Origin of the sequence: Runella sp. CRIBMP, from assembly GCF_009905605.1 — a bacterium.
Taxonomy (GTDB): Bacteria; Bacteroidota; Bacteroidia; order Cytophagales; family Spirosomataceae; genus Runella.
Map to the genome: position 1 here is coordinate 1 of NZ_JAAAKZ010000020.1, position 57,671 is coordinate 57,671.

The 57,671-nt window shown below is 44.9% G+C and carries 48 protein-coding genes and 1 tRNA gene (1 of these 49 running past the window's edge); 23 read left to right on the forward strand and 26 right to left on the reverse strand.

Annotated elements, in window-relative coordinates:
• Positions 1-107: 107 nt before the first annotated feature.
• A complete protein-coding gene (locus GVN20_RS26125; protein WP_166561170.1) occupies positions 108-845 on the reverse strand; it encodes a hypothetical protein in 738 nt (245 codons plus the stop codon).
• On the reverse strand, positions 842-1,180 hold the full coding sequence (locus GVN20_RS26130; protein ID WP_166561171.1) for a PadR family transcriptional regulator: 339 nt from the start codon (positions 1,178-1,180) through the stop codon (positions 842-844). The genes GVN20_RS26125 and GVN20_RS26130 overlap by 4 nt, the downstream gene beginning before the upstream one ends.
• 94 nt (positions 1,181-1,274) lie before the next feature.
• Between GVN20_RS26130 and GVN20_RS26135 the strand changes: the two genes are divergently transcribed.
• The 10 genes from GVN20_RS26135 to GVN20_RS26185 all read left to right on the forward strand — a co-directional run bounded on the left by GVN20_RS26135 (position 1,275) and on the right by GVN20_RS26185 (position 9,288).
• Positions 1,275-1,907: a Uma2 family endonuclease gene (locus GVN20_RS26135; protein ID WP_166561172.1), complete on the forward strand. Its 633-nt coding sequence runs from the start codon at positions 1,275-1,277 to the stop codon at positions 1,905-1,907.
• 91 nt (positions 1,908-1,998) lie between these two features.
• A complete protein-coding gene (locus tag GVN20_RS26140) occupies positions 1,999-3,153 on the forward strand; it encodes an MFS transporter (protein WP_166561173.1) in 1,155 nt (384 codons plus the stop codon).
• A 109-nt stretch (positions 3,154-3,262) separates the two neighbouring features.
• Positions 3,263-3,925: a heme exporter protein CcmB gene (locus GVN20_RS26145; RefSeq protein ID WP_166561174.1), complete on the forward strand. Its 663-nt coding sequence runs from the start codon at positions 3,263-3,265 to the stop codon at positions 3,923-3,925.
• An 86-nt stretch (positions 3,926-4,011) separates the two neighbouring features.
• On the forward strand, positions 4,012-4,665 hold the full coding sequence (ccsA, locus tag GVN20_RS26150) for a cytochrome c biogenesis protein (RefSeq protein WP_166561175.1): 654 nt from the start codon (positions 4,012-4,014) through the stop codon (positions 4,663-4,665).
• A gap of 22 nt (positions 4,666-4,687) precedes the next feature.
• Positions 4,688-4,912, forward strand: coding sequence for a CcmD family protein (locus tag GVN20_RS26155; RefSeq protein ID WP_166561176.1), 225 nt, complete (start codon positions 4,688-4,690; stop codon positions 4,910-4,912).
• On the forward strand, positions 4,909-5,013 hold the full coding sequence (locus GVN20_RS30185; protein ID WP_166561177.1) for a DUF2281 domain-containing protein: 105 nt from the start codon (positions 4,909-4,911) through the stop codon (positions 5,011-5,013). The genes GVN20_RS26155 and GVN20_RS30185 overlap by 4 nt, the downstream gene beginning before the upstream one ends.
• A 102-nt stretch (positions 5,014-5,115) precedes the next feature.
• A complete protein-coding gene (locus GVN20_RS26170; protein WP_166561178.1) occupies positions 5,116-5,496 on the forward strand; it encodes a type II toxin-antitoxin system VapC family toxin in 381 nt (126 codons plus the stop codon).
• Positions 5,497-5,516: 20 nt separating this feature from the next.
• Positions 5,517-5,951 carry a cytochrome c maturation protein CcmE gene (locus GVN20_RS26175; protein WP_166561179.1) on the forward strand — a complete coding sequence of 145 codons (435 nt, stop codon included), beginning with the start codon at positions 5,517-5,519 and terminating at the stop codon, positions 5,949-5,951.
• A gap of 67 nt (positions 5,952-6,018) precedes the next feature.
• Positions 6,019-8,577 (forward strand): cytochrome c biogenesis protein CcsA, encoded by a 2,559-nt coding sequence (ccsA, locus tag GVN20_RS26180; protein WP_166561180.1) that lies wholly within the window; start codon positions 6,019-6,021, stop codon positions 8,575-8,577.
• 120 nt (positions 8,578-8,697) lie between these two features.
• The gene (locus GVN20_RS26185) at positions 8,698-9,288 is read left to right on the forward strand and encodes a hypothetical protein (RefSeq protein WP_166561181.1); all 591 of its coding nucleotides are present in this window, start codon (positions 8,698-8,700) and stop codon (positions 9,286-9,288) included.
• Positions 9,289-9,361: 73 nt separating this feature from the next.
• On the opposite strand, the gene GVN20_RS26190 is transcribed toward GVN20_RS26185, so the two are convergent.
• The 3 genes from GVN20_RS26190 to GVN20_RS26200 all read right to left on the reverse strand — a co-directional run bounded on the left by GVN20_RS26190 (position 9,362) and on the right by GVN20_RS26200 (position 13,488).
• Positions 9,362-9,799, reverse strand: coding sequence for a DUF4440 domain-containing protein (locus tag GVN20_RS26190; protein WP_166561182.1), 438 nt, complete (start codon positions 9,797-9,799; stop codon positions 9,362-9,364).
• Between the two features lie 22 nt (positions 9,800-9,821).
• A complete protein-coding gene (locus GVN20_RS26195) occupies positions 9,822-10,757 on the reverse strand; it encodes a D-2-hydroxyacid dehydrogenase (RefSeq protein ID WP_166561183.1) in 936 nt (311 codons plus the stop codon).
• 268 nt (positions 10,758-11,025) lie between these two features.
• Complete coding sequence (locus GVN20_RS26200; RefSeq protein WP_166561184.1) at positions 11,026-13,488, reverse strand: zinc-dependent metalloprotease; 2,463 nt, start codon at positions 13,486-13,488, stop codon at positions 11,026-11,028.
• Between the two features lie 454 nt (positions 13,489-13,942).
• Here GVN20_RS26200 and GVN20_RS26205 point away from each other — a divergent pair, with 454 nt between their 5' ends.
• The gene (locus tag GVN20_RS26205) at positions 13,943-14,401 is read left to right on the forward strand and encodes a DUF2147 domain-containing protein (RefSeq protein WP_166561185.1); all 459 of its coding nucleotides are present in this window, start codon (positions 13,943-13,945) and stop codon (positions 14,399-14,401) included.
• A gap of 53 nt (positions 14,402-14,454) precedes the next feature.
• On the opposite strand, the gene GVN20_RS26210 is transcribed toward GVN20_RS26205, so the two are convergent.
• Positions 14,455-15,489 carry a DUF6268 family outer membrane beta-barrel protein gene (locus GVN20_RS26210; RefSeq protein WP_229599189.1) on the reverse strand — a complete coding sequence of 345 codons (1,035 nt, stop codon included), beginning with the start codon at positions 15,487-15,489 and terminating at the stop codon, positions 14,455-14,457.
• A gap of 597 nt (positions 15,490-16,086) precedes the next feature.
• Between GVN20_RS26210 and GVN20_RS26215 the strand changes: the two genes are divergently transcribed.
• Positions 16,087-16,545 carry a VCBS repeat-containing protein gene (locus GVN20_RS26215; RefSeq protein ID WP_166561186.1) on the forward strand — a complete coding sequence of 153 codons (459 nt, stop codon included), beginning with the start codon at positions 16,087-16,089 and terminating at the stop codon, positions 16,543-16,545.
• A gap of 67 nt (positions 16,546-16,612) precedes the next feature.
• Here the strand turns inward: GVN20_RS26215 and GVN20_RS26220 are convergent, their stop codons facing one another.
• The 6 genes from GVN20_RS26220 to GVN20_RS26245 all read right to left on the reverse strand — a co-directional run bounded on the left by GVN20_RS26220 (position 16,613) and on the right by GVN20_RS26245 (position 21,717).
• On the reverse strand, positions 16,613-17,773 hold the full coding sequence (locus GVN20_RS26220) for a serine hydrolase (protein WP_166561187.1): 1,161 nt from the start codon (positions 17,771-17,773) through the stop codon (positions 16,613-16,615).
• An 18-nt stretch (positions 17,774-17,791) separates the two neighbouring features.
• Positions 17,792-18,391: a porin family protein gene (locus GVN20_RS26225; RefSeq protein WP_166561188.1), complete on the reverse strand. Its 600-nt coding sequence runs from the start codon at positions 18,389-18,391 to the stop codon at positions 17,792-17,794.
• A gap of 84 nt (positions 18,392-18,475) precedes the next feature.
• Positions 18,476-19,108, reverse strand: a complete 633-nt coding sequence (locus GVN20_RS26230) for a DUF2306 domain-containing protein (RefSeq protein ID WP_166561189.1) — start codon at positions 19,106-19,108, stop codon at positions 18,476-18,478.
• A gap of 75 nt (positions 19,109-19,183) precedes the next feature.
• The gene (locus GVN20_RS26235) at positions 19,184-20,326 is read right to left on the reverse strand and encodes an AraC family transcriptional regulator (RefSeq protein ID WP_166561190.1); all 1,143 of its coding nucleotides are present in this window, start codon (positions 20,324-20,326) and stop codon (positions 19,184-19,186) included.
• A gap of 89 nt (positions 20,327-20,415) precedes the next feature.
• Positions 20,416-20,772 carry a DUF2200 domain-containing protein gene (locus GVN20_RS26240; RefSeq protein ID WP_206023378.1) on the reverse strand — a complete coding sequence of 119 codons (357 nt, stop codon included), beginning with the start codon at positions 20,770-20,772 and terminating at the stop codon, positions 20,416-20,418.
• A gap of 51 nt (positions 20,773-20,823) precedes the next feature.
• Entirely contained in the window at positions 20,824-21,717 is an 894-nt protein-coding gene (locus GVN20_RS26245; RefSeq protein WP_166561191.1) for an NAD(P)-dependent oxidoreductase, read from the reverse strand.
• 337 nt (positions 21,718-22,054) lie between these two features.
• Between GVN20_RS26245 and GVN20_RS26250 the strand changes: the two genes are divergently transcribed.
• Together GVN20_RS26250 and GVN20_RS30190 are read left to right on the forward strand one after the other, a co-directional pair.
• Positions 22,055-22,261 (forward strand): hypothetical protein, encoded by a 207-nt coding sequence (locus GVN20_RS26250; RefSeq protein WP_166561192.1) that lies wholly within the window; start codon positions 22,055-22,057, stop codon positions 22,259-22,261.
• Positions 22,252-22,371 (forward strand): PIN domain-containing protein, encoded by a 120-nt coding sequence (locus tag GVN20_RS30190; RefSeq protein ID WP_166561193.1) that lies wholly within the window; start codon positions 22,252-22,254, stop codon positions 22,369-22,371. Before GVN20_RS26250 ends, GVN20_RS30190 begins: the two co-directional genes overlap by 10 nt.
• 263 nt (positions 22,372-22,634) lie before the next feature.
• Here GVN20_RS30190 and GVN20_RS26260 read toward each other — a convergent pair whose 3' ends face one another.
• The 6 genes from GVN20_RS26260 to GVN20_RS26285 all read right to left on the reverse strand — a co-directional run bounded on the left by GVN20_RS26260 (position 22,635) and on the right by GVN20_RS26285 (position 31,337).
• Positions 22,635-23,426 carry a Fic family protein gene (locus tag GVN20_RS26260; RefSeq protein WP_166561194.1) on the reverse strand — a complete coding sequence of 264 codons (792 nt, stop codon included), beginning with the start codon at positions 23,424-23,426 and terminating at the stop codon, positions 22,635-22,637.
• 233 nt (positions 23,427-23,659) lie between these two features.
• Positions 23,660-24,169: a DUF2199 domain-containing protein gene (locus tag GVN20_RS26265; protein ID WP_166561195.1), complete on the reverse strand. Its 510-nt coding sequence runs from the start codon at positions 24,167-24,169 to the stop codon at positions 23,660-23,662.
• A gap of 263 nt (positions 24,170-24,432) precedes the next feature.
• Positions 24,433-27,003 carry a GH116 family glycosyl-hydrolase gene (locus GVN20_RS26270; protein WP_166561196.1) on the reverse strand — a complete coding sequence of 857 codons (2,571 nt, stop codon included), beginning with the start codon at positions 27,001-27,003 and terminating at the stop codon, positions 24,433-24,435.
• A gap of 62 nt (positions 27,004-27,065) precedes the next feature.
• The gene (locus tag GVN20_RS26275) at positions 27,066-28,625 is read right to left on the reverse strand and encodes a carbon-nitrogen hydrolase family protein (protein WP_166561197.1); all 1,560 of its coding nucleotides are present in this window, start codon (positions 28,623-28,625) and stop codon (positions 27,066-27,068) included.
• Between the two features lie 318 nt (positions 28,626-28,943).
• Complete coding sequence (locus GVN20_RS26280) at positions 28,944-30,071, reverse strand: DUF6786 family protein (protein WP_166561198.1); 1,128 nt, start codon at positions 30,069-30,071, stop codon at positions 28,944-28,946.
• Between the two features lie 114 nt (positions 30,072-30,185).
• Positions 30,186-31,337 (reverse strand): DUF4932 domain-containing protein, encoded by a 1,152-nt coding sequence (locus GVN20_RS26285; RefSeq protein WP_166561199.1) that lies wholly within the window; start codon positions 31,335-31,337, stop codon positions 30,186-30,188.
• A gap of 225 nt (positions 31,338-31,562) precedes the next feature.
• On the opposite strand from GVN20_RS26285, the gene GVN20_RS26290 reads away from it, so the two are divergent.
• The 7 genes from GVN20_RS26290 (at position 31,563) to GVN20_RS26320 (ending at position 42,533) form a co-directional block, all read left to right on the forward strand.
• A complete protein-coding gene (locus tag GVN20_RS26290) occupies positions 31,563-33,596 on the forward strand; it encodes a M13 family metallopeptidase (RefSeq protein WP_166561200.1) in 2,034 nt (677 codons plus the stop codon).
• Between the two features lie 70 nt (positions 33,597-33,666).
• Positions 33,667-34,716 (forward strand): sialidase family protein, encoded by a 1,050-nt coding sequence (locus tag GVN20_RS26295; protein ID WP_166561201.1) that lies wholly within the window; start codon positions 33,667-33,669, stop codon positions 34,714-34,716.
• Between the two features lie 379 nt (positions 34,717-35,095).
• Positions 35,096-36,313 (forward strand): glycoside hydrolase family 2 TIM barrel-domain containing protein, encoded by a 1,218-nt coding sequence (locus tag GVN20_RS26300; protein WP_310586854.1) that lies wholly within the window; start codon positions 35,096-35,098, stop codon positions 36,311-36,313.
• The gene (locus GVN20_RS26305; RefSeq protein WP_166561202.1) at positions 36,310-40,044 is read left to right on the forward strand and encodes a glycosyltransferase; all 3,735 of its coding nucleotides are present in this window, start codon (positions 36,310-36,312) and stop codon (positions 40,042-40,044) included. The genes GVN20_RS26300 and GVN20_RS26305 overlap by 4 nt, the downstream gene beginning before the upstream one ends.
• A 151-nt stretch (positions 40,045-40,195) precedes the next feature.
• On the forward strand, positions 40,196-40,585 hold the full coding sequence (locus tag GVN20_RS26310; RefSeq protein ID WP_166561203.1) for a LytTR family transcriptional regulator DNA-binding domain-containing protein: 390 nt from the start codon (positions 40,196-40,198) through the stop codon (positions 40,583-40,585).
• Positions 40,586-41,100: 515 nt separating this feature from the next.
• Positions 41,101-42,327, forward strand: coding sequence for an ice-binding family protein (locus GVN20_RS26315; RefSeq protein WP_166561204.1), 1,227 nt, complete (start codon positions 41,101-41,103; stop codon positions 42,325-42,327).
• A 59-nt stretch (positions 42,328-42,386) separates the two neighbouring features.
• Positions 42,387-42,533 (forward strand): hypothetical protein, encoded by a 147-nt coding sequence (locus tag GVN20_RS26320; protein ID WP_166561205.1) that lies wholly within the window; start codon positions 42,387-42,389, stop codon positions 42,531-42,533.
• Positions 42,534-42,584: 51 nt separating this feature from the next.
• Here the strand turns inward: GVN20_RS26320 and GVN20_RS26325 are convergent, their stop codons facing one another.
• Positions 42,585-44,534: an asparagine synthase-related protein gene (locus GVN20_RS26325; RefSeq protein WP_166561206.1), complete on the reverse strand. Its 1,950-nt coding sequence runs from the start codon at positions 44,532-44,534 to the stop codon at positions 42,585-42,587.
• Positions 44,535-44,701: 167 nt separating this feature from the next.
• Here GVN20_RS26325 and GVN20_RS26330 point away from each other — a divergent pair, with 167 nt between their 5' ends.
• Positions 44,702-45,415: a hypothetical protein gene (locus GVN20_RS26330; RefSeq protein WP_166561207.1), complete on the forward strand. Its 714-nt coding sequence runs from the start codon at positions 44,702-44,704 to the stop codon at positions 45,413-45,415.
• Here the strand turns inward: GVN20_RS26330 and GVN20_RS26335 are convergent.
• From GVN20_RS26335 to GVN20_RS26350, 4 genes are all read right to left on the reverse strand, one after another.
• Positions 45,399-48,683 carry a C25 family cysteine peptidase gene (locus GVN20_RS26335; protein ID WP_166561208.1) on the reverse strand — a complete coding sequence of 1,095 codons (3,285 nt, stop codon included), beginning with the start codon at positions 48,681-48,683 and terminating at the stop codon, positions 45,399-45,401. The genes GVN20_RS26330 and GVN20_RS26335 overlap by 17 nt on opposite strands.
• Positions 48,684-48,763: 80 nt before the next feature.
• The gene (locus GVN20_RS26340; protein ID WP_166561209.1) at positions 48,764-52,486 is read right to left on the reverse strand and encodes a chemotaxis protein CheB; all 3,723 of its coding nucleotides are present in this window, start codon (positions 52,484-52,486) and stop codon (positions 48,764-48,766) included.
• A 7-nt stretch (positions 52,487-52,493) separates the two neighbouring features.
• On the reverse strand, positions 52,494-52,946 hold the full coding sequence (locus GVN20_RS26345; protein WP_166561210.1) for a response regulator: 453 nt from the start codon (positions 52,944-52,946) through the stop codon (positions 52,494-52,496).
• A 230-nt stretch (positions 52,947-53,176) separates the two neighbouring features.
• Positions 53,177-53,250, reverse strand: a tRNA-Ile gene (locus tag GVN20_RS26350).
• A 243-nt stretch (positions 53,251-53,493) separates the two neighbouring features.
• Here GVN20_RS26350 and glgP point away from each other — a divergent pair.
• Positions 53,494-55,146: an alpha-glucan family phosphorylase gene (gene glgP / locus GVN20_RS26355; protein WP_166561211.1), complete on the forward strand. Its 1,653-nt coding sequence runs from the start codon at positions 53,494-53,496 to the stop codon at positions 55,144-55,146.
• 90 nt (positions 55,147-55,236) lie between these two features.
• On the opposite strand, the gene GVN20_RS26360 is transcribed toward glgP, so the two are convergent.
• The 3 genes in view from GVN20_RS26360 to GVN20_RS26370 are tightly spaced (at most 48 nt apart) and all read right to left on the reverse strand, a layout consistent with a single transcriptional unit that may run on beyond the window.
• Entirely contained in the window at positions 55,237-55,677 is a 441-nt protein-coding gene (locus GVN20_RS26360; protein WP_166561212.1) for a GNAT family N-acetyltransferase, read from the reverse strand.
• Positions 55,678-55,725: 48 nt separating this feature from the next.
• Entirely contained in the window at positions 55,726-56,847 is a 1,122-nt protein-coding gene (locus tag GVN20_RS26365; protein WP_166561213.1) for an ABC transporter permease, read from the reverse strand.
• An 11-nt stretch (positions 56,848-56,858) separates the two neighbouring features.
• On the reverse strand, positions 56,859-57,671 hold the 3' portion of the coding sequence (locus GVN20_RS26370) for an ABC transporter permease (protein WP_166561214.1). It continues 294 nt past the right edge of the window; 813 of the gene's 1,107 nt are visible here — the last part of the coding sequence; its start codon lies off the right edge, out of view — the gene reads right to left on this strand; the stop codon is at positions 56,859-56,861.

Consider the following 57,671-nt stretch of genomic DNA (forward strand, 5'->3'; position numbering starts at 1 on the left):
CTGTCGCTCCTTCTGAGTCCCAAAAATATTAAAAAAATTCTATTTCAAAATTTGTATTTTAAGACAGTACCAGCGGTGTCTTCTTTGGGTTCTTTGTGGTTGTTTTTTTACGCCATAGTTACTTTAAACCGCTCGCGGTAAAGTTGGTAAAAACTGAGAGAGTAGGCGATGTAAAAGCAAAGTAAAAAGGCTACAATGAAGAGTGGGCCTTCTTTGAAAACGTTGTAATCAAAAAAAGCACGAGGCAAGTTCAGCATAATGTTAACTAAGGCAAACAAGAACCCAAGCCGTGTATAGATGGCATTGTATTTGAGTGAGTTAACGAACTTTTGCTTTCCAAATCCATATCCCCAAATTTGCTTGGCCACTTGAGGCAGTACTATTAAAAGGGGAAAGAAAACACATGCTGAAATGACCCAGATAAAAAATGTACGTGGCACCAAATAGGCAAATTGAAACGTAAGTAATCCTACCAAAAGCGTGGTGACAATCGTAGGCCAACGGAAGTAGCCTTTCATAATTTGCCAATGACGCTTTTTGATTTCTCCAGATAGGCTTTCTACATATTCGGCTTGGAGTTTTCCTAAACCGTATTCAGGTTGGCCTCCGTTGGTGTAGTCTTTCCAAACGCCGTAATGATCCCATGTTCGGGCTGGGCGTTTGTAGTTTACAAATTCGGAATGCACCTCCCCAAACGCTTCTCCAAACGTCTGCCCTTGTTCTATACGATCTTCGATAGCCAAAATATAATGGTCCAACAGTTCTTCGTACAGGTCTTGGTATTTGATGCCGCCTGCGATGATTTCCTTGCTTATTAGGTCAAGCTGTTCGGTTGTTAGCTTCATCCGATTGAAGGTTTTAGGTGTAAGATTTTTTGAAGGTTAGAAACAAAATCTGCCAATTCCGACACGGCACTTTGGGCCTGTTGGTGCCCGTTTTCGGTGAGTTTATAGTATTTTCGGTTACGCCCGTCCACTAGCGCATTTTCGGTGGTCAATACGCCTTCAGCTTCCAGTTTGTGCAGGGTAGGGTAGAGCGCTCCTTCAGTGAGTTGGAGTTCTCCCGCCGTGATTTCGCGCACTCGTTGCGTGATTTCGTAGCCGTACATGCGCTTGTTGTCCTGCAATAATTGCAGCACGATGGCACTTAGACAGCCTTTGAGGTAGGTTTGTTGTTGCATAACGCAAATATACATGACATTTCTATATACAAAATTTTCTTAGGTATAATATTTTTAACTTTTTCTGTATTTTTGTAACGATAACTTCAGGCAAATGACGGCACTACCCAAAAAATACTATACCCCCGAAGAATACCTGGAACTGGAGGAGAAAGCCGCCTACAAAAGCGAGTACTTCAACGGGCATATCTACCCGATGGGTGATTTTGAAGGAGATACTCCCGAAGCCATGGCGGGTGCCAACCCCGCACATAATGCCATAAGAGAGAACTTATCCATTGAAATTGGCTCATTTTTGAAAAAGAAAGCCTGCCGCTCGTTTTCAAGCGATCAGCGGGTTTTTATTCCTTCCAACGGGCTGTATACGTACCCTGATTTGGTGGTGGTTTGTGGAAAACCCGAGTTTTCCGACGTCCAAACCAACAGTTTGACCAACCCTGTATTGATTGTTGAAGTGCTCTCACAAAGTACCGCTAACTACGACAGAGGCGAAAAATTTGAACTTTTCCGTGATATCCCAACGTTTAGAGAATATCTTTTGATCGATTCCCGTCGGGTGTGGGCGGAACTGTGGCGAAAAAGCAACGAAGGAATTTGGTCATTGGTATTTGAAGGAAAATCATTGGAATCATTACTCTGTTTAGAAACCATCGGGATGGAACTGCCGCTGTCAGACCTGTACGTCAACACGGGAGATTTGCCCGAAACTGTTTTCGAAATAAGATAAACAATCATTAATAAAACATGAGAAAGGACTGAAAGATACCCCAAAAGCGTCTTTCAGTCCTTTTTTTTCATTCTCCACCGTTATTTTCGTTATGTACAACCTTCAGTTTTGGCTTCTTTGCATCAGTAACTTTCTGTTTTCGGCGAGTTTTCAGATGATGATTCCTGAATTGCCCGATTACCTGACTTCCATGGGTGGCAAGGAACACATCGGTCTTATCATTGCTCTTTTTACGCTCACTGCTGGCCTGTCGCGGCCTTTCAGTGGCAAACTCACCGACACCGTCGGGCGGGTACCAGTGATGGCCTTTGGGTCGCTGGTGTGTTGCGTGTGTAGTTTGTTTTATCCCTTTGTTCATGTAGTATGGGGTTTTCTGTTGTTGCGGTTTTTGCACGGTTTTTCAACGGGAACCAAACCTACGGCAACGGCGGCCTACGTGGCCGATATTATTCCCGAAAATCGCCGGGGCGAAGCAGCTGGGATGCTGGGGATTTTTACGGCCACGGGGATGTCAATCGGGCCATCCATCGGTAGTTATCTGACGTTGTGGTTTGGCATCAATCCTATGTTTTACGTAGCGTCGGCGTTTGCGCTGATTTCAATTCTGATATTGGTCAACATGAAAGAGACGCTTGTTGACAAACAGCCGTTTAGTTTGAAGCTGTTTAAAATTTCTCGTCGCGATATTTTCGAACCGAGGGTATTGAGTGTGTTTATCGTGATGTTTTGTGTTTCGTTTTCGTCGGGGGTTATTTTAACCCTCGTGCCCGATATGAGCAAAACCTTGGGCGTAGCCAACAAAGGCCTGTTTTTTACGGTCTATACGGTGGCGTCTTTGTTGATTCGGGTGTTTGCGAGCAAGTCGTCCGACATTCACGGGCGAGTGCCCGTCTTGATTATTTCCACCGTTATTTTAGCGGTTGGCATGACCATTTTGGGTTTGACCCAATCGCCGTTGGGTTTTTGGGCCGCCGCAATTCTTTTCGGCTTTTCATGGGGATTGAATACGCCAACGCTGACTGCTTGGGCTATTGATTTGAGCCATCCAGATTATAGAGGTCGTGCCCTTGCTACGATGTACATTGCGTTGGAAGCGGGTATTGGTGTAGGGGCTTGGTGGTCAGGCTGGTGGTACCAAGGAGATGTTCATAACATGCCCTTTGCTTTTTTCATTTCGGCGGTCTTGGCGGTGGTCTCATTGGGATATTTACTTTGGTGGAGACGGACGAAACAGGTGCTAGCCTGATAAAAATTTAAAACTAATGACTTCTCTCAGTACAACGCGTTGGTTTGTGTCGTAATTTTGAGAATCCAATGACCTATCTCGTATGATAGTGACATTGTAACTAACACCAATGCAAGAACTTCGCACCCTGATTGGAAAGGAAATTACGCTTGAATGGCGGCAACGTTATGCTTTGAATGGCATGTTGCTGTACATTGTAAGCACTGTTTTTGTTTGTTATTTGAGCTTTCGGCTCAAATCCAATCAACTCAATCCACTTACGTGGAATACGCTTTTCTGGATTATTGTGCTTTTTACGGCGGTGAGTGCTATTTCTAAAAGCTTTACGCAGGAGCGTGCGGGTCGATTGCTCTATTACTATACGCTGGCGAGCCCACGGGGCATTATTCTTTCCAAAATCCTGTACAATTCGGGGCTGATGATTGTTTTATCGTTGGCGGGTTTTGGATTTTATGCGTTTGTAATGGGAAATCCAGTAGGAGATATACCGATGTATTTGCTTACCATTGTATTGGCAGGTATTGGGTTTGCCTCTACGCTTACGATGGTAGCGGGCATTGCGTCAAAGGCCGAAAACAACGCCGCACTAATGTCCATCCTGAGTTTTCCCGCCATTATTCCAATGTTGTTGATGGTCATGAAATTAGCCAAAAATGCCCTTGATGGCTTGGACCGGAGTGTCAGCGGCGAAGAAATCGTGGTATTGTTAGCATTGGATGCGATTGTAGTCAGTTTGTCATTAATTTTGTTTCCGTATTTGTGGAGAAGTTAATCATGACGGCTGTTTTAAGAACTTTTAAAATAATAAAAACAGAAGGAATGCTGATGTTAAAACATCGTTCATTCAGCGCATAAACTATGAAAAATAACTGGTGGAAAGTACTGGCCGTTGTTTTGTTGACGTACGGGTTTTATTTTGGCTTGATGGGCGAGGTACCTCGTCGCAATATTTTGAACGAAAGTATTCGAAACGTGTACTTTCACGTCTCTCTGTGGTTTGCAACGACGCTGTTTTTGCTTACCTCGGCTATTTATTCTATTCGTTACCTGCGTTCAAATAACCTGACCGATGATATTAAAGCCGTAGAATTTACCAACGTTGCCTTGCTTTTTGGCGCACTCGGTTGTGCTACGGGTTCGCTTTGGGCACGCGTAACTTGGGGAGACTGGTGGCCCAACGACCCCAAACTAAACAGTGTGGCCATCAGTATGTTGATGTATTTTGCATATACCGTGCTGAGAAGCTCGCTGGAAGATGAGCAGAAAAAAGCCCGAATTTCGGCCGTATACAACATTTTTGCCTTTGCGGTTTTTATTCCGCTGATTTACATCCTACCCCGTATGACCGATTCGCTCCACCCGGGCAACGGCGGTAATCCAGCCTTTGGCGAATACGACATGGACAATCAAATGCGACGGGTATTTTATCCCATCATTATTGGTTGGATGTTGCTCGGAACTTGGATTGCTACGCTGCGCATTCGGGTACGGGCGTTGACTTCAAATGATTAACCATTCACAACTTGATAAACCGATGAGAACTATATTTTATTTTTTTCTTTTTACACTGGTAACGAATGTAAACCTCTTTGCCCAACAATCTGTTGTTGAGGAAGTAGCGATGGCCGACCAAATGCGGGCCGACGGCAAGATTTGGGTGGTTGTAGCGGTAATTTCGGTGATTTTTGCAGGAATTATTGCGTTTCTGGTGAATATAGACAGGAAAGTGTCGAAGCTTGAAAAACAGGTAAAGAAATGAGCATCTTAGACTTAGTGGCAAAAATCGAAAAGCTGCCACCGGAAAAGCAGGCAGAAGTGGAGGATTTTGTGGGGTTTTTATTAAAAAAGAACCCCCGATAACGCGGAAGAAACCGAAATTTGGAAGTGGGAAAGGAATGGTAATTATGAAGCCTAATTTCGACGATCCAATTGAGGATTTTAAAGAATATATGTAGTTGATTTATGCCGTTTTTATTGGATTCTCATGTTTTAATATGGTTTGTAGAAGGGGATAATAACCTTCCTAAATCGTTTAGAGAAGCTATCGAAACATCGAATCAAAACTTTGTAAGCATGGCAAGTTTTTGGGAAATGGCTATTAAAGTCAGCTTGGGGAACTTAGAACTGACGACATCTTTTGTTAAATATTTTGAAACAGTAATTAGGGAAGGATTTATCATTCTTCCAGTTGATTTCATTCATACTGTAAAACTCTCAGAACTTCCATTTCACCACCGCGACCCATTCGACCGCACTTTAATCGCACAGGCTTTAAGTGAACAATTAACCGTTATTACGAAAGAAAAACTTTTTGAAGAGTATGGCGTAACTCGCCTTTGGTAGAATCAAAAATCAGTACAACAATGAAAAAAATACACATTTTCGGATTAATCGTCATTGCCATTGCCATCGGAATCATCGTGTCCACCTACGGCAGTGCAAGTACATACTCAAACTTCACGGAAGCTGAAGAACTAGCCAAGGAAGGAGAAACTTCGGAGGTACATGTGGTGGGAAAATTGACCAAAGATGCCAACGGGCAAATCGTGGGCATGAAATACGACCCCGTCATGGATGCCAATCGCTTTGAATTTATGCTGGTAGATACCAACAAAATTGTCAAAAAAGTCGTTTATCTAAGTCCTAAACCGCAGGACTTTGATAAATCGGAGCAGGTAGTGGTGATAGGTCGGATGCAGAAGGACTATTTTGAATGCAATAAGATTCTGATGAAATGTCCTTCAAAATACACCAATGAAGCGCCTGATTTTAAGGAAGCTACGGCGGAGAAAATATAATTCATAGACAAAAAATGACGGCGGTTGAGATATACCGACTGGCATTTTTTGTCCAACAACCCAACTCATGACTCTCGGAAATTTAGGACACCTTCTCGTAATTTTTTCCTTCGTAACGTCGTTGGTCGCTACGTATGCGTATTTACGAGCCACTCTTTTATCGACTGATAACCTACAGGTAGAAACCTGGAAGCGCTTCGCTAGAGGTGCTTTTTATATTCACGCAGCGGCTGTTATCGGTGTGTGTGCCACGCTGTATGTCATTATTTACGGCCATCATTTTGAATACCACTATGCGTGGAGTCACTCATCTAGGGCGCTTCCGTGGTATTATATGCTGTCTTGCTTTTGGGAAGGACAGGAAGGGAGCTTTATGCTTTGGATGTTTTGGCAAGCAGTTTTGGGCGTGATTCTGATTCGCACCAATAAGCTTTGGGAAGCGCCCATGATGACGGTTTATGCGTTGGTACAGGCTTTTTTAACTTCTATGATTCTGGGTGTTATCATTCCAGGATTGGATTTTAAAATAGGGAGTACGCCCTTCTTGACCATTGCCGAAGCCAACCCTGGTGCTCCGTTTTTACAACTCAATCCTGATTTTGTGCCAAAAGACGGAAACGGTCTCAACCCGTTGTTGCAAAACTATTGGATGGTAATTCACCCACCTACTTTGTTTTTGGGCTTTGCCCTCACCTTGGTGCCTTTTGCGTATTTGATGGCGGGCCTTTGGCGCAAGCAAGTGGTGGAATGGTTGCGGCCTGCCTTGCCTTGGACATTGCTGACGGGTGTTATTCTTGGGGTTGGTATTTTGATGGGCGGCTATTGGGCATACGAGACGCTGAGCTTCAATAGCTATTGGAGTTGGGACCCCGTTGAAAATGCCGTTTACGTGCCTTGGCTCATCGTGATTGCGGCCTTACATACGATGATTATTGCCAAGAAAAACGCTACCGCACTCAAGACCTCGGTCATTCTGATTATTGCGCAATTTATTCTGATTCTTTATTCTACTTTCCTCACGCGTAGCGGGATTTTGGGCAATGCCTCCGTTCACTCGTTTACTGATTTGGGGCTTTCGGGGCAGTTACTACTGTATCTGTTTGCCTTTATTATTGTAGCAACGATATTGACCGTTCGGGTGTGGAAACTCATGCCCTCCGACAAAGACGAAGTATCAACCTACTCGCGTGAATTTTGGCTTTTTATGGGGGCTACGGTGCTATGTCTGGCGAGTTTTCAGGTCATTATTCCAACTTCTATTCCTGTTTGGAACAGCATTGTACAGGCTTTTGGGGGAGTTTCTAAATTGGCTCCTCCCACGGATGCTATCTCGTATTATACCAAGTTTCAGCTTTGGTTTTTTGCCGTGATTACCATCCTCTCGGGCATTGGCCAGTATTTTTGGTGGAAGCGGGTGCAGAAAGGAAAGATGCAAGATTTGCTTACCCCAGTATGGATTTCGCTGTTTATCAGTGCTTTGCTGATTACATTTGGAGGTATAAATAAGCTGCCTTATATCGCTTTGTTAACGGCGGCGGTGTTTGCGTTGGTGTCCAATACTACTATTATTATCGGTGTTTTACGCGGTAGCTATCGTGTATCAGGCGGGTCTATCACCCACATTGGGGTGGCGCTGATGCTGATTGGTATTTTGTGGTCATCGGGCTATCAGAAAGTGGTGTCGCTGAATGCGTCGGGCTTATTAATTTCAAAAGATGATTATTTTACGAAGGAGGATAACAAAGAAAATAAAGAAAACGTCCTCTTGTGGCTTGGCCAACCGACGCGCATGGGCGATTATTTGCTGACTTATCGCGGTCCTCGCATCGAAATCCGTGATGTGCCTGAGTTTGTTCCTAACACTTGGGTAGATGTAATTGAAGGTGATTTCCACGCGGTTTGTTTGCGGGACATTACCATCGGCGAAAAAACCTACCACAAAAAAGGCGACACGGTGGCGGTTTACGCCGAAAACGCGCATTACGAAGTGGAATACCGCGAGCCCAACGGACGTATTGCCACGTTGTATCCACGAGTGCAGTTTAACGAAAAAATGGGATTGGTGACATCACCGGATATTAAACGAGAGCTTAATAAAGATCTGTATTCGTACGTAACGGTAGGAAGTGACCCCAAGAAAGCAGAAGAGTGGTCGCCAACTGAAAACTTCCGCGTGGCGATGCAGGACACATTTTTTGTCAACGATTTTGTGGCCGTGCTCGAAAGTGTAGGCCGTACCGATAAGGTGGAAGGAATAGCACTTACGCCCAACGACGTGGCAGTAAAAGCGCAAATTAAGATATTGGATAAAGAGCGTGAATACTATATTACGCCAACTTTTGCCATTAATCAAGAGCGTATGGTGATGCGCAAGCCCGAGGTAAATGAAGATTTGGGTTTACGTGTTCAATTTATGGAGATTGACCCCAAAACGGGAACATTCAGTTTTGCTGTCAACTCCAAACAACGTGACTACATTGTAATGAAAGCCGTCGAAAAACCACTTATCAATGTGTTATGGATTGGAACCATTGTCTTGGTCATCGGTTTTATGATGTCGACTATTCGGCGGTTTCGAGAGTTTCGCCTGGTGAGAGATAAGGGCGTGGAATTGGAGAAAGTTTAACCAAAACATAAATAAAATTAACAAAAGCGGCTTTTTGGCCGCTTTTTTGATAGTAGTTAATTACTAATTAAAAATAGTTAATCTCAAACTTTCGTTAAGCTCTGCAAATCATCGGGTTTAGTGCATAAAAAGTCACAAATAGCCTCAATTTCAGTACTACTGGTTGCGATTTTCGCACTGGTAGGATTTTCACGTTTTAACGAAACCGATATTCCCGCTTTCGACAGTTTTAAGAAAACCATTGTCTTTCAAAAGCATCAATTCGACATCAGCACCAATGAATCTGGGGCCATCAGGGAATTGGTCATTAAAGTAAGCCGTGACGACAAGCAATTGATTCTTATCCGACAAAAAACGGACGGATGGGTGGTCAATGCCGAAGCGGCTGATTTGAATCGTAACGGTTCTCCCGAGGTTTACGTTTATTCCAGTACTTACGGGAGTGGCTCATTTGGCAAGATTTACGCCTTCGAGTTTCTGCCTACGTCGTTTGATGCCATTCGTATTGAGCCATTTTTGCCGATGTTGGCCGAAGGCTACATGGGGCACGATTCGTTCAAAATTGAAAACGGGCAATTGGTACGGGAGTTTCCCATTTATCGCGCTGGCGATACCAACGCGCGCCCCACGGGAGGTACGCGCAAAATTTGGTATGACTTGCGGGAAATTGAGAAAAAACTGGTGCTGAAAGCGGTGGAATATGAAGATTGAAACGGGAATAATAAACCGAAAAATGTAAAAGGGTTGAATTTTGCCCAATGCAGTTGATTCGTCTTTATGTGCTTTAAGATGTATGGTCGCTTACAATCAGCCATTTCCCTGCGATTTTCCTGAAAACGAGTGTATAATGTCCTCCAATATCTCCTTTCTCTGGGCGGGTAAGATGCCATTTGCCGATGACAAAATAGGCGTTTTTATCCAGCGCATTCAACCGTAAGATAGTGAATTTTAGGGTGCCCATGGTGGCGCGGTCGGGGTAGCGTACTTTGTAATTTTCTAGGGTGTTTTTCCATCCGTAAGTAGGACCTTTTGCACCGATAAACGCCAGGGAGTCTGATTTCCAATAGCCTTCCATGAATGAATTTACATCGCCCGCGTTCCAGTCGGCTTCTTGCTTTTGGAGAATTTTTAAAATCGCTTTTTCGTCGGCGTTTTGTTGGGAAAAACCAGTGATTCCCGTAAATAAACAGACGGTAATCAAAAACAATACGAAGATTTTCATGTCAATGCGGATAAGGGTTGAGTTAGTAGCCACGGGTTAAATCAATCTGATTTTCAAGGGGTTGTGAATTTAAAAAGCGTTGGAAGTTTTTGACGAAAAAAGCAATTTTTCCTTCATCTTCACTTGTCTGTCCGCCGCCTGTGTGCTGGGTAAGAATCACATTAGGCATATCCCAAAGCGGATTTTCGGTGGGTAAAGGTTCAACTTCGGTCACGTCCAAGACCGCCCCAGCCAGTCGTTTTTGCTGTAGAGCGGCAATGAGTGCTGGCTCGTCTACCGTGGTTCCGCGCCCAACGTTGGCAAAAACCGCCGTTGATGGTAAAGCATCAATCATTTGGGCCGTAAAAAAGCCCTTAGCGGTGCCAGGAAGACAGTTGATAACCAAATCAGTTTGGGGCAATATTTCTAGCAATTCTTCGGGCGAATGAATCGACGCACTTGGGTGAGAACGTGCAACCATTTGAATAGAGCAATCAAAGCCCGAAAGCATTTTTTTGACGGCTTGTCCGATGCTGCCCGCGCCCAAAATCACTACACGTTTACCAGTAAGTAAATTGAGCCGAAAACGAATTGGCGCTCCAACCCAACGTTTTTCGGCTTTGAGCGAGGTTAGTTCGTCTACACCGCGATAAAAAGCCAGAATCCCCGCCACTATCGTTTCGGCGCAAGGAATGGAGAAATAGTCGGCCAGATTGCATACGGCTACGTTGGGTAAATTTAGGTTTTTGTAGCCGTCAAAACCTGCCGAATCCAACTGCCAGTATTTGAGCAGTGGCGGGGCGGGTGCCAACCAAGCGGCGGGTGGATTGCCCAAAATCACCTGTGATTGTTGGAAGGCCGCTGCTTGCTCAGTTTCTGACCATTCATTCTTAAAAAATACTGAATGCCCCGCGGGCAACTGTTGTTTCAATGCTTGGCGAAGCGATTCATTGAGGGACGTATTTACGAAAATTTGCATTAGATTTGCTAAAAATTAGTGCGATAAAGTCAGTAGTGAAAGGCCATTTTACGTAGTTCTTTTGCCTGACATTCTACATTGAATATAAAAATACGCGGTAAAGATATGTTCTCTAAATGGTTAGATAAACTAAATCGTCAAGATTACCCTTTCATTGATTTGTTTTATTATTTAATCGTGATTGTGGTCTTCTTCTTACTGGTCATCATCTCCAGCATCTTCTTTGATTAATCGGGTAGCGACGGAATATTTTCCGTCGCTACCTCGGTTATTTTCCCTTCGAAAACGCCGGCAACTCCCAATCGCAGGCTGGCGCTAACCAATCATAACCTGATTCGATAGGTTGGCCGTCGGGAGGGGTCATGGGCGTGGTTGTGTTGAGGTCAGAAGGGTTTGACTTTGCCGTTTCAATTTGATGCGACGCAAATAAATAATGGGCTTTTTGTTTGGTATCGGCTGTCATTCTATTTTGAAGCCAATAGCCTAAATCTTTCAATTTTAGCATTACTACGGCTCTCACTTGAGGAGTCACTTCTTTGTTGTTCGACAACTCCAGCAGTTTTTCGAGCGTCATTTTTTCCACTAATCGCGCGATTTCCCCCTCGTATCCTGCCCGTGAAGCGTTTGACTTCCACGTAGCATTAATGAGTTGGTCGAGGGTTTCTTCCAAGCTCAGCAGCGAAGGATGAAAGGACGATTGAATCACTAATCGACTCAAACGCTCAGGATTGAGCAACATACGCAGCGTAAGACCTGCCGAAGCCTCAGGTGGCCCCAATGGGTCGAATACTAGCCCTGTACGGCGTTTAAAGGTCTCGCGGGGATTGGCATCGTAGCCAAAAGCGCGCGGTGGTGTAAGTTTTAAAACCATTTCGGGTACTTTCAGAAAATCGGCTTGGAGGGTTTGCAGCAGCGCCACCAATGCGTCACGTTGCTCTTTACCATTGACAGGCGTGGTAGTGAGTTCTTTTTCGCCTTTGACCGAAAAACGGTAATTAACCCCAGCGATGGCTTTGGCGGTGGCTTCCACCTGAAAGCGATGAAACATGTACATCGGCACAAAAACCTCTTCCAATGAGCTCATTGGTGTGCCCGTGCGGAGTTTTCGTTCGTCAAAGTTGGCCAAGGTCAGCTTACGAATTTCCGAAATTCGTTTTAACTCTGCGGTGGCATTCACACCGTTGTCCCAGAGGTGTGTTTGCGGGTGGGCGCTGCCTTCGGGGCGTGCGTCCTGATCGGTGAGAAAGTACAGGCCTTTGCCGTACATTTGGTCCACAATCGCATTCAAAGCCTTTTTCTCATCAGTACCTTTCGGAAAATCTTGGTAGCCCCAAATGATGGACCATTTGTCGTAATCGCCAATTTTTTTGTCATACGCGTTGGACAAATCTACTTTGCCGTTTTTTAATTCAACCTGCATGTGCGGATAGTCCATCACCGACGCGCGGTCGTGCACGCTCGCCACGTAGTTGTGGGGGAGTCCCAATGTGTGCCCGATTTCGTGCGCCGACAGTTGTTTCAAGCGGTCGAGCGACATGCCCATCATGTCTTCGGTGTTGGTAGAATCGGTTTTATAATCGCCCACCAACCCCTGTGCGATTAGGTAATCTTGACGAACACGTAATGAACCCAGCGTGACTTTGCCTTTTAAAATCTCGCCCGTACGTGGGTCGATGATGCTGCCACCGTACGACCAGCCGCGCGTAGAGCGGTGTACCCACTGCACCAGATTGTACCGTATATCCATCGGGTCGGCATCGGCGGGAAGGAGTTTGACCTGAAACGCATCTTTGTAGCCTGCCGCCTCAAATGCCTGATTCCACCATTTGGCCCCTTCGACCAAGGCCGAGCGGATAGGCTCGGGCGCGCCGGGGTCGATGTAGTAAATAATGGGTTTTACAGGCTCGCTGATGGCGGCGTTGGGGTCTTTTTTGTTCAAACGATGACGCACAATGTACCGTTTCGCAATCGGCTCACTCACGGGAGAGGCATAATCGTAAAAAGAGGTAAAAATATATCCCATACGTGGGTCAAAACCGCGAGGTTGGTAGTTGTTGTCGGGCAACTCAACAAAGGAATGGTGCTGACGCATACTCACCGTCGTGGCCGTTGGGGCTACGGCACGGAGGTAAGCCCCGGGAGCATCTCCAGTAAGCGTAATGGTTACTTCAAATTCGGTGTTTTTGGGAAAATTTTTGGTATTGGGCAAATACAAAGCCGAGCGCGAAGCGTCCAGTTTGAAGGTGCCTTGTCGAGTGCGTGAAATGTCCTGAATGGCTCCCATGGCATCTTGCAACAGAAAGGGAGTCAATTCGACGAGCACCGTTCCCGCATTTTCGGCGGTGATTTCAAATCCCCAATGTACCGACTGCGCAAAGGATTCTTCCACGGCGCGGCGTTCGAGCGGGTCGTTGCTGAGGGCGCGGTAGCCATAATTTGGCTCCACCATCAAGACTTTATTGCCAGTACGTTGAAATTTAATGACGTGTTCCTGCCCCAAGCGCCCACGGTCGAGGCCGATGTCGTTGGAGCCGATGCCTTGGGCTAAGGTTGGATAATACAACAATTCAGTATCAAATCGGTTGATTTCCAAATAGATTTTCCCCTTTTTAGCATCCCAATAGTAGGGCATAAAACCGTCCTTCTTTTCCATGTCTTTGGTGAAGGTTTCGATGGGGTTTTGGGCAAAAAGCGGATAAGAAAAAAGGGTTAGGAGTAGTAATTTCTTCATAAAAAGGGGATGAGTCGGTTTGTTGGATGAAAATATAACTCGTTTTTGAGGTTCTTTACAAAGAAACCAATTTTTTGGAGAAGAGAGAAGATTTTTAAGAACTGGTTGGAAATATCTAACGCGTCGGCTATCAAGCTACGGGAGTTTTATGAACGGTGATTCAGGAAATACAATGGCAGCACGCTAATAGATTTTGACAAAATAAGGGATGGTCATGTACTTTGCGATCCAAAGCACAAAGCGCTTTGGATTGATGCCTTGGTAGAGTGTCGCAGATGTCTATTGATAATTGGTGGGCGGTCCAGCACTGTCCGCCACGAAAGGTTTTGGGAGTTCTGATTCAAAACGCGCGTTTTGGTGTTAAAAAATGTACTTGGTACTTAATGCATCAAAACAAAATGACAGCAGCGCGCGTTTTACCCAAAAATATGTTTCATTAAACCTTCAAAGATTCATGCAAAACCTTCCCAAAATCATGTTAAAAGCTGCACTCTTATTGTTTATAAGTGCCTATACTTCAATGGCTCAAAATGCCGATGCTGTACTGGGTGTTTGGAAAAATGGTGAAGGCACGGGTATGGTGCAGATTTACAAAAAAGCCGACAAATATTATGGTAAAATAGTGTGGCTAAAGGTAGTGAACGACCCCGACGGAACGCCCCGCAAAGACATCAATAATCCTGACGAAAAACTGCGCCCGCGTCCGCTGAAAGGCCTAGAAAACCTCCGCGATTTTGTATTTAAAGGCGAGAATAAGTGGGAAGAAGGGCGTATCTATGACCCTAAAACGGGCAATGACTACGCCTGTGAAATGACAATGGTGGACGAAAACACCCTAGAAGTACGCGGATTTATTGGCGTATCGCTCTTTGGTCGTACGGATGTATGGAAACGCCAAGTGAAAAAAAGCTAACCTGATTTTCCTTCCCCTCTTCTATTATTCATCGGAGGGGAAGGAAAATTAGGTTAAGGACTTACTAAGTTGATACTCACGTTGAAATAAAACGGGTTACCGAGTGTGTTTTCAAACAAAGGTTTCTGGTCTTTGGTTGGATTTTGTGAATTGAAACCATTGAAACGCCAGTTGTAGCGCAGACCTGCTTGGGCTGAAAGCCATATAAATCCAGCAATTTTTTGTTCAAACATAATGCGGGGTTTGAGTTCACCCCGGCGCAGGTGCAAAGGGGGTGCAGCGGTATTTTCTAAATAATACGCGTTACCTTCGATTTCGTAGCCCGCCATTAGATAAGAAGTAGGCGCAAAATTGCGTCGAAGATGCGCCTTGGCTGGTAATATGGCCTCTACACCCCATTTTTGGTTGAAAGTACGGTTGTATAAAACAACAGGGATATGTAGCACCTGGCCCGCCCGATAGGTGCGCGAAATCCCCAATCCCCACATAAAATTATCGTCTTTTTTCCAACCATATATGGCTGTTCCGCTGAAAGTTAAGCCTTTTGTGTTGAGCGCCGCAAAGTTGCGGTAGTTGCCGTTGAGGTCGGCGTTGGCTTGGATAATCAAAAAGTTCTTATTGTTGAGTGGCTTAAAAACCGTGACGTTGATGCCTGTGCTGTTGAGTGCCTGCAAGTTCTGGAAAAAATTGCCCGAACGCTCTGGATTGCTCAATGCTACGCGGGTGTTCCAATAAGTAAGTCCTAAATTAAGGATAAAATTAGATCTTGATATAACGGGGGTATTGACCCCCAACCGAACACCACCGAAGGTATTGACATGTGTTTCGGCGGTTGAGATAAACTGTGCCATGCCGTGTGTACCTACCGAAGCCAAATGAAAAGGTAACTGTGACTCGTAACCTATCGAAATGAGTTTAGTAGGAGACAAATAATTAACTTTTTGGGTGCAAAAAGTTTTGATGACCTTGTCGTCAGCATCGCCAAACTCTTCAAAGTTAAAGTCATCAGAAGTTTTGGTGGTGTCAGTTTGACTAAACGACAAAAGCGGAAGGAAGGCCAATATGGCTAGTTTTAATTTTTTTCTCATAGTTCTGATTTTCAGTTGGTTATTTTTTAACCTCTTCTCCTGAATCCCTTCTTCCTGTTGAAAAAAGAGATCTTTCAAGACTTTGATGTTTTGTGGAGGGTTGGGGCAAACGGTTTTTTATACTATTCAATAACTTATTTGGATGTAAAGGGTTTTCTTACAAAAGAAAATAGGGGAAACTTTTTGTCATTTTGTATAAAACTACATCTCAATACACGATGCAAGATACATTTTTTATGATAAATTGAGTCCAAAAATTGGCTAAATATTCGGTTAATTTTTTAGTAATTAGCTGATATGCAATGATATACTTGTATTTTGTGGGTTGCTAGGGGTATGTTTTTTATAAACCTAAAATGAAGCCCTTTTTTGGCATAATGCTTTTGCCATTGGTAGAAAAAAGGCCAATACGGTTGCCTTAACAATTGCGTTCATGAAGTGTATTTTTTGGTCGAATGAGACTGCCCTCTAAAACGAGTTGTCGGTAAAATAACGCCAATCACGGTTCATAAAAGTTGTTAGTGAAAATAACACCGCACGGATTTCCATGGTTTAAACAAGTATAAGCGTATAGTTTTTGTCATATTTCTGTTGACGGTGGACAACCTCGAAACCCGAAAAGTGGCTTTTGCCGACGTAGACCACGATGGAGATGTAAATCTTTTTTTGGCCAACGTCAATTTCAGAGGAAACAAAGATCCGCAAAACCGCCTCTTTATCAACGACGGCAAAGGAAAGTTCTCCGACGATACGGACCAACGTTTGCCCAAAGATACCGACCATACCATTGATGCTATTTTTGAGGATTTGAACAACGACGGGCACGTCGACCTCGTGCTCGGCAATGTATTTGGCGCGCACATCAAAGCATACATCAACGACGGGAAAGGCCACTTTACGGACGAAATGCTTAAAATATTGGGCAAAAAGTACGTGCGTGATGCGTTGGTCGTGATTGCCCCCGACTTGAACGGCGACGGCAAAAAAGGCCTGTATATCTGCGACCGATACAACCCCGCTTTAAACCGAAAAGACCTGCTGCTTTTGAGGAAATAGGGGTGGTTCCGTTTATACAATTTCCCCAAGTCAATGTTGCCGCTTATTGACTTGGGGAAAGAAGATGCTACAACGCCAATTTTAAAGTTTCAACATCGTACAGCACTTTGTCAATTTTCTTGGAGTAGCTATTGACAATAATCGAAATACTGATTTTTTGCTCGGGGAAATAATAAGCAATGCCGTTGAAACAGTGAACATTCCCGCCGTGACCAATGGCTTTCTTTCCATCAATTTCCAATTGAAAAAGCCCCAAACCATAATCCTTGATATATGACAGTTCTTTGGGAATTTCTACCTCCAAACCGATCTTCGATTGCATGTCGGTCAGGCTTTTTTTACTGATGATCTTCTCCGTACCGAGCGCCTCCATGAACACGGCCAAGTCGTACGAATTGGATACCAAACCACCGTCCAGCATATCTTGGCCGCCTACAGCGTTGTAGTCAAAATGGGTTAGGTCCCGCATCATTCCGTTGTTGAAACTATCGTAATATCCCCTCGAAAGGCTGGCCGGACGAGTAGCAGAAGCGTAGGTGTTTTGCAGGCCCAGCGGCTTGATAATTTTTTCCGTAACGACTTCGTAGGCTGACTTTTGGGTGATATTTTCAATGATGATGGCCAAAAGCAGGTAGTTAGTGTTGGTATAAACCCATTCTTTGCCCACTTCAAACTGCGCCTTTTTGCCGTAAATGGTTTTTAAGTTTTCCTTTGCCGATTTTGCCTTGGCGGTAAGGTTGTAAATATTGAACAGACCGTTGATGCCTAAGTATTCTTTTACGCCCGAGGTATGCTGCAAAAGGTTTTTGATGGTGGCTTTGTCAAGGTTTTCGATGTTTTTTGTGTATTCTTCGGGCAAATACTTGCTTGCTAAGTCATTGATATTGAGCTTTCCTTCGTCCTGTAATTTCAGGATGACCGCCGACGCAAACGTTTTGGAAATACTGCCAATACCCAGTGTATGACATTGACTGAGAGCGACCTGATTGGGGATGTCTGCCAAACCTGCCGTCGAACTCCAAGTGCCTTCGGGGGTTTTGATAGTGATGCTTACCCCCACTGTACCGGCTACTCTGAACTTGTCTATAATTCGTTGATACTTGGCAGCATTGGGGTGGTTACTGTTGCCCAATGTACAGTTGGTTTGGGCAGGGGCTTTTTCGGGTTCTTTTTCGCAGGAAAATAAAGATATTGATAGGGCAAAAGCCGCAATTTTGATACTTTTCATAAATTTCCGAGATGGATTTTAGTTTTGAAGATTGATTTTGAGGCCCACTCCTAAGAACGTATGAAGTGAAAAGGGCAGAATTCTGTCGCCGAAAGGAGCTACCACCATGGCTTTATAATCGGTGGTGATGGAATACTTTTCCGAAATCGGGTATTCCAACCCAATGCCCATTTTGGTGTTCAACTGGGATTTTCCCCAATGTGATACCTTCTGATATTCCCCGTCAATCAATTTGTACTTATCGCCCGTCAGGATAGCGTGTTTATAGCCAAGGGCGGTGGTGAGATTTAGTTGTAAACCGAAGTTGAACTTGTACCCCAACCGATACGACGCGTCAAGCATGAGGGCGTGTTCGCTTGATCGCTGATAGTAGTAATAAAAATCCGCCCCAAAGGCTCGTTGCCAATGTTTCCCTGACCTGACTCTAAAATCAGTACCGATAGTGACCGTGGGATGAATAGGAAGTTTGGTCTTTATCCCAGAAGGTAACCCCATGCTTTCATTCAGGAATCCAACCCGAAGTGTTTTGGGTCGGAACTGGGCATGGGTGGTTGAAAAATGGAGCAGTAGGCAAGCCGTCAGCAGCTTACCGATGGTTTTTGTTTTGGCTGTTTTCATTCTGATTAAAAAGTTGATTGAGCGGCAAAATTGGGGGCATTAAAACCCCGAAACGCTCTTGCGTGTAAGGTGGGACATACATTTTTACTGTTTAAGCATAGATTCAATCGCCATGTTGGCTTCCCTATTTTTATTGACCCAATAGGCAATCAAGAGGTTGGGAATCCAAGCCAGCCAAGCGATGAGGGTATAAGACAAAATGTAGTTGTCAGTAATGAAGGAAGATAAAGGCACAAAAACCCGGAGAGAAACCGCCGCCAAACAGGTGGCGTAGCTATAAGTCATGTAGTTTTGATGCAGGATGAGTTGCCTGTTTCGGATGTGTAAAAAGCCCTTTAGGGTGGTGTAAAAATATATGCACGAAACCGTGATAAACCCTAAGGCCGCCAACCAACCGCCGGTGGCGTAAAACCCAATATAAAAGCCCGATAGGGCGCAGAGTAAAGCGCAAATAATGTACAGTTTTCCGATGTTTCGGTGCCAATTGACACGTTTTTTGAGAAGATTTCTGTTGAATTGAATCCACCCGATCAGAATGGTAATTCCTCCCGATACGATGTGGACATACAGAAAGAACCGCCACAGTTTACTCTTTAATACTTCAGGACTTTTTAATGATAAATAGCCCTCACTGATGCCGTTTGTCAGGTAGGAAATCGGAATAAACCCCACTAAAAGGGCTAAGATGACAATGATAATCCAAAGTGCTTTTTTCATGAATATCGGTTTTTGATTGAGTCACAAAATTGACCCTGTCAAAAACCTAAATCGCCCCTGCCTGTAAGGTGGAACCTACAAAAATGATTTTTCGGTGAGTTGTTTTACGTACTCCGAAGGCGATAGGTCGGTGGCTTTTTTGAAACAACGATTAAAGGCTGACTTTGAGTTAAAGCCGCACTCAAAAGCCAAAGCAAGAAGCGTATATTTTTGATTTTCAGGCAATAAAGCCAGTCTTTTAAATTCTTCTACCCTTAACGAATTGATATAGTCGTAGAAGTTGACGCCTTCCATTTCATTGATCACCTGCGATAAATAGTTGGAGTGAACCCCTAAACGACCCGATAGATCAGCCAAGGTTAATTCGGGTTCGGTAAACAGCTTTTCGATCACCATCAGATGTTTCAGGCGAAGGTGCAGATCGTTGGCGGATTCTTCGTTTAAGCCCGATTTTGCGTATTTCTTTTTGAGTTGGGTTGTCGTATCATTTACGGTTTCCTCCATCAGTATGACTTCCTCTTTCAGGTCATTCTCCAAAAAATCATTGGTTTGATTTGTAAAGATGCCCACTTGTTTGATGCCGAAATAGCCAATTAACACCACAAAAACGACAGATGCCGAAAAAATCAAATCATCATTTTGAATGAAAATGATAAAAATCCACATGATTCCCATGCCGTAAAACAACATCCGAAGCCAATTAAGGTTTATTTTTTCCTGGTAAGAAAACTGATCAAGGATACGTTTTTTGTGCCTCAGAAGTAGTCGATGGGTAATGTACACGTAAAAAATCCCCGAAATGCTCAGAAGCATAGACGTAATCGAAGCTTGCAGTTCAAAGCCTTGTCCATTGGTTTGGATAATTTCAATCTTTTGTTGGTGACTGTAAAACAAAAATGGGGCATATAGGCATAGCGTAACTACGGGCAAAATAAAATGTAAAGCGCCTGTTTTGAGGTTGGGTTTGGCTGGAGAGGTAAGCGCAAGGGTATAAAGAAACAAAAGCGGTCCGTGTAAAAACGGTAAAGGAAAATTGAACCAAATAATCAGTGGATAGCTATAAATGAGCCCTGTTTTGAAACTATAATAACTCAAAAGGTGAATTCCGATCACGATCATCCATACTCCCAGAATAGTATCGGCTCCATTGCGACCTCGCTTGGTGAGAATAAGCAACGACAGAAAAAAAGCAATAAAGATTCCGAAAGTATATATCATGGCCTAAAAATGAGCGTACAGACCAATGACACTTATCTCGCACCATACCCCTATTTAAGTTCGTATGGTTTTCACCAACAAATGGCACGCTACGAATTTCTCAGAATTTTTTCCAACTTTTTGCCCTTCGCCAACTCATCCACCAACTTATCTAAATACCTGACTTTTTGGGTCAAAGGATTTTCTATTTCCTCGATTCGATAGCCGCATATCAGCCCCGTGATGAGATGCGCATTGGGATTCAAATCGGCCTTCTGAAAGAATTGTTCAAAAGATAGTTTATCGTCAATGTGGGCTTGCATTGTTTGAACGTCGAAACCCGTCAGCCACTCAATGACCTGGTGTAATTCTTCTTTGGTTCTTCCTTTTTTCTCCACTTTGGCGATATAGTGCGGATACACCGAAGCGAAGGTCATTTCCGCGATACGTTCATCGTGTGTTTTCATCGTTTTTATCTTTTTTGCCGCTGTCGGTCTTATGACCGACAGCCCTTCAATTTACTCTCCTTTTACGTATTTCCGCCAGTTATGCTGTTCTTTAAAGCCCAGCACTTCACGGATTTTGCGATTTGAAAACAGGGCTTCATGCTCCTCCAACTCGCGCGTGATGGGTACGTTGGGGAAGAACCTTTTCGCTAATTCCTTGCTCGGGATAACAGCCCCGTTATGGTTATTGCCAGCATTGAAAACCTGATAGCCAAGGCCGTTTTTTTTCAAACACAAGTCCACAATTTGTCCTAAGTCGCGGGCGTCGATATAGCAGAAAGCATTGCGGCGGCGTACTTCGGGGTGTTTGAAATAATGGGGAAAGAGTTCGGCGTATTCGTGCGGTTCGATCACATTCCCTATGCGAAGGGCATAGATATCCACGCCCGACCGCCGCTGAAAGCTGCGGGCTGTTTTTTCATTGACCACCTTCGACAATCCATAGCTATCCATGGGGTCAACGTCGTAATCTTCTTCCAACGGCAACACGTGAGGGTCGGTTTGTCCGTCCGAAAAACAGATCCCGTAAGTGGTCTCCGACGACGCAATGATGATCTTTTTAATGCCAAGCTTCACCGCTGCTTCGATTACATTGTAGGTGCCCACGGTGTTAACCCGAAACGTTTCGTTATCAGGTTTGAGTAAAATGCGGGGTACCGCCGCAAAATGGACGACCGCCTCAAACTTGGGTACGCCGGTGCCCGGTTCCAATTCATCAAACCCGGTATAGGAAGTCATGGCATTGAACATTTGCCCCGAATCCGTAATGTCGGCGGTAAGGTTATCCACGCCCGGATGATGCAGAGGCGTCAGGTCCACATTCAGCACTTTGTGGCCTTGGTCGAGCAGGTACGGAATGACGTGCTTTCCTGCTTTTCCCGAGCCGCCCGTAAATAATATTCGCATTTAAGTTATTGTTTAATGATTTTATCGGTAACCAACCAAACAGGGTTTGTGTTGCCTACTTCCTATCAATTACTTCTTTATTCTTTGATTTTGCAAGATTCTCTGCCGCTGCCGAGCTTATGACCGACAGACCTCAAAGAAATTTTTGATGGAAAAATACCTGAAATGGCATGAGAAGAAAATGAACCCTTTTGTTATCGACATTGGCCGCGCGGGCGATAGAATCTAAGTTAGCTGTCATCCTGATACGAGCAACGGAGGGGGAGCTCTTCATATTGATGAAGAACAACGTAATATCAAAACGTGTATCTTTGTTATGCTTACTAAATGATTGGCCATGACTGTCATCACACTGAAAGGGAAAATTGATAAAAAAGGAGTGCTCAGCATCAAACATCCTGCCTTCTCCCCTGAGAAAGAAGTAGAAGTAACGGTTGTTATTGAAGAATCCAAGACCTATGATTTTTCCGATCTTGCCGGTAAGTTGTCTTGGCAGGGGGATGGATTGGCTTGGCAAAAAAAGATTAGAAATGAGTGGGACTGAAACTGCCTGACGCTATCATTGCAGCCACCGCTATTTTGGCTTCAGCTACTTTAATTTCATCAGACGAAGGCTTTACCAATATTGCGAAATTAAAAGTCGTTTCTTTTTGAGAACGGGGCATAGATACCTTCTTTTTGTCACAGGCATTGGCCGCTCGGTCATAGGAGCCTAAGTTCGTAATCGCTACTATGCGATCCTTAAATTAATGTAGCGCAAATAAGGATAAAAGATTGATGAATAGGCTCTTAAGTGGCTTTTGGAGCATTTGCCGTGTTGCGCGCTGTTTATTGGCGTTCGCAATCATCCTGCGGAAGACAACGAACAACGGGGTGGCGTTGATAACTTGCTGTTGATATGGTTTTCATTCCATTACTTATACTTCATTGATAATGAGTGATTGTGGGAGCATCAAAATAAAGGGCAATGCTTTTAAATAATCGAGGTTTTCATACTCTAACCCCAGCATTCGCAGATTTTTGTAGTAGGCTTGATGTTTTAAATAATAATTCTTTTCTGATTGAATGAGCCATGCTTTTTCGCCTAACTTTTCTGCTAAAAACCATTTTTCTATTAATCTTGCGGTTCGTCCGTTGCCATCGTCAAATGGGTGTATTTTCACAAATACTAAATGTAATAACGAAGCATAGTAGAACACCTCCTGAATGCTCAACGTGGCAGAGAGCAGATTGTCTAAATCCGTATAAAATTTTCCCATTTCCGCAATTACCAAATAGGGCGATGCCGCTACATATTCTATCCTGCCATCGTCAGTTGTAACGTACATATTGCCTGTTCTTACCTTTCCCTGCTTATTTTTTGATAAAATGTGAGTAGTCAGTATTTTATGTACTTCTTCGATGTTGTTTTTAGTACACGGTTTATTTTTTGAAAATTGATAGGCATTATATAAATCATCTATTTTTCGGGTGTAATCGGGCAGAAATTCAACACCAAAGCGTTTGTGTTTTACATAACTATCTAATTCTATGGGTTCGCCTTCTATTTTTGAAGAAAATACTGCGGACACGGAGGTATAGAAACTAAATGTGTCTATGCTCAGTTCGCTATCTTTTAGTTCTTCGTATTGATTCAACAAATCTGCCCCAACAACTTGGCAATACTCATCGAGCAATGAATCAGTTAATATTTCAAATTTCTTTTCCATATCTTTAAAATCTTGTTATGCCTCTTGGTATTTTCTTGAAAATGATGTGGTGCTTTCTCATAAACTATTTGGTAAGTAAACAGTTGTCGGCATAAATTATATACTGCTCCGCTTTGGGCTAATTAATTGATGAATAGCTTTTGGAGCGTTTACCGTGTTGCAAACACGCTGCTTATTTGGCGTTCGCAGTCATCCTGCGGAAGACAACGAACAATGGGGGACAAAGGCAGGCCTTAACTTATATGCGTATAAAATTCAATTATTTCTATCGTTTTTTCAATGCTCATACCACCATAAAAAGCTCTTGATAGTGGATGTTGAGTCGGTTCTAATAAAACACTGGGTTTCAATCCTTTATATTGAAAGAGTAATTTGGATTTAAGATTTAAACATTCTTCAAAACCGTCAATTTCACAAGCAAACCATCCGAATATTGGAGATTCAAAAGAAATGTTTTCTGACTCTGGAAATTTAACATAAAGTAAAAAGTTCTCTTTAGATACATCAGCCCATACATTAAAACTTAATTTTTCTTCAAGACCAATGATGGGTAATTTTAAAACCCCTTTGACATAGAAAGCATTTTTATCAATGACGCATGTATCAGAGTTAAATTTAACCCTATCGGCTCTTTCAGATTCTTTTATAGAGTAATAGTGTAAGGGTGCTTTAAAATTAATAATTGGGATACCTTCATGTATCTTTTCGCATTTGGAACATTTAAATGAAATAGATTTTGTCATCTTTCGGGAATTTTCACTTGTAGTGGTTTTGAAAGTACCAAATGTTTTATGCCGCAGTTGGTCTTATGACCGACTGCTCTCTTGGGAAAGTTGGTGGTGAAAAAACACCACTATTGGCATAAATATAGAACAAACCCGAATAAGCGGTGCAAAATTCACTCTTTTATTCGATTTTTATGCCGCAGTTGGTCTTATGACCGGCTGCTCTTTTGGAAAAGTTGGGGGTGAAAAAACACCCCCAACGGCATAAAACACATTGCCCTCTACCGCACAAACTCCACCTTCTCCCCAACCTTCAAAACCGCATTCGCCGCCAATTCATGCACTTTTTTATTGCCAATCTGTACGGTTTGGACGGGTAATTGACCGTGCAACACGGTGAGGGTAGTTTTGAGTTGGGTGCCTTGTTTTTGCTTCGTGCAGGTGCCCCATGCGTAGCCGTTGGACCAGAAAAACGTGCCGGGTTGGTCGTTGAAATGAAGGCTTTTTTCTACGCCTGAGTATTGAAAACCGCTCAGCGCCAGCGCAGAAGCCCAGCTGATCATGGCGCGGGCGTAGTGGTGGCCGCATTCGGCTTCGTCGAAGGGGCTGCGCTTGGCACCGTCGTAGCGGTAGCGGATGTTTTGGATGCATTTGAGGCCGTCGTCGGTCATGTTTTCGTAGAGCATACCGATGGCGGCGGTGTATTCAAAGCCCGTCATCACTTCGGCAAAGTACGGGAAAGGCACCGTGGGGCGGCCTTTGGGCCAGCTTGCCATGAGCAAGGCGGGCTCGTCGGCCAGGGCGTAGGAGCGCATGTTGTTGAAATGCTCCGTTAGCGTGGCGCGGTAGTTGTATTTCAGAATGGATTTCAGCGAGGTCTGCACGTTTTGCGGTTTGACCAAATATCCCAGGCCGCACACGTGCGCCATGAATTGCCCCACCAATTGATCCACCAAACAACCCTTGGCCAACTGAAACGGCGGAAAATCACCCTGCGTGCTGTTCCAACCCGAAACCGTTCCCTTCGCAAACTTGCGTCCTACGGGCGACATCACCTGTTGCTCGTAATATTCGCCATTAAACAACTGTTGGTCGGCCCAGGTGCTGCCGCTTTGAAACAGGGTTTTGCATTGCTGCGCAAAAGCGGCATCGTGCATAGCTTCGGCCATTTTTTCGGCGGCTTTCAACGCGCCCAAATACCAGATCTGCATCTGCGGATTGGGCCCGAAATATTCCACGTCCATGGTGTTATGCTGCGCCCCGTCCATGACGCCGTCGAGGTTGCCGTCCCAGCCGTCGGGCACCCACGCAAAGGCCAACGCCCGCTTGATCTTTGACCAGTTTTTTTGTAAAAAAGCCGTATTGCCCGACAGTTGCCAATCGCGGTAAAACTTCATGATGGTGCCCATTTGCCCGTCGGCAGCGGCCATGCCGTTGCCCGCGCCTTTGTTGAGCGGCAGTCCCACTCGAAACTGCATGATGCCCGAGGTGCTGTCGAGGGCGTAGTTAAACTCCACGTCGCGCATGGTTTGGGCCAAGTCACCGAACAAAAAGGCCGTGGCCTGCTCGTAGTTCCAAACGTGCGTACACGAACCCGCGCAGGAGCCTTCGCTGTCCATGACGCCCTCCCATCCAAACATGCGTCCGTCCTCGGTACGGAACACGGTTTGGGAGCGTAACGTGCTGAGATTGAACAGCGCCGCTTCTTTGACCGCTTCGGGATAATCGCTTTTGAGGAAGCTGTTGACAAATAATAACGTCTCGTTTTCGAGTTGGGGCAATTGCGGTACAGCCTTTTCGGCCACGTCCCACGCGTCGGCGTAGCGGGTGGTGTAGTAGTTGCCTACACGCTCTTTCGACCACGCAAATCGGTTGGGAAAATGCCACGTGATAAAGAACGTAAACGACTCGGTTTGTTTGGGTTGAATCGTTTTTTTTACCGCCAACGACGCCATCGGGTCTTCATCGGCGACTTTGGTTTTTTCGGTCAATTTTCCATCGTCCGTAAAATCATCCCAAAAATCCAGCAACGCATTTTCCCAGGCGTTGGGTACGGACGATGTGCGGTAACTGACATCACCAACGGCATTGGTACTCAGCGCAATCGTTCCCCACGCGGGGTCGGCTTTGTCCACGCCGTCGGAATACATAAAAATCCCCTGTCCTACTTTTCCCTGTCGAAATTGGTTTTTATTCTGCTTCGCTCCCGACGGATTAAACTCGCCTTTCCACGATTTTGAGCCTTTGGATCCGTCTTTCCCCACAAAATTACGCATCGACCCTGCCACCGAAACCGTCAAAGGTTGGTTGGACGTGTTGGTGACTTCGTAGGTCAACGCCGCCATCGGAATGCCACTGCGCTCGGCATCGCCCGGAATCAGCGGATTGAAGGCTTTGATTTGAACCGTAATGGGCAGTTTTTCGTCCGACAAATTCACCTGTCCGAACGGATACGCGGCGTCAAAACTCGCTTTGGCAAAGCGGGGCAGGCCGTGATGATCGACAGGCCGACCTTCCATGTGTTGGTACTCGTGCGTTTCGAGCGGGCCGATGAGGGCTTTGGCTTGGGCGTTTTCGGTTGGTTTTTTGACGTAAATGGCGAAAAACGGAGCCATATTGCCTGGTAACGTTGTACTGAATCCTTTTCCAGGACGGTTCATGATTTCCCAGTCCTGCAACTGCCCGCGTCCTCCCAACGATACCGTGCCCGTACCGATGCCACCGATGGGCATGGCAATACGCGTAAGATGCTGTTGGTCATAATGCTTCAAAATGGGCCACTTTTGCGGTTTCCAAGGGGTTTGGGCAAGGGCTTGGGTGGCGATGCAGAGAAGGAAAAGGAGTTTTTTCATGAGGTTGGGAGGTTTAGGTGACAAAATACATTGCCATTTGCTTTATTGCACGTTCGGCGCTGTTAGAGATTGTCTTTAATTTCTTTTTTACGTATGATTGAATAAATATCCGTTCTTCGGTCTTTTAGATTTCGGACACTTCCAAATTGATTTAATTCCCGTAACATATCAATATCAACGTCGGCAATTAAAATCATTTCAGTATTTGGGGTAGCTTCCGCTTTTATTCCGTTGGTGGGAAACGAAAAATCGCAGGGGGTAAAAACCATGGATTGGGCGTATTGAATATCCATGTTGTGCACTTTTGGCAAGTTTCCAACACTGCCAGCAATGGCTACGTAACATTCATTTTCAATGGCTCGGGCCTGCGCGCAGTTTCGCACCCTTGAATAGCCATTTTGGGTGTCGGTCAGGAAAGGCACAAATAAAATATTCATTCCATCATCGGCCAAAATGCGGCTTAACTCCGGAAACTCAACATCATAGCAGATAAGGATGCCTATTTTTCCGCAATCGGTATCAAAGGTTTTTATGGTGTTACCACCTTGCATACCCCATACTTTTGCTTCATCGGGGGTCACATGTAACTTTTCAAATCGTTCAATTCCACCGTCTCTTTTGCATAAATAACCCACATTATACAGACTGTTATCGACAACCTCTGGCATACTGCCCGTAATAATGTTGATGTTGTAGGAGATGGCAAGCTCAGAAAAACGATTAACAATGCGCTCTGTATATTCGGCTAACTTTCTGATGGCATCTGGCTCGGAGAGATGATTATAATCAGACATCAAAGGGGCATTGAAAAACTCAGGAAACAGGGCAAAATCAGACCTATAGCCTGATACCGCATCTACAAAGTATTCCACTTGCTGCATAAGTTCATCGAAATTGCTGTACAATCTCATTTGCCATTGTATCAGACCTAATCGGATTACTGACTTTTTAAAGGCCGCCTGATCCGAACTCTTCTCATAATACACATTATCCCACTCAAGCAGTACGGCATATTCATTTGAGTCTGTATCGCCTTCAAGATAGCCTTGCAGGATTCGGGCAGGGTGGAAGTCGTTGGACAATTGAAAATTCAAAACAGGGTCGTGAATTTCTTTGTTTCGTACCTTATCAATGTACTCTTTGGGGGAGATTGTATCGGAATATTGATGGTAATTGGGGATTCGGCCACCAAACACAATCCCTTTTAGGTTTAATTTCTCACAAAGCTCTTTTCGGTAATCGTACAAACGCCTTCCCAGTCGCAGGCCACGAAACTTGGGTTTGATAAATACATCAATTCCGTATAAAACATCTCCTGTATTGGTATGGGTTTTAAAACTATAATTTCCCGTTATTGCCTTGTACGTATGTTTAGCGTCAACTTTTTCGTAGTCCACAATAATTGATAATGCACACCCAGCCAGCTCATTATCGACTCTTATACCCACTTGCCCCTCATGAAAAATGGTAATCAGTGTTTTGATATGATGTTCTTTCCAATACGCATTCGGCATACTGGAATAGGTCTCTATCATAATCTCTTTGATTTCTTGATAGTCGTCTTGTGTAAGAAAAACCAACTCAATATTCTCAATTGATTTTGTGTCTTTGTTTGCTTCCATGGTGTGGTTCTCTCCGTTTTACCTGCCTTTTGCAGGTGTACTACGGTGATTGATTTTAGTTTTAACTAATTGATTTTAAGGAGATTGATTTGTTGATTGCCGTGGATGAACAAACGACGACTTCAGGCTTTCCCGCGCTGTTATTCGTTAAAATTGCGAACAATATACAGAAGAAACAAAGAAATAGCGGGGAAGTTTTGGTAAAAAAAGGCTGAATCCCAACGTGAATAAACAGTGGCAGCAACTTGATGAGTTGCTGCCACATTAAATAAGTTGTCGGAAACAAAATACGAGTGAATTTGGAGAAAATAACCCAATTTAATGCTTCGCTATTTCTTCCAAACTCACGCCCAGCATTCTTCTTGCCACGGCATTCAGCGCCATTTTATCGCCTTCAAAGTGGTAGGTGCGGCTGCGATGAGTGAGACTTTCGCCTTTTTTGAGGGCTTTGGCAGGAGAGGAAGATTCCAGTTCATAAAACGGCCCCATTTGCGTGCCGTCTTCTACCGGGCCGTCATTATAGGAGTTGGCAGCATCGCCTTTAAAGGGTTCTTTCTGGATTTCCCACATGGAGTTGACGTAGTCGCCAGTGGGGTCTAAATCGTAGCTAACAATCGTTAATACGCCTTTTTCAGCATCATAGCTTCCCATGACGGGCTTGGCAATGCTCGGCGGCAGACCGATTTTACTGCGGTGTTTGCCGTCGGCTTTGAAGTATAACACGCTGTCTTCAACGATGAGGCGCTCGGCGGGGACTTTGCCAAAATAGCTGTCGTTGATTTTGCTTTTGTGGTCAGCGCCTCCCACAAATGGCACCACCACGGTGGTTTGGGGCGTAGGATTAAACATCCCCAAAATCCAAATGGAAAGCAGCCCCGTTTCTTTGTTCCAGTCGGGGCCTTGGTTGGTGATGGTATTGACAGTTTCGTAGGCCACTGTTTTTACGTCTTTGAGCGGAAAGTTAATGGTGGTTTCGATGGCTATTTTACTGAGCGCTTCCACGCTGCGGTCGATGACAACGTCGAATTTTGTGCCTGAGTAATTGATCAGCGAGGCAGCTTTGCGAAAAACCGCTTTGGTTTTATCGGAAGAAACCAAATCAAACGGCTCGGAATCAATGACGGGAGGTACTTGCCAATCATCGAATACGAATTTCTTGCCCTCCTGAAAATAAATGGAAAACTGTCCTCCTTCGGGGCCAATCCAAAAGCGGTCTTCACCGCCGAAGGCGCTCATGTGTGGCGTGAATTTGCCCGATTCGAGGAGTTTATAATTCAACCAGCCGTAGCTGTTGCCAGAAGTGCCGTTGGCCGTAGAGGTCATGACGCGGCCTTGTAAAGCCCCAACGACGGCGACCTGTGCTGAATCATCGTCGGGAGCGGTAAGAACGATGGTTTGTTGGTGTTTTTTTAGAAATTCGAGGTCGGTGCCGAAAGAGTTAGACATGGTTTCGTTTTTTGGAGATGAACAGCTAAAGAGTACCCCAACGGTTAAAAATGGGACTATCAAGCGTTTAAAAAAATGGGTTTTTGACAATGGAAACATAGCGGTAGGGGTGGTTTACGGTTGTGTTTTGAGCCATTCGATGACGGCGGGGTACAAATCGGCCACGGTTTGGTTGGCAGTACGATTTTTGTAGCAAGTTAGTACAAATTGGTTGAACTCCCTGAATCGGTGAAAACCGCGCCCATTCACCATGAAATCTTCTTCTTTTTTGTTGATTTTCTCAAAATCTTCGGGGCTGAAATTGTCGTAGGTGTAAAGGCTGAAAGTAGCCCAGGTCATATATTCGTTGAAGGTCAAATAGGCCGATTCATACATGCCTTTGTTGCCTGCTTTGGTTTGATTCCATTTTTTCCAATCGGGCATGGCCGCTTCTACCTGCTTGCGGTAGGTGTCCGTGAGGGGGTTGACGTAGTTGTGGTCAATCTCAGTAAACACCATCCGCGACCAAGCCCCTTCCTTTTCGGCTTCCGAGCGCGTGTCGGGCAGGTCGTTGGGGGCAGTGACAAACATGAGGGTTTGTCGAAAACCGTCGTTGGCGACTCGAAAAGTAGAATGAAATCCGCCATCCATAGCAGTCAGGAAGATTTTGTAGCTGTCATAATGGGCAGGAAATTGACTTTCTACCCATTTCCACATTTTTTGCATGGGCATATACTGTTCCGCACGGGTAATTTGCCGTTGGTAGTAGTCTTTATGTTGGGCATAAAAAGCCCGAAAATTTGATTTCTCTACAAAATCATAGAGTAAGGCGGGGCGGTCGGCAAGTCCTAATGTAAGGGCATTGATGGGGAACTTACTTTGATAGATACCGTTGTTTATCAGTTTGTTTTCAGTCGTAAAACTTCGCATCATGGCATCTTTGCGGAATTGGAGGTAGTTGTAACTGCCCAATTTGTTCATTTTTTTTGCGACGTATTTTACCATTGGGTGCTCTTTGAAAGGAGAAAAATGGGCTTTGACGGCCTGTACGTAAGGGTCTTTGTCGTTCAACACATTGCGATAGCCCGTAAGTGCGACCAAAATGGCGCTCAACTCGTAGGTTTCGGGCATTTCGATGGTAGCTTTTTGGCGATTTTGGCGTTGATACTCAGCCGAAAAACGGGCTTTGGGAATGAGCGGATTGCCGCAAGAGGTACACAAGATCCCAAATGAGAGAGTAAAGAAGAGTAGTTTCAACGTAGAAAATGGATTTTTTTGAAGTGGCATTTGGGTAGAATTTGAGGGCAATTTTACCCATTTTTCTTGGGTAAAACCATCTGCTAGAGGTGAATTGAGCGATTTTAGACATCAATTTTAAAAAAAAGGCAGTGACCGGTAGGCTATACGCAGTTGCTTTAAAAAAGGGGAATAAGTAAATACTCCGCCTATAATCCTCTTGTAAATAGTTTTGCTACAACTATTTTTTCGTTCACAAAAACAACTCAGCCTTTCATGAAATCCATTCCATCACTCGTTTATCTTGCGCTTTTCGGGGCCATTTTGGCCGCCTGCAAAACCGACAAAAAAGAATCGACCCGAACCACATTTTTTGACACAGCAGGCATGGATACCACCATAAATCCAGCCGATGATTTTTTTAGTTATGCCTCGGGCAACTGGCTGAAAAATACCCAAATTCCCGCTGACCAAACGGGTTGGGGGTCTTTTTATACCCTCTACGAAGAAAACCTCAACAAACTCCACGGTATTTTGGAGGAAAGCCTCAAAACAACGCATCCCAAGGGGAGTTTGGAACAAAAAGTGAGTGATTATTACCGGTCTGGGATGGATACCGTCACCATCGAAAAGAAAGGAATTGAGCCAATTAAGGCTTATTTGGCCGAGATTGATCGACTCAAAACGCCCCAAGAAATCATGGATTATACGGCCAAATTGGAATCGCCCGGGGGCGTATGGGTGGGGTATTATGTAGCAGCCGACGAAAAAAATCCGGGCTACAATGCTTTGCAGCTTGCCCAAACTGCGCTTTCGTTGCCCGAAAAAGACTACTATTTTCGCACCGATGCCGAAACCAAAAAAATACGAGACGCCTATAAAAAATACATCGCAAAACTGTTTAGCCTTTCGGGCGTAGACTCGACGACTGCGAAGAAAAAAGCCGAAACGATATTGGCCCTCGAAACCGAAATCGCCAAGTCGCACCGCAGTCCAGTGGAGTTGAGAAACCCCGAGCTGAATTATAACAAGTTTGCCATTAAAGACTTCTCCGCCTTGACACCCGGTATCGACTGGGCGCGGTTTGTGAAAACGATGGGGGCCCAAACAGATACCCTCATCGTGGGTCAGCCCGATTATTACAAGGCACTGAGTGGATTGCTAAAAACACAACCGTTGGAGGTTTTGAAAGACCGCATGAAACTGTCGGTGCTGTCGGGAGCGGCGTCTTCGTTGACCAAGGGGTTTCGCGATACGCAATTTGAGTTTTACGGAAAAACCCTCAACGGACAGCAAGTGCCAAATGCCCGTTGGAAACAAATTACCAATGCCGTCGACGGAGGATTGGGCGATTTGTTGGGGCAATTGTTTACGCAAAAATACTTCACCGCCGACGCCAAAGCGCGCATGAATGAGCTGGTCAACAACTTGCAGGATGTGTACCGCGACCGCATCAAACGCCTCGACTGGATGTCGGACTCGACCAAGACCGAAGCCGTGAAAAAATTGGATGCGTTTATCAAAAAAATCGGTTATCCCGACAAATGGAAAGATTATGCCGAAGTGGAAATCGTCAGCGATAACTATTTTGCCAACAAAAGGGCGATTGCCATTTACGAAGGGAAACGCGATTTGGCGAAAGTCGGCAAACCTGTTGATAAAACCGAATGGGGCATGACAGCTCCCACAGTCAACGCCTATTACAACCCTACATTCAACGAAATCGTGTTTCCAGCGGGGATTCTTCAGTTTCCGTTTTTTGACAATGCCGCCGACGATGCCATCAATTACGGAGCCATCGGCGCCGTGATTGGCCACGAAATGACGCACGGATTTGACGATCAGGGACGCCAGTATAACTACATGGGAATGCTGAAAAACTGGTGGAAACCCGCCGACGGTGATAAATTTAAACGCAAAGCGATGGTGGTGGTGAAGCAGTACAGCGGCTATAAAGTGCTGGACAACATGAGCGTAAACGGAGAGTTGACTTTGGGCGAAAACCTCGCCGACATCGGTGGTCTTTCGATTGCTTATGAGGCGTTTATGAAAACAAAACAGGCCAAAAGTGGCGAGAAAATTGACGGTTTTACGCCGCAACAGCGCTTTTTCTTGGGGTTTGCGCAGGTATGGCGTATCAAAACCCGCGACGAAACCATGCGGATGCGCATCACCATGGACCCGCACTCGCCTGAGTTGTTTAGGGTAAACGGTCCGTTGGCGAACATGCCCGAATTTTATGAAGCGTTCAACGTAAAACCAACCAATAAACTGTACCGTCCAGATAGCCTGCGCGTGCGCATTTGGTAGTGACTAAAAAAATGCCCGTTGATGAAAAATGACGTCAGCGGCGGTTGATGTGTCTTAAATAACAAACTCCATGTTCAAAAAATTAGCCCTTCTTTTTATCATTACGGTGTCGTCGACGCGCGCACAACAGGCGTTATTTCCCACGAAAGGCATTCAGCCTGCTATGTGTGTGGGCGAGAATGAATCCATCGAAATGGTGTTTGGAAAAGGGAACGCTTTTTATTATTCTTTTTCAAATGACAGAGGCGTTTCTTTTTCAACACCTGAGCTAGTAGACAGCCTTCAGGGGCTGCATTTGGGCGTATCGAGGGGCCCACAGATTGCGTCTTCGCGCCAATCTACCGTCATTACGACTGTTGACAAAGCGGGCAATGTCTACGCTTACGTGCGCAATCGCACTACTGGTAAGTGGCAGAATCGCCTCATGGTCAATGATGTACCCGAAATTGCCAAAGAGGGTTTTAATGCGCTGGCAAGTGATGGGAAAGGGGCTTTTTGGGTGATTTGGCTTGATTTGAGAGACGACAAACAAAACAAGATTTTTGGGGCTTCCTCCAACGATGGCGGCTTGACTTGGGGTAAAAATAAGCTCATTTATCGCTCACCCGACGCTACGGTTTGTGAGTGTTGTCAACCGTCCATTCTCATGCGCGACCAGCGTGTGTATGTTATGTTCCGAAACTGGATCAGTGGTGCGAGGGATATGTACGTCGCCACGTCGGAGGATGCTGGAAAAACCTTCTTACCTGCCGTGAAAATGGGAGAAGGAACTTGGAAGCTCAACGCTTGCCCGATGGATGGTGGCGGCATGAGTGTGGATGAGAAAGGGGGCTTTATGTCGGTTTGGCGACGTGAAAATCAGCTTTTTACCTCAAAAATGGGAGGCCCTGAACGGCTCTTGGGTCAAGGTCGTAATGCTTCTATTGCCACGAGTACGCAACATACTTTTATCGTTTGGCACGACAAGGGGCAAGTTTGGCTCAGTTCGTCTACGCAAGCACAACCCGTGAATTTGGGAGGGGGGCGGTATCCGCGCGTGGTGATGCTCAATCCGCGCTTGGCTTTCTGCGCTTGGGAAGACAAAGAAACCATTAAAGGAATAATACTGAAGATGGAGTAGTGTTGGTTAGTCTTTTTGGGATGTTTTTTATGGCGAATTATAGTATGTGATGGTTTATTTGCTTGTATAGGAGTGTTTTATCATTGACCGCTTGATAACTTTTTCTTGTTAAAAACACTCAAAATGGTATATATTGCGCCTGAAAATAGTTTCGCAGGATGTTTTTTTGTAGCGCGTGGATTGCCTTATGCTGTTCAAATATTCGCATGTACTTACTCAACGTTATGATATATTTCAACTTACTCAACGTTATAATATATTTCAAATAGTTTTCTCGAAAAAAAACTGCTTTTTTATTTTCAAACTTGGATTTTTTGCGCTGATTATTTCTGTACTGAATGGGTGTAAAAAAGAGGAGAATGGTAAGAGTCGACGAAAGGTGTATGTTGAAAAGAAAAACGGTAAGTATGCGTTAATCAAAGACGGAAAGCCTTTTTTTATCAATGGTGCTTCGGGGTATTCGTACTGCTCGGTTCTGAAAGAATCGGGCGGTAATACCCTGCGGACTTGGGATACGACCAACCTAGCCGTGATTCTGGACAGTGCGCTGGCCAATGACCTCAGCGTGATTGTGGGGCTATACCTGCCCGACTACCATGAAACTTCGTTTTTCAATAATCCAGAGAATGCGGCCAAAATGCACAAAGATTATCAAGCCGTGGTGAAGCGATTTAAGCATCACCCAGCTCTGCTGATGTGGTCAATCGGGAATGAAGTCATTTTTCCGTACAATCCCTCTTACAACAATTTTTACAAGGTATTTAATGGCTTGGTCGATATGATTCATCAGGATGACCCCGACCATCCGATTACGACTGTTCTCCTCAATTTTGATAAGAAATCGATTTTAAATCTGGGGCTTCGTTGCGACGTCGATATCATCTCATTCAATATTTACAACCGAATAAATACCCTCCGCGATGATTTGGATTGGATGAAATGGTTTTGGAGTGGCCCCTACTTACTGTCGGAGTGGGGTATCAACGGCCCCTGGGGAGGAACCGAACAAACCGCTTGGGGGGCGTATCTGGAACCTACTTCTGGGGAGAAAGCTGAGTTGTGTTTGACTCGATACCAGCAATATATGCCCGTTGAGGATTCTCGTTTTGTGGGTTCGTGTTTGTTTTATTGGGGGCATAAACAAGAAGGAACGCATACATGGTTCAGCCTTTTTGATGAAGCGGGCGCTCACTCCGAAACCGTGGGTACGATGAAATCCCTTTGGACTGGGAAAGCTTACAAGCACGAATTTCCCACGGTCAAAACCATGTTGCTTAATTCGAAGAGGGCCAAAGATAATATTTTGCTTACAGCCAATGCCCCGGCTACGGCGGAGGTGTTGTTGGATTCGTTAGGAGGAGAGATTAAAACAATAAAGTGGCAATTGTTCAAAGAGGATTGGCTGCGAATAAACAATCAGGCCAACACCAAAAAGCTCACGCCGCTGTCGCAACTAAACAAAAACTCGACGGAGCTCAAAGTCATTTTTACGGCGCCAGAAGAGGAAGGGCCCTACCGAATTTTTGCCACCATTTATAACACTCAGGGAAATTTTGCGACTTGTAACATTCCCTTTTACGTAGTGAGCCAGCCATGAAAAACCAGCCATTGATAAAACCACCCACCAAGCGGGAATTGCTCACCCTGAGGCTCATGATTCTTTTGGGGGTGGGGGCGATGGTGTTTTTTATGGCCAATCTGTTGGCTGAGTCTGTTCGGGGAAACGGGGCGCTGTACGCGATGTTGATGACGGCTTTCTTTTTTACCTGTCTCACAACCCTTTACGAATGGTACCACTATTTTAGCATCACAATTCCGAAGGAGCCACCTGTCAACAAGACCTATACCGTCGATATTTTCACCACCTTTTGCGCGGGGGAGCCCTATGAAATGATTGAGGAAACCCTGCGTGCGATTGTTGCCATAACCTATCCGCACTCAACCTACTTGTGCGACGAAGCAGACGATCCTTACCTCAAGCGTCTTTGTGCGCAGTTGGGGGTACATCACGTTACCCGCCTTGAAAAAAAGAATGCCAAAGCGGGTAATATCAACAATGCCTTGCGCCAATCATCGGGGGAGCTTTGCGTTGTTTTGGACCCCGACCATGTCCCTGCGCCCGATTTTCTTGACCCGATTGTGTCGCATTTTAATGATCCTTCCATTGGGTTTGTCCAGATTGTTCAGGCCTATAAAAACAGCGAAGAGAGCTTAATCGCCAAAGGTGCCGCCCAGCAGACCTACCAGTTTTATGGCCCGATGATGATGACCATGAACCACTACGGAACCGTGCTGGCCATTGGGGCCAATTGCACTTTCCGGCGCGCGGCGCTCGAATCCATCGGAGGCCACGCCGCTGGCCTTGCTGAGGATATGCACACCGCCATGCAGCTCCACGCAAAGGGTTGGAAATCAGTATATGTGCCTGCTGTACTGGCCCGGGGGCTGGTGCCTTCTACCTTGTCGGCGTATTATAAACAACAACTGAAATGGTCTAGGGGGGTGTTTGATTTGTTGGTCACTGTCTACCCCAAGTTGTTTACGCAATTCACCCTGCGCCAGAAGATTCATTATGCGCTGATTCCGCTTCATTATCTTTCGGGCATTATATTCTTTCTCAATTTTTTGATTCCTATCCTTTCGCTCTGCTTTCATACCAGCCCGATGAAGATGGATATTACAGAGTTTGGTTTAATCGCCTTGCCTTTTCTGACCATGGTCGTTCTTATCAGGCAATTTGTGCAATGGTGGGTAATGGAAGATACCGAGCGGGGGTTTCATGTGATAGGCGGGCTTTTGATGATTGGTACTTGGTGGGTGTTTATTCTGGGTTTTTTGTACACCCTGTTTGGGGTAAAAGTACCCTACGTACCCACACCCAAAGATGGAAAAGAGGCAAACAACTGGCCTTTAAATATCCCTAATCTTGTCATTTTGTTGCTGTCCTTATTTTCCATCAGTTATGGATTGTACACCGATTGGAATCCCTACAACCTGACCATGTCGGTATTTGCGGGGCTGAACGCCGTGTTTATGGGTTTTACGGTTCTGATAAGCAGACAGCCCCAATTTCGAATCTTGGCCGTTCGGCATAAATGGCTAAACACTTGGTTGCTGTTTCTTCGAGAAGCCAAGGGGCATTTCTGGATTATCAGGCGTCGTATTTACACCGTTGTCAGACGTACTCCGTTGTTGTTATCAATCCTTTTGACCTGCCCCATTATTTACATGGTTCAGTTTCGACAGAAAGGACTGCCGCCGACGATTTACAAAGACTATCGGGAAAACTTTTTTTTGACCGGAATAGACGCGCGGTCGGTCAACACCATGGGTACGGCTTTCCCCTTGAGCGGGGATAATAAAACCCATTTTGACATCCTCTCATTTCACGTTCGCTGGGCCAGTGGCCATTTGTCCACCCGTACTTTAGATTCTGTTTATCGCAATGGCTCCTTGCCCATGATTACGTGGACACTTCCTTCGCGTCTTTCTAACAATGCCAGCGTTTTTGAGCGAATCACAAACGGAAATGAGGATGCATATCTTTTGCAGTTCTGCCGTCAGTTTAAAGCGTTAAATCGCCCGGTTTTTATCCGATTTGCTCCCGAAGCCGACAATTGGCCGAATCCCGCGCCAAACACCGCTGAGGCGTTTAGGGCCGCGTGGAAATACATGCACGATTTTTTTCGCAATCAGGGATTGTACCGGGTGATTTGGGTGTGGAATCCGGGTACGCCCGACTCAATCGACCAATATTTTCCGGGCCGTCAGTACGTTGATTGGATGGCGGTCAGTAGCCTAAACGAAGGCCGTGAATCTTTACCCATCAAAAAGCAGTATTGGGCTTTTCATAAACATCCCGTTTTTCAATCAGAACTTCCCGTAATGCTGATAGAAAACGAAACTCAGTCGTTGTCCGACAAAGAGGCTAAATCAATCCGTACTTCTTTTCCTGAAATCAAAGCCGTGGTCATTTCTGGCAGGACGGCGGGGCCATTTGGCAGGCTCCGACGAATCAATGACCTAACCGATGAGTCGGGCAGGTTGGTAAGAAAACAAAATCGATTTAAGAAAGCTAGGATTGAGCCTATTCCCAAGCTCCTGACATCGTACGGGACGGCACCCCAAAATGTAGCGTCAACAACAATCCAAAGGGCCTTTTTTGTAGGAACTAGAGGCATCAATTACACCAAAGCCCAAGATTGGGTCAAGAATCCCAATCCTTTCAGAATGAGTGAATTGCTTGAGGATTTCTACGAAATGAAAACCTTGGGCATCAATACCGTCAAACACAGCGGCCCGGGCATCTACGACCGAAATATCATCAGGGCCGCCGAAGAAACGGGTATGAAGGTGCATTTTAGTTTTTGGATTGACGACCACCTTGATTTTGTGGAAGAAAAAAATAAATTGGAGCAAATCAGGACGGATATTCTTGCGGTCGTCAGTTCGTACAAAGACAATAAAAATATCATTGGCTGGAACATCGGTAACGCCGTTTTTCAAGAGCTTCAGTTTCGGTATTTCAAACCTGATTTGATTATTCAGCGAGATGCGTACCTGTTTTTTGTTAAAAACTTGGTGCGTAGTATCAAGCAGATTGACCCCTCACGTCCCGTTACGATTGATGTCACGTTGGCGGATGATTTACCCAAAACCGTTCACCAAATGTACCGACTGATGCCCGAGGTCGATGCATTCGGAATCAAAGTGAAGGCATCTCGGGCGGCTGATTTTAGTTTGCTTAAAGAACTAAGTGTTCCGTATTTTTTTAGGTATATAACAGTGTCCCAATATGCCACGTTGGACCCCAAAAAAACGGGAGTATTTATCACTAATTGGCAAGACGTAGTTAATAGTGGATTGGTCAATTTTGACGGAATAAAAGATTTTCGACGACGACGAAAAACGCCCTTTATGCAGCTTAGCCACCTCTGGAAAAGCACCAAGGCTCCCGCACCGCCGCCGATGGTGAAAATCTTAAAGCCTGCATTGGTCACCATTCCGGCCACTACGCTTACGTATCACGCCTTGGTATACAAAGAACCTCAATGGTACTTTGCCGATTCACTCCCAGCAAACGTAAAGTTTGAATGGAAATTGGTTCAAATTGGTCGGTTTGAGCAGGCAGTGTCCATGAAAGAACTCGGCAATGGCCCCAAAATACAGGTCAAAATTCCAGAAAACCCTTCGATGTATCGACTTTATCTTTATGTCGTTGAGGGAACGACGGTTGTTGATATTATCCAAACAACTTTGAATACCCCCTTGATTGTTAACAAAAAAACGCCCGATGAAGAGAAACCTTTAGGCGTATACAATAAATAAAATACAACATTGGTCGATTTTTTTGATGGACTCATTTAGGGCTATTGGTTTGATACATAGTGATTTCCTTCTTTACGAATAGATTTAAAAACCATTTGCAGTGATGAATACAATATTTTGGTAAGGGGCTGGCATGAGTTTAGTGATAATAATGGTACACAAAACCCTGCTTGACATGATTGTAGATAATATACTTATTTCGGCCCCAGAAGTCGAGTATCTCACCTCTGTCTCCAACTACACTTACATCTATCTGAAGGATGGCACGCGGCTTCTCAGCTCACACAATTTAGGCAGAATAACGACCCACTTGGCGCTTACCAGAATACACAAAAGGTTTTCGGTCAACAAAGCGCATATTTCCAAGGTGAAAGAAGGGGCAATTGTGATGAAATCGGGGTTTGTTGTTGTCCCGTCGCGCCGAATGAGAAGGGTTCTTTTGACGCTTGAAACTAAAAAAACGCCCCGCCGGCGTAAATTGCAAGGAGAAGGGGGCGTGAAACCAAAGAAGCGGAGGCTGGCCATTGAAGATTCAAACTGATAGGCGGACATGCACCTCGCGGATAGGGGCGTGTTTTTGTATGCTTGGCGTCACGTATATCCTAAAACTAGTCGAGATAGACACTTAAAAAAGTGTGATTTATGTAACTATTTCCTGAAAATATGTAACATGAATTGGATATTAAAGCCTGACTTTTACGCTGTGCTTATTTGCCTCTAGGTAACGGTATGAACTTACTCAAAATTGATGTTATGAATTTACTCACGATAGTATAAATACGAAACTGTTGTCCTACAAATTTTCGACTCTAACGCAGGTTGGCGATCATCTGGAGCTTTCCCAAATGCATCAGTAGTAATCAAATACAATGGTGGTATAACTACCCATATCCTTTAGACATCCATTCTACAAGGATGGGTAATTAGATGTATTTTGATTTTTAAGGGATATGCCATGGTCCATTTTTTATCATGGTACTTTTTGAAGGGAGTATTTTAGGGTATTTGATTTTTTGTCAACAGGTTTTATTGAATCACCATTTAAATTAGAAACAAATGAAAAAAAATGTATTACTAATTCTGAGCATAGCCACCTTGGTTTGTTTGAAAAGTATAGTTTTTGGACAGGCCCCAAATCTGGGAACAGCCTTTGATTTTGCGTTATTTACGGCTAATGGGGCTTTTACGAATACGGGGGCATCAATGGTCGTCGGCGATATTGGTACCAATGTAGGGGCTTTTAGTGGCTTTCCTCCTGGTATGGTTACCGGAAACATTCGTTTGCCAGGTTCACCCGAGGCTGCGCAAGCTGCCATAGATGTGGTGTCGGCCTATAACTCGTTGAACTCACGTCCGTGTGGGACAATTATAGCGCCTGAATTAGCGGGGCAAACATTGGTGTCAGGGGTGGTTTACTGTCAAAATACGGCAACTCCAACTACATTAAACGGAACCTTAACTTTAAGTGGGTCGGGGATTTTTATCATTAAATTAAGCAGTGCTTTAACGACCGCAACTTCTTCATCGATTGTTCTTATCAACGGTGCTACCGCCAACAATGTGTTTTTTCAGGTAGATGGAGCTGTCACTTTGGGGATTGGTTCAGTCTTTAAGGGTACTATACTTGCACAGGGAGCTATTTTTCTGAGTACTGGGGCTTCCCTTGAGGGGAGAGGCCTTTCAGTTGCAGGGGCGATAACATTAAATAATAATTCAGTGACCAATGTAGCGCGGCCATTACCAGTTACTTTGGTGTCTTTTACTGCCAAACCCCTTTCAAATCAAACGGTTGACTTGGCATGGACCACGTCGCTGGAAACGAATAACAAAGGGTTTCTCGTGGAGCGTAGTAAAGAAATGAGAAATTTTGAAAAGGTAGAAGAAATAAGTGAAATTGCCGCAAACAGCAATTCCCTGAAAACCTATCGTCTTATAGATCGAAAAGCGTATGCGGGCACCAGCTATTATCGATTAACGCAAACCGATCTTAGCGGTAAAGTAACGGTCTATCCGGCTATCTCGGTTGTTTTACGGGAAGACGCCTACGGGGTATTTCCTAACCCGGTTGTTAGCGAAGGAAGGTTTACCCTGCGTTTGGACGAGCCAGAAACCGCTTTGGTCAATCTTTACAGTATGGAAGGACGTTTACTTCCCCTTCAGAAAATTGGAGTCCAGTCGGGTAATCTTATGTTAAAAGCTACTGGTAAGATGGCCACTGGGGTGTATATTCTCTCAGTAGTGGAGCGAGGACAAACGCGGAATCATCGCGTGGTCGTCGAGTAGATGTTATAAATACTCAGTACAATTTTTTATCCACTATCCACTACTAATAAATCTCAACTATGAATACTAAAGGTCAGTATATATCAGCTCCTGCCTCTAAAAAGGCGTATAAAACCCCCAAGCTAAAAGTTTTGGGTAAAGTAAATAAAATGACTCAAAAACTTGGGTCGGCAACCGATGGTTTTGGCGGTTCTTTTGAAGGTTAATAAGATGTTTAACTGAAGAAGTTTTAGGCTTGATATATTATAATCCACTAACTACCTAGCACTTTTGGCTGAATCCAGCCAGAGTGCTAGGTAAATAATACGACTCAACAGCCAATTGTACCGGGTTTTTCTTTGCATCGGCACGCGCTGCTCAAATACAACGTTCACAATTTTTAAAAATAGCGCGCGGTCAATCACCTCCCAAATGGCATGACTTGGCGATATAAATTGCTGATGCACGGCCAAATAGAGTTGCTGGGCCGAAATCGTACCGTATTCCACAAAGTTGGCTTTGGTAAGTCGAGAAACAATTTGAGAAGGCAGAATCGTCTGTAAGCCATTTCGAATCAAACCCCGTCCACGCCCATCATCAAAGCTGATTTTGGCAGGGGTTGACAGTCCTAACTCTACGACATTTTTGTCGAAGAAAGGAAACGTATATTGATGGCCGTAATAAGCACCAATGTGATTTAATTGCTCATTACAGATTACATTGGTTGTATTAAGAATTTGATTGGCCGAAACATGAAACTCCGAAGAAATAGAAGCGCTCAATGCTTCGGTAGTTTGCTGGAGTCTTGGGGGTGTTTGCTGTTTAAACTCAACACTAAATGCGTTGTCAAGAAGGTTTAGATGAACAATTTTAGCCTTAATACGCTGAATGCAATACGCAATAATGGCCGAAGTAGAGAGCCCAAGCGCTTGTTTTGGGATGGACAATGTCTTTAAAAAAGTACTGAATGGACGGGAGCGGAACCGCTTCGTTATATCGCCTCCAATGATGCGCAAAGCGTATTTTTTGTATTTTGAATGAGTGCTTAAGTCTTTGTTGTTAGCCCCTAAAAAAGCCAAATTTCGCTCAGAGAATGAGGTATATTGCAGGCAGGCCAACCGCAATTCTTGCCAATCGCTGGTGTCGATTAAGTAATCCAAGTACTCAAAACCAGTGGTGATAACACTGTCGCCGTCGTGCCCCGTGAGCATACAATCACAGCCTAGTTGTTGGGCTTTTATCGAAACACTCAGATGAAAACTGGACGGAATGATAAAGTGGTCGGGGCGGTCAAATAGCTGATTGATTTTCAGCACTGCATCGAGCACGTCGACGGTGGGGTGTACGGTGTGGTGTTGAGTATGGTATTGCTTCACGACGGCTTCCACATACATAGATTCATCTGTCGAAGCCAGTTTTGTATCAATGTTGAAGGTATGGAGGGAAGGGCGTTTTTGCGCTTTAAGCAAGGATTGGGCGAGGCAACTGACCGATGAAGAATCCAAACCACCGCTCAAATGAGCGCCAATGCTCATTTTGCCTATCATTCGGGCGTTTATGGCAGCGGTAAAATGTTCTTTAAACAACCTTGAATATTCTTCGGGGTGGCTCAATTGGCTGAATTTTCCAAGGTTTGGATTCCAGTAAGTGGCTAAACACGCTTTTTCATTGTGTACCTCAAGATAATGCCCAGGCAGAAGGCTGTAAATATTTTCGTAGAAAGTTTCTGAACTATAAGGTATATACGTGGTGCTCCACGTTAGGTATTCTCTGAATTTATACCTGTTTGGAACAACTACTACCTCCTCAAGCCCAATCAAGGCTTTGATTTCGGTGGCAAAGGCAAAAAAACGACCCGGCTGATGTACATAGTAAAAGGGCATTACGCCCAGAATATCTCTGGCACAAACCAGCGACTGTTGGCGAGTATCCCACAAGGTTACGGCGAAATCAGCATTTAACTCATTGAACGCAGCAGGGCCATTCTGAATAAAACTGGAAATAAAAGGTTGATTGATAGACGGGTTGGGAATGTCAGTATGCGCCACGGCGTAAATACCAGCGGTAGTGTTTGCTTCAATCGCATTCCCAAACGCTAGCAGTGCTCCTTGGTCAAAGATTTGAGTCGACACCTCTCCCCGGTGCCTGAGCCTTTGTTTAATATGTGTGAGGTCTTGGGCAGAAACCGCCTTACCATCAAACCGAATCATTCCCGCAATCCCACCCATATTCATTAACGAAAAAATAAACCAACTCGTGCGCTTTTAGCTCTTCAAGGTAATGATTATCGCCACGGCAAACAATCTTCTGCTGGATTATGTCCTTGTAATATCAGCATTACTTTGTTATCTTTACCCAAGGTGGCTTTTAGTGGCTGTTTATCAATTGTTTAACGATGTTTAAGAAACACAATTTGTGGTTTTTTTTCTTGCTGTTTTTCCTTGGCTTGTGCCAAGGATGTCGGCAAAAGAACCATGAACCCACCCCCGATGACGCGGCCTTTTTTCCCCTACAAGTTGGTGATTATTGGGTGTATCAAGTAACGCAGGAAAAGCATTTGGCCGTTAACTCATCCCTAAAAAGCAGCTATCAATTTCAGAAAAAAATTAGGAGTTCATTGGTCCAAAATGGTCAATTGTATTATCTGGTTGAAGAGTCTACCCGGCAAACGGAGCAGTCTGCTTGGAAACTTATGGGTATTCACACGGTTTATGGAAGCCTTTCGGAGGTTGTCAGTCAGGAAAACAACGTGTCAGTCATAGAATTGGTCTTTCCTATCTTACTCACTACTTCTTGGAACCCTAACTTATACAATACCAACCCTGAAGCAGCACTACAATATCAAAATCAAGGTCAACCGTATGCAGTGGGGCCGCGGGCGTTTGATTATACGATTTCGGTGGTGGGGGCCAATGATTCTACCTTAGTCAATCAATCAAAATATTTGCGGGTTTATGCCCCAAACATTGGTTTGGTGTACCGTGAAGATGTGGCCGTTGCCTTTTGCCAATCGTCGTCTGATTGCATCGGTAAGGGCATCATTGCGTCGGGTACCACATTCAAATGGGCCTTAATTGCGAGCAATCGACTGCTTAATACCGCCAAATAAGTTTTCCCGTATGTGTTTCAGCTTGCCCGTTTTTTCGGATTAATCGTAATTTATAGATGTAGTGCCCGGGGGCTTCTGCCTGCCACAGAAAAGTGTTTTTACCCGCTTCGATGGGGTAATTGCCATCGAAAACCAGTAACCCCAATAGGTTATAAATGGTCAGTCGCGACACAGTCGGCAATTCCTCTCCGTTCAGGTTCAACTCAAACTTGACGTATGAAATGGCTGGATTGGGATAAGCCAGAAAAGTAATGGGGGCATTGGAAACTAAAGAGTTGAGCCATAGGGTATAGGGGTTCTTTGTTCGATTGCCAGAGGCGTCTTTCCCAAAAATAATGAGCTGGTAAGTGTTGCCTTCTTCAAGGTCTAAATGGGTAGTGGCCCGCAGCTGATTGCCAGCAATAGCGGTAATTTGCAGTAATTTGGGAGTGATTTTTTGGGGGCTACAAGTACTGCACGCCACTAAATAAACCTCAAAAGCACTTAAATCATTGGCTGATAATGGGTTCTCATCTATGAGGTAAATAGCTATTTTTGGTTTTGAATCAACGATGGCGTAGTTTTCTTTCATGGCCCCGTTAATAAAAACACTCAGTACTGGACTGACCACATCTGGCAATAGATTGGGCGGAAAACTGCTGCCTGTTGCCTGCGTCCAATCAATCAGGAGGGTTGCGTTATTATTGGCTTTGCTCAGTTCAATAACTTGGTTGTTGGGGTCAATGCTTACTTCAATTTTTTGTAATGCTGTATCCATCGGTATGGTATGATACACCGTATCGCGGTAACGAAAAGCGTTTACGGACAGAACTTTTTCGGTGGAGACTTTTCCCGTCGTTTTCAGTAACAATGAAACAGGTTGCTCAGGTACGAATCTGCCTAAATTACTAATTGGAATGACCACTCGAATCGAATCACTGTTTTTGAGCATACTACCCCTGACCGAAGATTGAATATAGACATCCTTTTGTTCCACGGCAAAATCGGGGCTTGACAATGGATAGGGGGTATATGCGGGGTCTCCCTGAAGCACCATTTGCAACAAAACAGATACGTCAAAAGCAGTAATGCTCTCTTTCTCAATGGTTTGGTTGAGTAGTTGTTGGGTTTTACCCAGCGACAACCCAAAGGTGTTTGCGTTGGTAAATAAATGGCCGTACAGTTTAGTTAAGTAGCGGGTGGTGGGTGCTTCGTAGCTGTAATAGGAGTGGGCGAGTACTGCGCCTGCGCCTTTTTCGGGGGCCAACAGCCAGTCGGTGGAGAGGGTATTAAAACGAGAAAAAATCTCCCCAACCCCACAACCGTTAAAAATCATGAGGGGATAAAATCGGTTGCGAAGCCCGTTTTCGGGCGGGGAAGCAAACCCAAAATTCATGTCGGTAATAGCGGGCCCCGCGTGGCCAATAAAGGTAATGAGGCTGGTGCCTTCGTTAACAACTGGTACGATATCAATGGATTCTACCTTTTCGTAGGGGTTGCTTTTGTGAAAGGATGTTACCTTTCCCCCCACGAATCCATTTCTAAATATATCTCCCAAACGTTGGATTGTGGCTTGCAAACTTTGTGCTTCGTCGTGGGTTTTTCCTCCGCTGATGTGCACGATGTGTTTACGCCACTCTGCTTCAGGCTGGGCCCCCTCCAACTGTTTGAGTTTGGTCAGATAAGCTAAAACCTGCTCGTTGGTGGTTACGTTGAGTCGACCCGTAGGTATGGCGGGGGTGTTGGCAGAAAAGCCTTTTAAGCCTGCAGTCAACAAAATATCGGAGCCTGGATAACCGATGGTGGGCACTAAATCATCGGCGGCTGTTTTGACAAAATAGGGGTAACTACAGGCTTTACCGATTAGCATTAAATTTTTGGCGGCCGTATTTGCCAGCATAAAGTCCGCAAAACGTCGTAGGGCCAACGGACTCCGCTCGCCGTAGTTAAAGGCATCATAGAGAGAATCAGCTTCTACAATCAGTAGCTTGTGCCCTCCCCCCGGCGCGGAGGCCCGGTAGTCGGCATAGGCTTTGGCAGATTGTTTGAGCGAAGCGTGGGTAATAATTACGTAATCCGTTGATGCAGAGAAGGTCAATTGAAATTTGACTAGCACAATCGCCATTGGTTTCAAGGACTGAGTCGTCAACAGAATGTCGCGGTTGCGGGTTGTTTCATCAACCACTATCTGCGCTTGGCCGTCACGAATGTCCGAAGTTAAGAGACGGCAATCGGTTTTGTCAGTAATGTCATAGGCCGTGGCGGTCGAGGGCACATTTTGTACCAAGAGTAAAGCAGACCGACGGGCGTTGGCCAGCAGGTGAAATACCTTAGAGGAGGCCCCCGCCATGTCGAACGCCTGCGGATAGGATAGCTTTACGTAGGTAATTGAAAATTGATTTTTAATGTTGGTTTTTTGGGGCTCAAAACGTACGCTAAGGCGTTGGTTGAGCACCGAACTTGCCGCAATGGTGGTTTGGAATGTTTGGCTCATAAATCCCCAAAAATCCAAGGAGGCTAGGGTGGTTTGGGGATTGGTGTCTACTTGAATCTCAATCTGATGAAACAGATTATCCCGACCGTTGATCATGCCTTCCAGTTTGATGGGCCAATTGGTTACGATTGGATTCATCAATTTGAAATGAACCACCCCCACGGAGTCGGTTGTCAAGAGGTTTCCAGACCATCCTTCTCCGGGCTCAAAATAACTTTGTTGGAGCGTAGGTTCGATGCCTTTCAGACTGTTAAAAGTATATTCTTTTGTAAAAGCTTGGACGGTCTCTTCAAGGTGGAATTTTTCGGGGATAAGGCCTTGTGCTGAGGTATTTAACTCCAAAATTCGTTTTCCAGAAGAGGACGGATGGATGGTCAGGAAATAGGCGGCAACGTCCGAGAATAGCGTTTGATAGGGGTGTAGCCTTTTTTGGGGCCGATAAAGCAGCGAATCTTGGCTCCCGTCGTTGCCTTCGCCGTAAAATTCAAGGTAATCAGGGTCGTCAAAAATCCCGTTTTGTTGGCCTACAATGCGGATGGCTATTTCCTTTCCTCGCCAGAATAATTGCCAATGCGTAGGGTCTGTCTGGAGAAAAGCAGGGTCGGCGTTTTTAATATCCTGATAACTGATACGATAAATTCCCGATTGCGTAACTGAAAATTTTAAATATTTCTGATTGGGCTTAATCCATTCGTTAACCAACTGACTTTGAGCATTCAATGTCAGGGTATTGAAACACAACCACGCCAGAAGTATTGTTTTTACAATTACTAAACGCAACACAGTTTTAGGCATAACACAGATTTATACGGTAACGTGAGAGAAATTATAGCTGGTTGAATTTGAGCATCTTTAATTTGTTATTATGGAATGATTTATTGGGCCGGAATATAAATATCGAACTGAGCACCTTTATCTGGTTTGCCCGTGGCGGTGATGATTCCGTTGTGATTCTCAACGATTTTTTTGACAATGGCCAGCCCAATACCCGTTCCTTTGTACTGTTCATGTTCGTGTAGGCGTTGAAAAACTTCAAAGATTCGTTCGCTATATTGGGGATCAAAGCCGATACCGTTGTCGGTGACCGTGACGTGGTAATATTTTTTTTCGGGCAAAAGTTTTTCGTTCTTCAATTTATCCCCACTTATAATCCTACTTTTTATCACTACGTGGGGGGGGCGATTGGGACTTGAAAATTTAAGGGCGTTGCCAATGAGGTTTTGCAGGAGTTGACGAAACTGAAACGCGATGACGGGAGCGGAGCCGAGATGGGCTAGGTCGAAGGTGGCGTGTTTTTCTTGGATGGATTCGCTTAGTTCGGTCAGTACTTCCTCCACAATGGGGCGGAGATTTGTACTTTCAAATTTTCGGGCTTGGGTATTAAAACGGGTAAACAACAGTAAATCATTGATTAGTTGTTGCATTCTTTCGGCCGAATTCAGGATGCGTCTAAAATAATCTTTGCCGCCGGCGGTTAAGTTTTGGCTTTCGTGGTCGTCGATGTACCGGGCCAGCAGTTGTATTTTGCGCAGCGGTTCTTGTAGGTCATGGCTTGCTACATACGTAAAAGATTCAAGCTCCCTGATGAGTTTCTGAAGGCTGTTGTTTTTTTCTACGAGCTTCTCATTGGCCTCTTTCAACTCGGATGTTCGTTCGATGACGGCCTTTTTTAGTTCGTCTTTTAGTTTTTTATGCTGTTGAATTTCCGTGTGGGTACCTACCCACAGCATCGATGGTTTCCCGTTTTCGGCTTTATACGCCAATCCCCGGCTCAAGTGCCAGCGGTATTCGCCTTCCTTATTCAATAATCTGTGTTCGAGTTCAAATTCAGTACCAGTAGCCAGCGAGTGCTGCCACTTGCTTTTGTATTCTTCCCACTCGTCGGGGTGGATTATTTTTTTCCATCCCCACTCTTTGAGTTCATCCACCGAAAGCCCCGTGTAGTCGAGCCAGACGTCATTAAAAAAGTTGAGGTTGCCTTCTTCGTCGGTTGCCCATACTTTTTGCGGAATTGAATTGGTAATGAATTGGTAGCGTTTTTGGATTTCTATCCGAGCTTCTTCGGCGCGGGCTTGTTCTGTTATATCTTCAATCGCGAGCAGGATTAATTTCTCCGAATTTCCCTCTTTTATTTCACGGGCATTGAGCCGCATTCTTCGTTCGCCAATGTTATAAAATGTATGCGTCAGCTCTAAATTGTCGAAAGTTGATTTTTCGGGAAGGATATTTTCTAGCAGTTCTTTCAAGACCGGGATGTTCCAGTCCTTGTGACCTATTTCGTAGATTAACTTCCCTTCGGTATCGGCGGCGTTTACCTTGAAGGCATTGTAATAAGAAAGGTTGGCGGTTTTTACCCGCAGGTGTTTATCCAGCACCAGCAGGGGCTCGCGTATGGTGGCAATGATACCTTCGGCATAATCCCGGGCCGTCGTTATTTGCTCATTCAAGCTGCTTAGTTCGCGGTTGACCACCGTTAGCTCTTCGTTGGTGCTTTGGAGTTCTTCCTTACCCGTTTCCAATTCTTCATTGAGGCTTTGCAACTCTTCGTTGCCACTCAATAATTCTTCGTTGGCGCTTTGAAGTTCTTCGCTCAAGGCCTCTTGGTCTTGCGTAATGGCGCGCATATCTTCGCGGGTTTGGATGAGTTCCTGCTCAAATTGCCGAATGCGAAGGTCTTTATCGTCTAAGACTGTTTTGGTTGCTTTTTTGGGGCGGCCCGTTGGAGGGAGGGAGTCAACGGCGTTTGTTTCATGAAAAAGGATCAAATAGTGTTGTTCAGGCGTGCCCGGCATGGGTAAAATTTCGATAGAAATGGTACGTAGGCTGCCATCGGTCCGGAACGGAATAATCTCTTTGATTACGCGCGCTTTGTCTTTTTTTGCTTTGTAGAGAAGATTGCGCAGTTCAAAGGCCAGCCCGTGTTTGGCCAGAAGCAACAAATTATGGGTAGGTTTGCCAGGTGTCTGTTCTAAATAGGGACCCGTAATGCCGCGAAAATGCACAATGTCCATGTCTTCATTGATGACCACTCCCGCGGGAGTATACCGGCTGAGAATAAGGTCGTCGGCAATTTTTTGAAAATCGGTGCGCATGTTTTCGTTTTTGGAATGAGTAAAGCTCAGATTCAACTCGCTTCGTTGGCCAGGCATTGGCATAAACCGACCAGGGCCTTCTTTGCGGGTGAACACTTTATCATCTTTGGCCGCCATGGAAAAAAGGTCAGGGACACTGCTGACCGTTTCTAACTTACCGAGTAATAAATATCCTTTGGGGTTTAATGAATAGTGAAATGTGGTGAATGCCTTTTTTTGGAGGTAGGGTTCGAGGTAAATCATCACATTGCGGCAGCTGATTAAATCCATTTTGCTAAAAGGTGGATCTTTCAAAAAATTGTGCGTGGCAAACACACACATATCCCGCACTGATTTATTGATTTGGTAATTGCCGTTTTTTTTGACGAAGAATTTTTGCAGGCGTTCGGGGGTCAGGCTTTCTATTTCACTTTTTGAATAGGTTCCGAGGCGTGCCTTTGCAATGGCAGGCTCGCTCAAATCGCTGGCAAAAAGTTGCACTCGTTCGGTGGTATTGCCCAAAAACTCAGTCAAACACATGGCCATTGAATAGGCTTCCTGGCCCGTACTGCAACCTGCTATCCAGATACGAATGGCCTCTCCTGCGCTTTTGTTTTTCAAAATAAGCGGAAAAACCGTTTCGCATAAATTATCAAATACCTGCGGGTCTCGGAAAAAAGAGGTAACGGGAATCAATAAATCTTGGTATAAAGCATCCTGCTCCTGTTTGTTGTCCTTTAAAAAAAACAAATAGGCCGCGGTATCTTCATTTTTGTTAATAGCCATTCGGCGCAGGATTCGGCGGCGGACGGTCGTTTGTTTATAATACGTAAAGTCAGTTCCTTTCCGGATGCGCAGCACTGCAAGGATTTGTTTGACCAGCTCCTTTTCAGTTTCTTCGGCGTTGGGTTCTTTGGTACTGTCTGAGCGAAGAATTCGGATGATGTCCGACAGTTTTTGCGGGATTTCGTCGGGTGGGAGAATAAAGTCGACCACCCCAGCCTCGATCGCGCTTTTGGGCATACCTTCGTAGGCGGCTGAGGCCTCATCCTGCGCAAACGTAATACCTCCGTAGTCTTTAATAGCCTTCAGGCCCCCTGTGCCGTCGCTGCCTGTGCCCGACAACACAACGCCGATGGCGTGGCTTTGGTGAACTTCGGCCAGAGAGGTAAAAAAAATGTCGATGGGTAGATTGAGCTCGTTTTTTTGGGTAACGCGCGGACTCAGTTGCAATATTCCGTCGTTGGCCACCAGCATCTTATTGCTGGGTAAAATATAAATATGGTCAGGCTCCACCTTAATGTCGTCGGAGATTTCTACGACGGGAATGGTCGTTACTTTTTGTAGCAAATCAGGCAGTAGGCTTTCGTGGTTGGGGGCTAAATGCTGCACCAGTACGTAGGCGATTCCTGATTTTTCAGGAATGGCTTTGAGCAATTTCCGGAAGGCTTCCAATCCGCCTGCTGATGCACCGATGCCCACTACTGGAAACAAATTGGTGGACAATACTTTTTCGTCAGCTTTCATACGCTCATTATCTTGCTCTGCATAAAATAAAATCTTTTTTGGCGGGTTGCACCTGCCTTTGTTCCTCGGGCATGAGAAGCAACTGCTCAATCACCCGCGTCAGCTTCTTAAAATCGGTTGGTTTCTGGATGTAATACTGCGCCCCTTTATGATACAGTTCGTCTACCTGCCTAGGATGTATAGAAGTCGAGAAGATAATGATGGGCAGGGATTGCCACTGAGGCATTAGTTTCATTTCTGTTAAACATTCATGCCCGTTTTTTCGGGGCATATTTAGGTCTAAAAAAATCAGGTGGGGGAGGTTGCTTTGGTGTTCTTGTAGCCACTCGATGAGCTGCTGCCCATTTGTGACCGTAGTAAGCTCAACGGAAACGGCGATTTGGTCCAGCGCTTCCTGAAAGAACAAACGATCGTCGGCATCGTCATCAGCCAGTAAAAGACGTAACGGTAGAGGAGTCATAAATTGAGAAAAGGTAAGTTGAAGCGGGGCAATGTGTGAGTTATAAATGGCTTCATCAATTTACGTTGGTGTAGTATTAATTCCAGAACCTTAATTCCCGTTATTGTATAAATGTAACTTTTTTATTTGATTTTCAAAGATTAATCCGATAATAGTTTTGAGTGATTGGTCTCAATCTAGCTTTTAAAATACAAAAGCACTTAACATTGCTGCTAAGTGCTTTTGTGATGTGGGCCCAGTAGGGCACGATCCTACGACCCCCTGATTATGAGTCAGATGCTCTAACCAACTGAGCTATGGGCCCGAAATACCTCTCGGTATTTTGTGGGTGCAAAAGTATGATAATACGACTGTATTTGCAAAATTGGTCGGTGATTTTTATGTGACCAGCCCCAAAAACGATTTCTTCATAGACTATTACGCTAATTTGTGCGTTGAAAATTGAACCAATGTTGAGGCTTACCGTAAGAAAATTGTCTTATTGCCCGATGTAAATGGAAATTTCCTTAGTTTAGCACCTTCTTCAACCTGTGATTGCAACGTAATTATGGCTAAAAAACTTCCTTCAGCGTATGCCCATCCGTACGTGATAGACCCCCGTTTCAAAAAATCGGTGGCTTATTTTTCGATGGAATTTGCCATTGACCAAGCCCTCAAAACGTACTCAGGAGGACTGGGGTTTCTGGCGGGCTCGCACATGAAAAGCGCCCACGATTTGCGTCAGAATCTCATCGGTATCGGTATCTTGTGGAAACATGGGTATTATGACCAAGTGCGGGCCACCGACAACAGCATGGTGCCGCAGTTTCGGGAAAAAATGTATAGTTTCCTGAAAGACACTGGCATTCGATTTCAAATCACCATTGCTTATCAACCCGTTTGGGTAGCAGCTTATTTTTTGGACCCGAAGCTGTTTGGAACGGTTCCGATGTTTTTTTTAACGACCGACACCGACGGAAACGAGCCTTGGGCCCGCCAAATATCCTACCATCTTTATGATTCTGATGCCGCCGTAAAAGTGATGCAATGTATGCTTTTGGGCATCGGCGGAGCCAAGTTTTTGGATGAAATCGGTTACGAACCCGATGTGTATCACCTCAACGAAGCCCACGCGGTATCGTCGGTATATTATCTATATAAGAAGCTAGGGAAGAAAGAGTCGGTCAAAAGAAGATTGGTCTTTACGACACATACGCCCGAAGAAGCAGGCAACGAAAAGCACGATATTCATTTTTTGGAGAGTTTAAGTTTTTTTGCGGGCGTCCCGTTGCATAGTGTTCGAAAAATAACGGGTATCGGCCCGCACGACACCATTTTTAGTCATTCGTTGGCGGCGCTGCGGTTGAGCCATCAGGCTAATGCCGTTTCCAAATTGCACGGTGAAGTATCGCGAAGAATGTGGAGTGCAGCGGGGGATATTTGTGAGATTACACACGTTACCAATTCGCAGCATAAAACCTCTTGGGTAGACGTCGAACTCGAAAAAGCGCGTGTTAAAAGTGATTTGGACGGATTGGAAAACCGCAAAAAGGAACTCAAACGGGAGCTTTTCAAAACCGTTGCCGACCAGGTTGGTAAGTTGTTTGATCCCAATATTTTGACCATAGTTTGGGCCCGTCGTTTTGCCGCCTACAAGCGCCCAGAGCTCCTCACCCGCGACCGCGAGCGCTTTGACCGACTCATGCGAAATAAAGATTTCCCGATTCAGTTTATCTGGGCTGGAAAGCCGTACCCGAAAGACGAAGGTGCCATTTATACCTTCAACCAGCTGTTTTATTTGAGTCACTTATATCCAAACATGGCGGTGTTGACGGGCTATGAATTAGCGTTGTCGAAAGAGTTGAAACAAGGCTCTGATGTGTGGCTCAATACCCCGATTGTCCCGCGTGAAGCATCGGGAACGAGCGGTATGACGGCGGCTATGAACGCCAGTCTGAATTTTTCAACTTACGACGGCTGGGTGTGTGAGTTTTCGCGGCACGGAGAAAATTCTTTCATTGTGCCCGTGGCGTCGGAATCGGCCCGCGATTGGGAAGATATGTCGAATATGTTGGATGTGTTGGAAAATGAGATACTGCCGCTTTATTACGAGCGTCCCAATGATTGGCAGGAAATGGTTTTGCGAAGCATGAATGAAGTCGGGGGCTTTTTCAACTCGGACCGCATGGCGGCGGAGTATTACGAGAAAGTGTATAAGTAAAACGGTGAATCACGCAAAGGCGCAGATACGCAAAGAAAAGGAGCGTATTAGTTCCTCTGCACCTTCGCGGCTTTGCGTGATTTATTTATTTTATAGATACAGATCACAATTGATTTCGGTGTCATCTACTTTTGCGCCCATTTTTTTATAAAATTCGATGGCTTCTTTGTTCCAGTTGGAGACTTGCCAGCGGACTTTTTTGCACTGTTCCGCGTTGGCGTAGTCAATCAGTCGGTCAAGCAATTGAGTGCCGATTTGGTAGCCTCTAAATTCCTTTTTTACGTACAAATCATCCAGATACAGCGCCTTGCCCGACCATGAATAATAGGCCAGGAAAAAAGAGGCAAAACCAATGAGTTGAGCATCTTCTATCTCAACCACAAGACACTGAAAAAGGTCTTTGTTTTCCAGCATTTGGTCGAGGGTAATGGTTACTTTTTCGGGCGTTTTTTGAAACACCGCGAATTCCTGAATCAGTCGAAAAATAGCAGGAAAATCCTCTGGCGTTCCTTTACGAATCACAATGCTCATGCGAGTTGTTAAATTGATTGTACAAAATATTGTACAAAATAAAGACTTTTACGTACTTCTTTTGCGATAATTCAAGACTGCCAATCCATTAAACAAAATGGCAAAACCGACCATGGCAAAAAAGTCAGGTAGCAGGTCGGTGAAGGTACTTCCTTTGATGTAAACAGCTCGGATAACTTTGATAAAGTACGCGGGTGGGTTGGCTTTGGTCAACCACTGCGCCCAGTCGGGCATACTTTCGATGGGCGTGTACAGGCCCCCCAACAAAATGAACACCATCATGCAGAAAAAAGCGAAAAGGGTGGCCTGTTGTTGGGTATCGGCAAAGGTGCTGATGAGCAGGCCAATTCCCAAAACTCCCAATAAATACACCGCCGAAAAAACATAGACGGTCAGGTACGAGCCTACGGGTAGGATGCTGAATACCACAAATGCAATCAGCATTCCGAGCGTGATGGAAACCATGCCCAATACCCAAAATGGAATCAGTTTTCCCAAAATAAACTCGTGTTTTTTGAGAGGGGTTACGTTGATTTGCTCAATGGTGCCTACTTCTTTTTCGGCAACGATGTTGAGCGCGGTCAGAAAAGCCCCCACCATTGTAACCAGAATTGCCATAATGCCTGGAACCATAAACAGGTGATAATCAAAGTGCTGATTGAACCAATTGGCCGAAGTGATTTCAATTTGCGGGATTTCGTTAAACTTTGGCAATAGCATCCATTCCTCCCGAATTTCACGGTTAAAATCACCAATCATTTGAGAGGCGTAGGCCGTACCCAAGCCTGCCCGAACACCATTGACGGCGTCGGCGGCCAAATACAATTGACCTTTGTTTAACTTGATAAGGTCGCGCTCAAAATGGGGAGGGATGGTTAAAATCAAATCGGTTTTGCCATCTCCTACGGTTTGGGTGGCCTGCGCATAAGACTGGGTGTATTCGACCAACTGAAAATAGCCCGAAGCTGTCAGCTTTTGGACCAACTTCCGAGCGTAAGGAGAATGGTCTTGGTCGACGACGCTGATGGAAATCTGTTTGATTTCGTAGTCGGCGGCCAACGGAATGACGATGAGCTGAATAATGGGCATCAACAAAATCATCCGCAGGATGGTCGGATTTCGGAAAATTTGCCGAAACTCTTTCTGCAGTAAAAAGAAAAGATTGTTCATGATGATAGTGGTTAAGCCAGCCGAATTTTGAATTTACGAATGGCGATACCCAAAAAAAAGACGGTCATACCGACCAAAATCAAGGTTTGTTTGATGACGTACGAGAAGCCCAAGCCTTTGACCATGATGGCTCGTACGATGCTGTAATACCATTTGGTTGGCACGATATTGCTCATGATTCGCAACGGTAAGGGCATGTTTTCGATGGGAAACATAAAACCGCTGAACACCAACGCAGGCATCAGAAAACCCACCAATGAAAAAAACATGGCCGTTTGTTGCGAATCAACTACCGACGACACCAGCAGCCCCAACGAGAGTGTAGTGAGAATAAACAGGAGACTTTCGGCCAAAAGCAAAAACAGGCTGCCGCGAATGGGCATCTCCAACAGAAAAACCGCCAAGAGCAGAATGATGGCAACATCAATAAAACACAGCACCATGTACGGAATGGCCTTGCTCAGCACCACCAACAGCGGTCGCATGGGCGATACCAGCAGAATTTCCATGGTGCCCATTTCTTTTTCTTTAACAATCGAAACCGAGGTCATCATGGCACCCAATAACATCAAAATCAGGGTCATTACGCCCGGAACGAAGTTGTACGAGCTTTTTAGTTGAGGGTTGTAAAGCATCCGGGTTTCGGTCTCGATGCTGTACGGCAGTTTTTTGTTATTGCTTAGTTCGTTCTGGTAATCCCGAAAAATACTTGACGCGTAGTTGATGACGATGTTGGACGTGTTGGGGTCGGAGGCATCGCCGACGAGACGTACCTGTACGTGATTGCTGTGGAGTAAGTCCTGCTGAAAGTTTTGAGGAAAAAT

Excerpts from the sequence above, each read along its gene's own strand:
- GVN20_RS26135 (WP_166561172.1), top strand. The coding sequence starts at position 1,275 with ATGACGGCACTACCCAAAAAATACTATACCCCCGAAGAATACCTGGAA.
- GVN20_RS26290 (WP_166561200.1), top strand. The coding sequence starts at position 31,563 with ATGAAATCCATTCCATCACTCGTTTATCTTGCGCTTTTCGGGGCCATT.
- GVN20_RS26270 (WP_166561196.1), bottom strand. The coding sequence starts at position 27,003 with ATGAAAAAACTCCTTTTCCTTCTCTGCATCGCCACCCAAGCCCTTGCC.
- GVN20_RS26155 (WP_166561176.1), top strand. The coding sequence starts at position 4,688 with ATGAGAACTATATTTTATTTTTTTCTTTTTACACTGGTAACGAATGTA.
- GVN20_RS26275 (WP_166561197.1), bottom strand. The coding sequence starts at position 28,625 with ATGGAAGCAAACAAAGACACAAAATCAATTGAGAATATTGAGTTGGTT.
- GVN20_RS26320 (WP_166561205.1), top strand. The coding sequence starts at position 42,387 with ATGAATACTAAAGGTCAGTATATATCAGCTCCTGCCTCTAAAAAGGCG.
- GVN20_RS26245 (WP_166561191.1), bottom strand. The coding sequence starts at position 21,717 with ATGCGAATATTATTTACGGGCGGCTCGGGAAAAGCAGGAAAGCACGTC.
- GVN20_RS26175 (WP_166561179.1), top strand. The coding sequence starts at position 5,517 with ATGAAAAAAATACACATTTTCGGATTAATCGTCATTGCCATTGCCATC.
- GVN20_RS26235 (WP_166561190.1), bottom strand. The coding sequence starts at position 20,326 with ATGATATATACTTTCGGAATCTTTATTGCTTTTTTTCTGTCGTTGCTT.
- GVN20_RS26310 (WP_166561203.1), top strand. The coding sequence starts at position 40,196 with ATGGTACACAAAACCCTGCTTGACATGATTGTAGATAATATACTTATT.
- GVN20_RS26265 (WP_166561195.1), bottom strand. The coding sequence starts at position 24,169 with ATGACAAAATCTATTTCATTTAAATGTTCCAAATGCGAAAAGATACAT.
- GVN20_RS26365 (WP_166561213.1), bottom strand. The coding sequence starts at position 56,847 with ATGAACAATCTTTTCTTTTTACTGCAGAAAGAGTTTCGGCAAATTTTC.
- GVN20_RS26145 (WP_166561174.1), top strand. The coding sequence starts at position 3,263 with ATGCAAGAACTTCGCACCCTGATTGGAAAGGAAATTACGCTTGAATGG.
- GVN20_RS26125 (WP_166561170.1), bottom strand. The coding sequence starts at position 845 with ATGAAGCTAACAACCGAACAGCTTGACCTAATAAGCAAGGAAATCATC.
- GVN20_RS26230 (WP_166561189.1), bottom strand. The coding sequence starts at position 19,108 with ATGAAAAAAGCACTTTGGATTATCATTGTCATCTTAGCCCTTTTAGTG.
- GVN20_RS26225 (WP_166561188.1), bottom strand. The coding sequence starts at position 18,391 with ATGAAAACAGCCAAAACAAAAACCATCGGTAAGCTGCTGACGGCTTGC.
- GVN20_RS26285 (WP_166561199.1), bottom strand. The coding sequence starts at position 31,337 with ATGCCACTTCAAAAAAATCCATTTTCTACGTTGAAACTACTCTTCTTT.
- ccsA (WP_166561180.1), top strand. The coding sequence starts at position 6,019 with ATGACTCTCGGAAATTTAGGACACCTTCTCGTAATTTTTTCCTTCGTA.
- GVN20_RS26250 (WP_166561192.1), top strand. The coding sequence starts at position 22,055 with ATGACTGTCATCACACTGAAAGGGAAAATTGATAAAAAAGGAGTGCTC.
- GVN20_RS26205 (WP_166561185.1), top strand. The coding sequence starts at position 13,943 with ATGCAAAACCTTCCCAAAATCATGTTAAAAGCTGCACTCTTATTGTTT.
- GVN20_RS26360 (WP_166561212.1), bottom strand. The coding sequence starts at position 55,677 with ATGAGCATTGTGATTCGTAAAGGAACGCCAGAGGATTTTCCTGCTATT.
- GVN20_RS30185 (WP_166561177.1), top strand. The coding sequence starts at position 4,909 with ATGAGCATCTTAGACTTAGTGGCAAAAATCGAAAAGCTGCCACCGGAA.
- GVN20_RS26330 (WP_166561207.1), top strand. The coding sequence starts at position 44,702 with ATGTTTAAGAAACACAATTTGTGGTTTTTTTTCTTGCTGTTTTTCCTT.
- glgP (WP_166561211.1), top strand. The coding sequence starts at position 53,494 with ATGGCTAAAAAACTTCCTTCAGCGTATGCCCATCCGTACGTGATAGAC.
- ccsA (WP_166561175.1), top strand. The coding sequence starts at position 4,012 with ATGAAAAATAACTGGTGGAAAGTACTGGCCGTTGTTTTGTTGACGTAC.
- GVN20_RS26190 (WP_166561182.1), bottom strand. The coding sequence starts at position 9,799 with ATGAAAATCTTCGTATTGTTTTTGATTACCGTCTGTTTATTTACGGGA.
- GVN20_RS26295 (WP_166561201.1), top strand. The coding sequence starts at position 33,667 with ATGTTCAAAAAATTAGCCCTTCTTTTTATCATTACGGTGTCGTCGACG.
- GVN20_RS26335 (WP_166561208.1), bottom strand. The coding sequence starts at position 48,683 with ATGCCTAAAACTGTGTTGCGTTTAGTAATTGTAAAAACAATACTTCTG.
- GVN20_RS26195 (WP_166561183.1), bottom strand. The coding sequence starts at position 10,757 with ATGCAAATTTTCGTAAATACGTCCCTCAATGAATCGCTTCGCCAAGCA.
- GVN20_RS26240 (WP_206023378.1), bottom strand. The coding sequence starts at position 20,772 with ATGAAAACACACGATGAACGTATCGCGGAAATGACCTTCGCTTCGGTG.
- GVN20_RS26315 (WP_166561204.1), top strand. The coding sequence starts at position 41,101 with ATGAAAAAAAATGTATTACTAATTCTGAGCATAGCCACCTTGGTTTGT.
- GVN20_RS26305 (WP_166561202.1), top strand. The coding sequence starts at position 36,310 with ATGAAAAACCAGCCATTGATAAAACCACCCACCAAGCGGGAATTGCTC.
- GVN20_RS26140 (WP_166561173.1), top strand. The coding sequence starts at position 1,999 with ATGTACAACCTTCAGTTTTGGCTTCTTTGCATCAGTAACTTTCTGTTT.
- GVN20_RS26130 (WP_166561171.1), bottom strand. The coding sequence starts at position 1,180 with ATGCAACAACAAACCTACCTCAAAGGCTGTCTAAGTGCCATCGTGCTG.
- GVN20_RS26345 (WP_166561210.1), bottom strand. The coding sequence starts at position 52,946 with ATGACTCCTCTACCGTTACGTCTTTTACTGGCTGATGACGATGCCGAC.
- GVN20_RS26170 (WP_166561178.1), top strand. The coding sequence starts at position 5,116 with ATGCCGTTTTTATTGGATTCTCATGTTTTAATATGGTTTGTAGAAGGG.
- GVN20_RS26220 (WP_166561187.1), bottom strand. The coding sequence starts at position 17,773 with ATGAAAAGTATCAAAATTGCGGCTTTTGCCCTATCAATATCTTTATTT.
- GVN20_RS26210 (WP_229599189.1), bottom strand. The coding sequence starts at position 15,489 with ATGAGAAAAAAATTAAAACTAGCCATATTGGCCTTCCTTCCGCTTTTG.
- GVN20_RS26260 (WP_166561194.1), bottom strand. The coding sequence starts at position 23,426 with ATGGAAAAGAAATTTGAAATATTAACTGATTCATTGCTCGATGAGTAT.
- GVN20_RS26280 (WP_166561198.1), bottom strand. The coding sequence starts at position 30,071 with ATGTCTAACTCTTTCGGCACCGACCTCGAATTTCTAAAAAAACACCAA.
- GVN20_RS26325 (WP_166561206.1), bottom strand. The coding sequence starts at position 44,534 with ATGGGTGGGATTGCGGGAATGATTCGGTTTGATGGTAAGGCGGTTTCT.
- GVN20_RS26340 (WP_166561209.1), bottom strand. The coding sequence starts at position 52,486 with ATGAAAGCTGACGAAAAAGTATTGTCCACCAATTTGTTTCCAGTAGTG.
- GVN20_RS26200 (WP_166561184.1), bottom strand. The coding sequence starts at position 13,488 with ATGAAGAAATTACTACTCCTAACCCTTTTTTCTTATCCGCTTTTTGCC.